General features: G+C 41.0%; 56 protein-coding genes (2 of these 56 running past the window's edge). 54 read left to right on the forward strand and 2 right to left on the reverse strand.

Features of this window, described 5'->3' with window-relative positions:
- From nusA to mutL, 44 genes are all read left to right on the forward strand, one after another.
- On the forward strand, positions 1-928 hold the 3' portion of the coding sequence (gene nusA, locus C1A12_RS10970) for a transcription termination factor NusA (RefSeq protein ID WP_101843919.1). The gene continues 173 nt to the left of window position 1, outside the view; the window shows 928 of its 1,101 coding nt (coding positions 174-1,101); its start codon lies beyond the left edge, outside the window; its stop codon occupies positions 926-928.
- A gap of 12 nt (positions 929-940) precedes the next feature.
- Positions 941-1,216: an RNase P modulator RnpM gene (gene rnpM / locus C1A12_RS10975; protein WP_101843920.1), complete on the forward strand. Its 276-nt coding sequence runs from the start codon at positions 941-943 to the stop codon at positions 1,214-1,216.
- Positions 1,213-1,524 carry a YlxQ family RNA-binding protein gene (locus C1A12_RS10980; protein WP_101843921.1) on the forward strand — a complete coding sequence of 104 codons (312 nt, stop codon included), beginning with the start codon at positions 1,213-1,215 and terminating at the stop codon, positions 1,522-1,524. The genes rnpM and C1A12_RS10980 overlap by 4 nt, the downstream gene beginning before the upstream one ends.
- Positions 1,525-1,528: 4 nt before the next feature.
- Entirely contained in the window at positions 1,529-3,604 is a 2,076-nt protein-coding gene (gene infB / locus C1A12_RS10985; protein WP_101843922.1) for a translation initiation factor IF-2, read from the forward strand.
- Entirely contained in the window at positions 3,601-3,879 is a 279-nt protein-coding gene (locus tag C1A12_RS10990) for a DUF503 domain-containing protein (protein WP_101843923.1), read from the forward strand. The genes infB and C1A12_RS10990 overlap by 4 nt, the downstream gene beginning before the upstream one ends.
- 26 nt (positions 3,880-3,905) lie before the next feature.
- Complete coding sequence (gene rbfA, locus C1A12_RS10995; RefSeq protein ID WP_101843924.1) at positions 3,906-4,256, forward strand: 30S ribosome-binding factor RbfA; 351 nt, start codon at positions 3,906-3,908, stop codon at positions 4,254-4,256.
- 185 nt (positions 4,257-4,441) lie between these two features.
- The gene (truB, locus tag C1A12_RS11000; RefSeq protein ID WP_101843925.1) at positions 4,442-5,338 is read left to right on the forward strand and encodes a tRNA pseudouridine(55) synthase TruB; all 897 of its coding nucleotides are present in this window, start codon (positions 4,442-4,444) and stop codon (positions 5,336-5,338) included.
- 19 nt (positions 5,339-5,357) lie between these two features.
- Positions 5,358-6,287: a bifunctional riboflavin kinase/FAD synthetase gene (locus C1A12_RS11005; protein WP_101843926.1), complete on the forward strand. Its 930-nt coding sequence runs from the start codon at positions 5,358-5,360 to the stop codon at positions 6,285-6,287.
- A gap of 165 nt (positions 6,288-6,452) precedes the next feature.
- Positions 6,453-6,722, forward strand: a complete 270-nt coding sequence (gene rpsO, locus C1A12_RS11010) for a 30S ribosomal protein S15 (RefSeq protein ID WP_082234152.1) — start codon at positions 6,453-6,455, stop codon at positions 6,720-6,722.
- 116 nt (positions 6,723-6,838) lie between these two features.
- Positions 6,839-8,956: a polyribonucleotide nucleotidyltransferase gene (gene pnp / locus C1A12_RS11015; RefSeq protein WP_101843927.1), complete on the forward strand. Its 2,118-nt coding sequence runs from the start codon at positions 6,839-6,841 to the stop codon at positions 8,954-8,956.
- A gap of 111 nt (positions 8,957-9,067) precedes the next feature.
- The gene (locus C1A12_RS11020) at positions 9,068-9,976 is read left to right on the forward strand and encodes a polysaccharide deacetylase family protein (protein WP_101843928.1); all 909 of its coding nucleotides are present in this window, start codon (positions 9,068-9,070) and stop codon (positions 9,974-9,976) included.
- Positions 9,977-9,991: 15 nt separating this feature from the next.
- Entirely contained in the window at positions 9,992-10,219 is a 228-nt protein-coding gene (locus tag C1A12_RS11025) for a YlmC/YmxH family sporulation protein (RefSeq protein WP_101843929.1), read from the forward strand.
- A 126-nt stretch (positions 10,220-10,345) separates the two neighbouring features.
- A complete protein-coding gene (dpaA, locus tag C1A12_RS11030) occupies positions 10,346-11,236 on the forward strand; it encodes a dipicolinic acid synthetase subunit A (RefSeq protein ID WP_101843930.1) in 891 nt (296 codons plus the stop codon).
- Between the two features lie 3 nt (positions 11,237-11,239).
- Positions 11,240-11,836 (forward strand): dipicolinate synthase subunit B, encoded by a 597-nt coding sequence (locus C1A12_RS11035; protein ID WP_101843931.1) that lies wholly within the window; start codon positions 11,240-11,242, stop codon positions 11,834-11,836.
- A 102-nt stretch (positions 11,837-11,938) separates the two neighbouring features.
- Positions 11,939-12,985, forward strand: a complete 1,047-nt coding sequence (gene asd, locus C1A12_RS11040) for an aspartate-semialdehyde dehydrogenase (RefSeq protein ID WP_101843932.1) — start codon at positions 11,939-11,941, stop codon at positions 12,983-12,985.
- 24 nt (positions 12,986-13,009) lie between these two features.
- A complete protein-coding gene (gene dapG, locus C1A12_RS11045) occupies positions 13,010-14,227 on the forward strand; it encodes an aspartate kinase (RefSeq protein ID WP_101843933.1) in 1,218 nt (405 codons plus the stop codon).
- Positions 14,228-14,245: 18 nt separating this feature from the next.
- A complete protein-coding gene (gene dapA, locus C1A12_RS11050; RefSeq protein WP_101843934.1) occupies positions 14,246-15,115 on the forward strand; it encodes a 4-hydroxy-tetrahydrodipicolinate synthase in 870 nt (289 codons plus the stop codon).
- An 88-nt stretch (positions 15,116-15,203) separates the two neighbouring features.
- A complete protein-coding gene (locus C1A12_RS11055) occupies positions 15,204-15,941 on the forward strand; it encodes a ClpP family protease (RefSeq protein ID WP_101843935.1) in 738 nt (245 codons plus the stop codon).
- Positions 15,938-16,147: a YlzJ-like family protein gene (locus C1A12_RS11060; RefSeq protein WP_101843936.1), complete on the forward strand. Its 210-nt coding sequence runs from the start codon at positions 15,938-15,940 to the stop codon at positions 16,145-16,147. Before C1A12_RS11055 ends, C1A12_RS11060 begins: the two co-directional genes overlap by 4 nt.
- A 106-nt stretch (positions 16,148-16,253) precedes the next feature.
- Positions 16,254-18,527: a DNA translocase FtsK gene (locus C1A12_RS11065; RefSeq protein WP_101843937.1), complete on the forward strand. Its 2,274-nt coding sequence runs from the start codon at positions 16,254-16,256 to the stop codon at positions 18,525-18,527.
- 207 nt (positions 18,528-18,734) lie between these two features.
- Complete coding sequence (locus C1A12_RS11070; protein ID WP_101843938.1) at positions 18,735-19,460, forward strand: GntR family transcriptional regulator; 726 nt, start codon at positions 18,735-18,737, stop codon at positions 19,458-19,460.
- Between the two features lie 104 nt (positions 19,461-19,564).
- Complete coding sequence (locus tag C1A12_RS11075) at positions 19,565-20,677, forward strand: BMP family protein (protein WP_101843939.1); 1,113 nt, start codon at positions 19,565-19,567, stop codon at positions 20,675-20,677.
- 145 nt (positions 20,678-20,822) lie between these two features.
- Entirely contained in the window at positions 20,823-22,349 is a 1,527-nt protein-coding gene (locus tag C1A12_RS11080) for an ABC transporter ATP-binding protein (protein WP_101843940.1), read from the forward strand.
- A complete protein-coding gene (locus tag C1A12_RS11085) occupies positions 22,349-23,395 on the forward strand; it encodes an ABC transporter permease (protein WP_101843941.1) in 1,047 nt (348 codons plus the stop codon). Before C1A12_RS11080 ends, C1A12_RS11085 begins: the two co-directional genes overlap by 1 nt.
- Positions 23,396-24,355, forward strand: coding sequence for an ABC transporter permease (locus C1A12_RS11090; protein WP_101843942.1), 960 nt, complete (start codon positions 23,396-23,398; stop codon positions 24,353-24,355).
- A gap of 141 nt (positions 24,356-24,496) precedes the next feature.
- Complete coding sequence (yfmF, locus tag C1A12_RS11095) at positions 24,497-25,783, forward strand: EF-P 5-aminopentanol modification-associated protein YfmF (protein WP_101843943.1); 1,287 nt, start codon at positions 24,497-24,499, stop codon at positions 25,781-25,783.
- Positions 25,783-27,072 carry an EF-P 5-aminopentanol modification-associated protein YfmH gene (yfmH, locus tag C1A12_RS11100; protein ID WP_101843944.1) on the forward strand — a complete coding sequence of 430 codons (1,290 nt, stop codon included), beginning with the start codon at positions 25,783-25,785 and terminating at the stop codon, positions 27,070-27,072. The genes yfmF and yfmH overlap by 1 nt, the downstream gene beginning before the upstream one ends.
- A complete protein-coding gene (gene ymfI / locus C1A12_RS11105) occupies positions 27,069-27,785 on the forward strand; it encodes an elongation factor P 5-aminopentanone reductase (RefSeq protein ID WP_101843945.1) in 717 nt (238 codons plus the stop codon). Before yfmH ends, ymfI begins: the two co-directional genes overlap by 4 nt.
- A gap of 76 nt (positions 27,786-27,861) precedes the next feature.
- Positions 27,862-28,122, forward strand: a complete 261-nt coding sequence (locus tag C1A12_RS11110; RefSeq protein ID WP_101843946.1) for a DUF3243 domain-containing protein — start codon at positions 27,862-27,864, stop codon at positions 28,120-28,122.
- Positions 28,123-28,276: 154 nt separating this feature from the next.
- Positions 28,277-29,065 (forward strand): DUF3388 domain-containing protein, encoded by a 789-nt coding sequence (locus C1A12_RS11115; protein WP_101843947.1) that lies wholly within the window; start codon positions 28,277-28,279, stop codon positions 29,063-29,065.
- A gap of 19 nt (positions 29,066-29,084) precedes the next feature.
- Positions 29,085-29,996: a RodZ family helix-turn-helix domain-containing protein gene (locus C1A12_RS11120; protein ID WP_159462184.1), complete on the forward strand. Its 912-nt coding sequence runs from the start codon at positions 29,085-29,087 to the stop codon at positions 29,994-29,996.
- A 94-nt stretch (positions 29,997-30,090) separates the two neighbouring features.
- The gene (gene pgsA, locus C1A12_RS11125) at positions 30,091-30,669 is read left to right on the forward strand and encodes a CDP-diacylglycerol--glycerol-3-phosphate 3-phosphatidyltransferase (protein WP_101843949.1); all 579 of its coding nucleotides are present in this window, start codon (positions 30,091-30,093) and stop codon (positions 30,667-30,669) included.
- Positions 30,666-31,925 carry a competence/damage-inducible protein A gene (locus tag C1A12_RS11130; RefSeq protein WP_101843950.1) on the forward strand — a complete coding sequence of 420 codons (1,260 nt, stop codon included), beginning with the start codon at positions 30,666-30,668 and terminating at the stop codon, positions 31,923-31,925. Before pgsA ends, C1A12_RS11130 begins: the two co-directional genes overlap by 4 nt.
- 132 nt (positions 31,926-32,057) lie before the next feature.
- Positions 32,058-33,098 carry a recombinase RecA gene (gene recA / locus C1A12_RS11135; RefSeq protein WP_101843951.1) on the forward strand — a complete coding sequence of 347 codons (1,041 nt, stop codon included), beginning with the start codon at positions 32,058-32,060 and terminating at the stop codon, positions 33,096-33,098.
- A gap of 432 nt (positions 33,099-33,530) precedes the next feature.
- On the forward strand, positions 33,531-35,090 hold the full coding sequence (rny, locus tag C1A12_RS11140; RefSeq protein ID WP_101843952.1) for a ribonuclease Y: 1,560 nt from the start codon (positions 33,531-33,533) through the stop codon (positions 35,088-35,090).
- A 65-nt stretch (positions 35,091-35,155) separates the two neighbouring features.
- Positions 35,156-35,953 (forward strand): TIGR00282 family metallophosphoesterase, encoded by a 798-nt coding sequence (locus C1A12_RS11145; protein WP_101843953.1) that lies wholly within the window; start codon positions 35,156-35,158, stop codon positions 35,951-35,953.
- Positions 35,954-36,061: 108 nt separating this feature from the next.
- Positions 36,062-36,322 carry a stage V sporulation protein S gene (locus C1A12_RS11150; protein ID WP_101843954.1) on the forward strand — a complete coding sequence of 87 codons (261 nt, stop codon included), beginning with the start codon at positions 36,062-36,064 and terminating at the stop codon, positions 36,320-36,322.
- Positions 36,323-36,499: 177 nt separating this feature from the next.
- Positions 36,500-37,540, forward strand: coding sequence for an L-threonine 3-dehydrogenase (gene tdh / locus C1A12_RS11155; RefSeq protein ID WP_200816584.1), 1,041 nt, complete (start codon positions 36,500-36,502; stop codon positions 37,538-37,540).
- 15 nt (positions 37,541-37,555) lie between these two features.
- The gene (locus C1A12_RS11160) at positions 37,556-38,731 is read left to right on the forward strand and encodes a glycine C-acetyltransferase (RefSeq protein ID WP_101843955.1); all 1,176 of its coding nucleotides are present in this window, start codon (positions 37,556-37,558) and stop codon (positions 38,729-38,731) included.
- A 136-nt stretch (positions 38,732-38,867) separates the two neighbouring features.
- A complete protein-coding gene (gene miaB, locus C1A12_RS11165; RefSeq protein WP_101843956.1) occupies positions 38,868-40,439 on the forward strand; it encodes a tRNA (N6-isopentenyl adenosine(37)-C2)-methylthiotransferase MiaB in 1,572 nt (523 codons plus the stop codon).
- Positions 40,440-40,865, forward strand: a complete 426-nt coding sequence (locus C1A12_RS11170) for a RicAFT regulatory complex protein RicA family protein (protein ID WP_101843957.1) — start codon at positions 40,440-40,442, stop codon at positions 40,863-40,865.
- Between the two features lie 166 nt (positions 40,866-41,031).
- Positions 41,032-41,601, forward strand: coding sequence for an outer spore coat protein CotE (locus C1A12_RS11175; protein ID WP_101843958.1), 570 nt, complete (start codon positions 41,032-41,034; stop codon positions 41,599-41,601).
- Positions 41,602-41,765: 164 nt separating this feature from the next.
- Positions 41,766-44,318: a DNA mismatch repair protein MutS gene (gene mutS / locus C1A12_RS11180; RefSeq protein ID WP_101843959.1), complete on the forward strand. Its 2,553-nt coding sequence runs from the start codon at positions 41,766-41,768 to the stop codon at positions 44,316-44,318.
- A 33-nt stretch (positions 44,319-44,351) separates the two neighbouring features.
- Entirely contained in the window at positions 44,352-46,187 is a 1,836-nt protein-coding gene (gene mutL / locus C1A12_RS11185; RefSeq protein ID WP_101843960.1) for a DNA mismatch repair endonuclease MutL, read from the forward strand.
- A gap of 52 nt (positions 46,188-46,239) precedes the next feature.
- Here the strand turns inward: mutL and C1A12_RS11190 are convergent, their stop codons facing one another.
- Positions 46,240-46,599, reverse strand: a complete 360-nt coding sequence (locus C1A12_RS11190; RefSeq protein ID WP_101843961.1) for a helix-turn-helix domain-containing protein — start codon at positions 46,597-46,599, stop codon at positions 46,240-46,242.
- A gap of 190 nt (positions 46,600-46,789) precedes the next feature.
- Here C1A12_RS11190 and miaA point away from each other — a divergent pair, with 190 nt between their 5' ends.
- The 7 genes from miaA (at position 46,790) to glnA (ending at position 53,456) form a co-directional block, all read left to right on the forward strand.
- Entirely contained in the window at positions 46,790-47,725 is a 936-nt protein-coding gene (gene miaA / locus C1A12_RS11195) for a tRNA (adenosine(37)-N6)-dimethylallyltransferase MiaA (protein ID WP_101843962.1), read from the forward strand.
- Positions 47,726-47,763: 38 nt separating this feature from the next.
- Positions 47,764-47,991 (forward strand): RNA chaperone Hfq, encoded by a 228-nt coding sequence (gene hfq, locus C1A12_RS11200; RefSeq protein ID WP_101843963.1) that lies wholly within the window; start codon positions 47,764-47,766, stop codon positions 47,989-47,991.
- A 133-nt stretch (positions 47,992-48,124) separates the two neighbouring features.
- Positions 48,125-49,054, forward strand: coding sequence for an AAA family ATPase (locus C1A12_RS11205; RefSeq protein WP_101843964.1), 930 nt, complete (start codon positions 48,125-48,127; stop codon positions 49,052-49,054).
- A 39-nt stretch (positions 49,055-49,093) separates the two neighbouring features.
- The gene (gene hflX / locus C1A12_RS11210) at positions 49,094-50,329 is read left to right on the forward strand and encodes a GTPase HflX (protein ID WP_101843965.1); all 1,236 of its coding nucleotides are present in this window, start codon (positions 49,094-49,096) and stop codon (positions 50,327-50,329) included.
- A gap of 11 nt (positions 50,330-50,340) precedes the next feature.
- Positions 50,341-51,582, forward strand: a complete 1,242-nt coding sequence (locus C1A12_RS11215) for a methionine gamma-lyase family protein (protein ID WP_101843966.1) — start codon at positions 50,341-50,343, stop codon at positions 51,580-51,582.
- Between the two features lie 115 nt (positions 51,583-51,697).
- Positions 51,698-52,102, forward strand: coding sequence for a MerR family transcriptional regulator (locus tag C1A12_RS11220; RefSeq protein ID WP_101843967.1), 405 nt, complete (start codon positions 51,698-51,700; stop codon positions 52,100-52,102).
- 22 nt (positions 52,103-52,124) lie between these two features.
- Positions 52,125-53,456: a type I glutamate--ammonia ligase gene (gene glnA / locus C1A12_RS11225; protein ID WP_101843968.1), complete on the forward strand. Its 1,332-nt coding sequence runs from the start codon at positions 52,125-52,127 to the stop codon at positions 53,454-53,456.
- A 250-nt stretch (positions 53,457-53,706) separates the two neighbouring features.
- On the opposite strand, the gene lexA is transcribed toward glnA, so the two are convergent.
- Positions 53,707-54,330, reverse strand: coding sequence for a transcriptional repressor LexA (gene lexA / locus C1A12_RS11230; RefSeq protein WP_101843969.1), 624 nt, complete (start codon positions 54,328-54,330; stop codon positions 53,707-53,709).
- A gap of 304 nt (positions 54,331-54,634) precedes the next feature.
- Here lexA and C1A12_RS11235 point away from each other — a divergent pair, with 304 nt between their 5' ends.
- The 3 genes from C1A12_RS11235 to tkt form a co-directional block, all read left to right on the forward strand.
- Positions 54,635-55,294, forward strand: a complete 660-nt coding sequence (locus C1A12_RS11235; protein ID WP_101843970.1) for a recombinase family protein — start codon at positions 54,635-54,637, stop codon at positions 55,292-55,294.
- Positions 55,295-55,361: 67 nt separating this feature from the next.
- Positions 55,362-55,595 (forward strand): DUF896 domain-containing protein, encoded by a 234-nt coding sequence (locus tag C1A12_RS11240; protein WP_101843971.1) that lies wholly within the window; start codon positions 55,362-55,364, stop codon positions 55,593-55,595.
- A 173-nt stretch (positions 55,596-55,768) separates the two neighbouring features.
- On the forward strand, positions 55,769-57,671 hold the 5' portion of the coding sequence (tkt, locus tag C1A12_RS11245) for a transketolase (protein WP_101843972.1). The gene runs 104 nt beyond the window's last position; only the first 1,903 of its 2,007 coding nucleotides appear in the window; the start codon lies at positions 55,769-55,771; its stop codon lies beyond the right edge, outside the window.

Raw genomic sequence — 57,671 nt, forward strand, 5'->3', positions numbered from 1 at the left:
GTTTGCCCGAAAAGTGATCGTAGAGGAAGTTATGGATCCACAGCAGGAAATTTCCCTTGAAGAGGCAAAAGAGAAGAATCCTAATTATGAAGTGGAAGATGTTATTGAAGTCGAAGTAACTCCAATGGACTTTGGAAGAATTGCTGCGCAGGCAGCAAAACAGGTCGTTACCCAACGTGTACGGGAAGCTGAGCGTGGAATCATATATGGAGAATATGTAGATCGTGAAGAGGATGTTATGACAGGGATCATTCAGCGTAAAGATCCACGTTTTGTCTACGTAAACCTCGGGAAAATTGAAGCCAGACTTCCAGAAGGGGAACAAATGCCTACTGAAGTATATGAGGTTCATGATCGCCTTAAAGTGTTCGTCACTAAAGTTGAAAACAGTAACAAAGGCCCGCATATTTATGTTTCCCGCACTCATCCCGGCCTTCTTAAACGATTATTTGAAATGGAAGTACCAGAAATTTATGATGGAACTGTAGAAGTCCGTTCAGTTGCACGTGAGGCTGGGGACCGCTCAAAGATTTCAGTTTTCGCAGAGGATCCGGAAGTAGATCCGGTCGGTTCTTGTGTAGGACAGCGCGGGCAGCGGGTTCAGGCAATTGTTAATGAATTAAAAGGGGAAAAAATCGATATTGTGCAATGGTCGGAAGATCCGATCGAATATGTGTCCAATGCATTAAGCCCTTCTAAAGTCGTAGAAGTTCTGGTAGATGAAGAAGATAAAGCAACAACTGTAGTTGTACCGGATTACCAGCTTTCCCTGGCAATAGGCAAAAGGGGGCAGAATGCAAGACTTGCTGCTAAACTGACAGGTTGGAAAATTGATATCAAGAGTGAAAGTGAAGCATTAGAAGAAGGTATTATTACTGAGAATTCCTCAAAACAGGATTCTGAGTTAGAAGATTTAACGGAAGAGTAAGGAGGGGGGGCGATGGCCCGTTCCAGAAAACAGCCATTACGTAAATGTGTGGTTACTCAAGAGATGAAGCCTAAAAAAGAGCTCATCCGCGTTGTTCGAAACAAAGACGGAGAAGTTTTTGTGGATCAAACCGGAAAACAGAACGGCCGGGGGGCTTATGTATCAAAAAGCCTTGATGTAATAAAGCAAGCAGAGCAAAAACAATCTTTGAACCGTCATTTAAATACGAAAGTAGATATGTCCGTTTATGAAGATTTAAGAAAAGCAGTAGAGGATTCATCTTCATGAGCCAGTATCTTAACCTTCTAGGCATTGCTCTTCGTGCTGGTAAATTAACATTAGGTGAAGAACAGATTGTTAAAGAGATTCAAAACAAGCGGGCAAAGCTTGTGTTACTTGCTAATGATACAGGTAAACAAACAAAAAAGAAGCTGACTGATAAGTGCAGCTTTTATCATATACCCTGCTATGTAGTGGATGATCGTGAAACTCTTTCACAATCCATAGGTAAGTCAGGGAGAGTCGCGATCGCAGTTCTGGATCAAGGATTTGCGAAAAAGTTGCAATCGCTGCTCGATGAATCTATTCGGGGGTGAACGTATGAGTAAAATGCGCGTATATGAATATGCCAAAAAGAATGAACTTTCTAGTAAACAGGTAATTGATAAATTAAAAGAAATGAATGTGGAAGTTTCCAATCATATGTCGACAGTGGAAAACGATGTAAAAGGAAAATTAGATCAGGCTTTCGGCAAAAGTCAATCACAAGCTAAGCCAGCAAACAACAAGCCAGCCGGAAACCAGCAGAAACAGCAGCCTAAAGGTAAAAATAACAATAAAAGCGGCAAGTCAAACAGGAAGAACCAGCGACCGCCGCAAAAACAGCATGGCTCTAAAAATGACAAGCCTAAGCAAAAACAAACGCCAGAAAAAATTACGTACTCCGGTTCTCTTACAGTAAGTGAACTGGCCAAAAAGCTGAATAAAGACTCTACAGAGATTATTAAAAATTTGATGATGCTTGGGGTTATGGCTACTAAAAATCAGGATCTTGATGCTGATTCAATCGAATTAATCTGCGCTGAATATAATGTAGAAGTGGAAGAGGAAGTATTGGTGGATGAAACTGATATTGAAAATCTGACTGTAGAAGATGCTCCCGAAGATCTTCTGGAACGTCCGGCAGTCGTAACAATCATGGGGCACGTTGACCACGGGAAAACTACACTGCTTGATTCTATACGCCATACGAAAGTAACCGAAGGTGAAGCCGGAGGTATAACTCAGCATATCGGAGCTTATCAAGTGGAGGAAAATGATAAAAAAATTACTTTCCTGGATACGCCTGGTCACGCTGCTTTTACAAGTATGCGTTCACGCGGCGCTCAAGTTACTGATATCGCCATTCTGGTCGTAGCTGCAGACGACGGGGTTATGCCGCAGACGAGAGAAGCTATAAATCACGCCAAGGCTGCAGAAGTTCCAATTATCGTTGCTGTTAATAAAATGGATAAAGAAGGAGCAAATCCAGACCGTATTATGCAGGAGTTAATGGAATATGAATTAATTTCTGAAGATTTCGGTGGAGATACAATTTTTGTAAAAATGTCTGCAATCCAGGGTGAAGGTATTGATGAACTGCTTGAGATGATTGTGTTAGTGTCAGAAATGGAAGAGTTTAAAGCCAATCCGAACCGCCCGGCATTTGGTACAGTTATTGAAGCTGAACTAGATAAGGGACGCGGACCTGTGGCCACGCTTCTTGTGCAAAACGGGACACTAAATGTAGGAGATGCGATTGTCGTCGGGAACACATACGGACGTGTCCGTGCTATGGTTAACGATTTAGGCCGCCGAGTAAAAACAGCTGCACCTTCTACCCCTGTAGAAATTACCGGCTTAAACAACGTCCCGCAAGCTGGAGATCGATTCCTTGTTTTTGAGGATGAGAAAAAAGCACGCTCTATTGGGGAGGCCCGTGCTCAGAAACAGCTTGAAGCGGATAGAAGCTCTACGGCCAAAGTCAGCCTTGATGATTTGTTTAGTCAAATCAAAGAAGGAGAAATTAAGGATATTAACTTGATTCTAAAAGGTGATGTACAAGGATCTGTGGAAGCTCTCGCAGGCTCTCTGGAAAAAATCGAAGTCGAAGGCGTAAAAGTTAAAATCATTCACACCGGAGTGGGAGCAATTACAGAATCTGATATTTCGTTAGCTGCTGCTTCCAATGCGATTGTAATTGGTTTTAATGTTCGTCCTGACGGGAATGCTAGAAAGGCGGCAGAATCAGAAGATGTAGAAATCCGTCTCCATAACATTATTTATAAAGTAATGGAGGAGATCGAGGCGGCCATGAAAGGGATGCTTGACCCCGAATATGAAGAGAAAATTATCGGTCAGGTTGAAGTACGGGAAATCTTTAAAGTATCTAAGATTGGCACGATCGCTGGTTCATACGTTACAGATGGTAAAATCACCCGTAATTCAGGAATACGAGTCATTCGTGATGGCGTAGTTATTTACGAAGGTGAAATAGATGCACTCAAACGTTATAAAGACGATGCCAAAGAAGTCATGCAAGGTTATGAGTGTGGAATCACAGTTAAGAACTTTAATGATTTGAAAGTAGGCGACATTATCGAGCCGTATGTTATGGAAGAGATTGAACGCACATGATTTTAAGTGCTGAGGTGGAATGCATTCTCTATGACGCCCAGTCTTTAAAACAAAAGCGTTCCGTTCTAAAGAGGATTCAAACGAGGCTGACAAACGAATATAATATTGCTGTCAGTGAATTGGAATTTCAAGATCTCTGGCAGCGCACCTGCATAGGGATTGTAACGATTGCAAGCAGCAAAGTGATTGCGGAACAAACCATGCAACAAGCGTTGGCCTTAATTGATTCATTTCCTGAGATTGAACGAACAAACACTTTAACTGAATGGTTGTAATGTTGTGGTTGAAGAGGTGAGTGAATATGAACGATTTACGTGCTAACCGTGTAGGGGAGCAAATGAAAAAAGAACTAACTGATATTATCAGTAAGAAAATCAAGGACCCAAGAGTAGGTTTTGTAACGGTTACAGAGGTTAAAGTGACGGGCGACCTGCAGCAGGCGAAAGTTTTTATCTCTGTACTCGGCGATGACAAACAAAAGCACGATACCCTCGTGGGTCTTGCTAAAGCAAAAGGTTTTATTCGTTCAGAGATTGGGCAAAGAATTCGTCTTAGAAAAACACCTGAGATCACGTTTGAATTCGACGAAGCCATTGAACGGGGTAACAGAATTGAAACAATTCTTAAGGATTTGAATGATACGGACGATTAATCCATTCTCTAATGATCCCCTTTTACTGGTCATTGACTATTTAAATCCGTGCTGCTTTAGCACGGATTTCTTAGTGTTCTTAAATACCATGAGATATTAAATTCAATTAACACCATAAAGACAATGCTGAACAAGTCGACCGCACTTTAGTTCTGCATGATCTTTTATTGAAGGGATGCAGTAGTATGAACGGTATTTTACCATTATGGAAAGAGAAAGGGTTTACTTCTCATGACTGCGTAAGCAAAGCAAGAGGAATGCTGAAAACGAAGAAAATCGGCCATACTGGAACTCTTGATCCTGAAGTGGAGGGGGTGCTTCCTCTGTGTATCGGTAAAGCCACCAGGATCGTGCCTTTTTTAACAGATACAGATAAAGTATATGAAGCTGTCGTGACACTAGGAAGTGCAACAGAGACTGAAGATGCCCATGGGGAAGTAATTGAAACTCGTCCGGTTCAACATCCTCCTGCTATAGAAGAGATTGAACAAACCATTCACCAATTTAAAGGGGAAATAACCCAGATTCCGCCTATGTATTCTGCTGTTAAAGTAAATGGGAAACGGTTATATCAGTATGCCCGGGAAGGAATTAAAGTAGAGCGCCCTGAAAGAAACGTCGCTATTAAAGAGATCATACTTGATAAAGAGTCAGTTGTCTTTGATGGAGACAGTTTAAATTTTAAAGTAATGGTAACTTGTTCAAAAGGTACATATATACGGACGCTGTGTGTGGATATTGGTAAGGCATTAGGGTATCCAGCCCATATGTCTTCACTCATTCGTTTCAGTACGGGAGGCATTAGCAAGGAGCAGTGTTATACCTTTTCTCAACTTCAACAATTAGTAGATACAAGAGCGATAGAAGAAGCTTTATTACCAATTAGTGAAGGGCTAACTCATCTTAACAAAATGCATATTAATGAAGATGAGCGATTTGCCTTTGAGCACGGTCAGGTACTTCCCCGACCAAAGAATGCCCAAAATGATCCATTTGTTGTAATATGTAATAAAGAAGTGGTTGCCATTTATCAGCAGCATCCTTCAAAACCTGATAAAATTAAACCAATGCGAGTATTTTGATCTTAAGCAGGTGAGTAAAATGAAAACCATTTATTTAAGTGAAAAAGACACGGCACCTGAGCTTCCACCCTGTGCTTTAGCCGTCGGATTTTTTGATGGAGTGCATAAAGGGCATCAGCGTGTCATTTTAACCGCAAAAAGTAAAGCCGAAGAGCTGGGAATTCAAAGTGCAGTAATGACTTTTGATCCCCATCCATCAGTGGTTTTAAACCAGAAAGTAAAGCATGCGAAATATATCACTCCTCTGGCGGAAAAAGAATTGATTTTGAATTCTTTGGGGATTGATGTTTTATTTGTCGTTCATTTTGACCGGAAGCTTGCATCGTTGTCTCCGCAAAACTTTGTTGAAAAATTTTTCATTTCCCTTAATGTCCGCCATGTCGTGGCGGGCTTTGACTTCAGTTTTGGTTTTAAAGGACAAGGGTCCATGAAGCTGCTTCCTGAATACGCTAATAACCGTTTTACTACTACTACGGTAGAGAAAGTAACGGAAAATGATGAGAAAATTAGTTCAACAAGAATCCGACGGCTTCTCGATAAAGGTGATACATCGAAAGTTGGACAATTATTAGACCGCCCATATTCTATTACTGGTGAAGTTATTTCCGGGGACCAGCGTGGACGCACAATTGGTTATCCTACAGCCAATGTAAGCATAAATGCTGATTATTATATGCCAAAAAACGGTGTATACGCTGTGAAAGTTATGTTGAATGGGAAAGAATACAATGGAATGGCAAATCTAGGATTTAAACCAACGTTTAGTAACGAAGAGGTCAAATTCCTTGAGGTTCATATGTTTGATTTTAACGAGGACATATATGGCTGTCGAATAAGCGTTCTCTTTTATGAATATATCCGTGAGGAAGTTAAGTTTGACGGCATTGAAGCGCTTGTTGTTCAGCTTCATGCTGATGAACTGAAAGCAAGGGGATTACTGGAATACTAAGTCTAAGCGGAAAAGCGTAAGGCTCACAGTAAAATTCTCCTTTTTCCTTGCAATTTACCGCTAAAAATTGTACCCTTTAATATGGAACCTTCGCTTGGCGGAACGTAACTCCGGCGTCCGCTCGGGGAATGGGAATTCTAAATTTTTATAGGAGGTGTAGCTATAATGGCTATCACACAAGAACGTAAGCAGGAATTAATCAATGAGTACAAAACTCACGAAAATGACACAGGATCTGCAGAAGTACAGATTGCTGTTCTTACTGAACAAATCACGAACTTGAATGAGCACTTGCGTACGCATAAGCAAGATCACCATTCTCGTCGTGGACTGCTTAAAATGGTAGGTAGACGCCGTAACTTACTCAACTACCTGCGTAATAAAGACATTACACGTTACCGTGAGTTAATTAAGAGCCTTGGTCTACGTCGCTAATGCAGAAGAGAAAAGCGGGAGTAAATCCCGCTTTTTCTGTATGTTTACATAAAATAAGTGTAAACTGTTTGATATATTCTATTATTTATTGGTGATTGAGAGGAGTAAAATACTTTATGGCAGAAGAAAATCAAGTGTTTTCTATTGATGTAGCCGGTCGGACGTTTTCTGTAGAAGTAGGAGAACTGGCTAAGCAGGCCAGTGGTGCAGCCATGATTAAATATGGCGACACATCAGTTCTTTCTGCAGCAACCGGTTCTAGAGAACCTAAGGACTTACCGTTTTTTCCTTTGACGGTTAATTATGAAGAAAGATTATATGCGGTAGGTAAAATACCTGGAGGTTTTATAAAAAGAGAGGGTCGTCCGAGTGACAAAGCTGTATTGGCTTCACGGTTAATTGACCGTCCTATTCGTCCTTTGTTCCCAGTTGGATTTAGAAACGACGTTCAGGTTATCAGTACAGTGATGAGTGTGGATCAGGACTGTTCTACCGAAATGGCAGCGATGCTGGGCTCATCTATTGCCCTGGGGATTTCAGATATTCCATTTGAAGGACCTATTGCCGGAGTCGTTGTAGGTCGAGTTAATGGAGAGTTTATTATTAATCCTACAGTAAAACAGCAGGAAGAAAGTGATATCGATCTGACCGTCGCAGGTACTAAAGACGCGATTAACATGGTGGAAGCAGGAGCACTCGAAGTTTCTGAAGAAGATATGCTTGAAGCCATCATGCTTGGTCATGAAGAAATTAAACGTCTTGTAGCCTTCCAGGAAGAAATTATTGAAGCTGTCGGAAAAGAAAAGATGGAAGTCCAGCTGTTTGATCTTGATCAGGAACTCAAAGACAAAGTTGAGGATGAGGCGAGAGAGCCTTTAGTTACCGCAATTAAGACTGAAGAGAAGAAAGCTCGTGAAGAAGCAATTGACGATGCAAAGAAAGCTATTGTAGAAGCTTATGAAGAGTTAGAAGCTGATGAAGAAACGATTAAACAAGTGAAATCCATCCTTGATAATATTGTTAAAGAAGAAGTGCGGCGTCTGATTACGAAAGAGAAAATCCGCCCTGATGGACGGGGAGTCGATGAGATCCGTAAACTTTCATCTCGAGTAGGTATTCTGCCCCGCACGCACGGTTCAGGATTGTTTACCCGTGGACAGACCCAGGCTTTAAGTATTTGCACCTTAGGGGCGCTTGGGGATGTGCAGATTCTGGACGGACTGGACCTCGAAGAATCCAAGCGTTTTATGCACCATTACAATTTCCCGCATTATTCAGTAGGAGAGACGGGGCCAATCCGTGGACCTGGACGACGTGAAATAGGCCATGGAGCTTTAGGAGAACGTGCTTTGGAAGTGGTAATTCCTTCTGAGAAAGAATTTCCTTATACAATCCGCCTTGTTTCAGAAGTATTAGAGTCAAATGGTTCCACTTCCCAGGCTAGTATTTGTGCGAGTACGCTGGCTATGATGGATGCCGGTGTTCCATTAAAGGCACCAGTGGCAGGGATTGCTATGGGTCTTGTTAAGTCAGGAGAAGATTATACGATCTTAACTGATATTCAAGGTATGGAAGACTTTCTTGGGGACATGGACTTTAAAGTTGCAGGGACGGAAAAAGGGATTACTGCACTTCAAATGGACATTAAAATTGAAGGTCTTTCCCGTCAGATCTTAGAGGAAGCTCTTGAACAGGCTAAAAAAGGACGCATGGAGATTCTAAGCTCAATGATGGCTACTCTTCCAGAATCAAGAAGCGAACTTTCTCAGTACGCGCCTAAGATTATGACTATGAAGATTAATCCTGATAAGATCCGCGATGTCATTGGGCCAAGCGGAAAACAGATTAATCAAATCATTGACGATACCGGCGTTAAAATTGATATCGAGCAAGATGGCACGGTGTTCGTATCTTCTACCGATGCTGAGATGAATAAAGTAGCCATGAAGATTATTGAAGATATAGTTCGTGAAGTAGAGGCTGGGGAAGTTTATGAAGGAACGGTAAAACGTGTAGAGAAGTTTGGCGCATTTGTTGAACTGTTCAAAGGAAAAGAAGGTCTTGTGCATATTTCCGAACTGGCTGAGGAACGCATAGGTAAAGTTGAAGATGTCGTATCTGTCGGTGACTCAATTAAGGTGAAAGTAAAAGAAATTGATAAACAGGGCAGAATTAATTTGTCAAGAAAAGCAATTCTCATAGATGAGAAAAAAGCGAAAGAAACAACCGAGTAATAAAACAAGGAGACTGGTCAGCCAGTTTCTTTTTTTATGTCTTTTTACATAAGCCACTTAGTATAAGGCTGTCCATTTACGCATAGACATGGAGTAAAGGGGGAGTGCCTGATGAGTGGATTAATACGGCTTTTTGCAGCGATCATATTAACTGCCACTTTGTTTGTCGTTACAATTAATTCCGCCAGTGAACCTGTAGCGAATACATCCTCCTTAGAAGAAACGATTAAACAAAAAGCGAAAGAATATTATATGCCGCCAAAAGATGCATATATTGATAAAGTATGGAAAAAAACTCCTGGTCTCAATGGCAAGAAAGTAAACATAAAACAATCCTATCAAAACATGAAAAAAGACGGAGTATTTGATGAAAAGAAAATTGTTTACGATGAGGTTCCTCCATCCACTTCTCTAGGAGACCTTCCCTCTGCACCAATTTATCGAGGCAGCAGCGGGAAAGAGATGGTCAGTTTTCTCATTAATGTATCCTGGGGAGAAGAGTATATTCCTGAAATTCTCCAGGTATTAAATAAACACAAAATAAAAGCAAACTTTTTCATTGACGGGGCTTTTGCCAGGCAGAATAAAAAGTTAGTGACGATGATAGTAGAAGACGGCCATATAATAGGAAGTCACGGATATAATCACCCTGATTTCTCTAAATTAGACTCGGCTGTGACAAGAGAGAACCTAACAAAAACAAATGAAATACTTGAAGCTTTTACAGATACGAAGGTTGAATTCTTTGCACCTCCGTCCGGCAGCTTTACTGACATTACAGTTAATGAAGCTGACGCCCTGGAAATGGAAACTATACTATGGTCTGTTGATACCATTGATTGGAAAAAACCGACGAAGGATGTTCTCATACATCGTGTAATCTCTAAACTTCACAATGGAGCTACTATCCTTATGCATCCAACAAAGGTAACTTCTGAAAGTCTAGATGAATTGATAACGCAGATTAAAAGTGATTACAGAATAGTGGATTTTCCTCAGTTAATTAGTGAGAAGCACTAAAAGGAGGCGCAGTAAATGAGGTTAAAGCAGCTTTCCATGAAAGAAGTTATTGACATCAAAGAAGGAAAGAAGCTTGGAGTACTTGGCCAGGCTGACTTAAAAATTGACCCAGAAAGCGGGGAAATCTTATCACTTATCATTTTAAATAAAGGACTCCTTCACCCGAGAGCCGAAACTGTGATCGACTGGAATCATGTGGAAATTATAGGGGAAGATACAATTTTAATTAACAATGAGCTGTGACATGATGTCACAGCTTTTTTTGTGCTTTCATAGACTGCTTAAAGTGAGGATTTAGAACACACTTACGAACCTAAATCTGCATACGATACAAGGAGATGAAACCTAATAAAAAGGAGACTTTCCGGAATGCTGACAGGATTCCATGTTGCGGTTATAGGCGGGGATGCCCGCCAGATTGAAATTATACGAAGACTACATGAATGGGATGCACAAGTGTACTTAGCCGGGTTTGATCAACTAAATGGCAGTTTTACTGAGTGTATTGACCTGGACTTTGAAGGTTCTCATGTAGAGAAACTCGATGCTGTCATTCTTCCTATCTCTGGAACAGATGAAAATGGGTGTGTTGACGGTATTTTTACTAACCAAACCCTGTGTTTACAGGCTGATTGGCTGAAGAAAACACCAGCTCACTGCCAGATTTATTCAGGCATCGCAAACAACACACTTATTAAAATTGCTGAAGATTCAAATCGAGAACTGATTCCATTAATGAACCGAGATGATGTAGCCATTTACAATTCTATACCTACAGTAGAAGGAACCCTTATGATGGCGATCCAGCACACGGATTTTACCATTCATGGATCAAAGGTAGTTATTTTTGGTTTAGGGCGAGTAGGGATGAGTTTAGCTCGTGTATTTGATCAACTTGGTGCAAAAGTAACAGTGGGGGTACGTTCTAACTCTGGCGCAGCACGGGTTCATGAAATGGGCCTTGATTTTATTGATATGAGAAACGTCAGTTCTTATGAAATGAACTATGATTACTTGATCAATACTGTTCCTGCTCCTGTAGTAGACGCTTCTATTATAAAGAAGCTCCCATCTCATGCTCTGATTTTAGACCTTGCCTCTAAACCAGGAGGCACAGATTTTCGTTATGCGGAAAAAAGAGGCATTAAAGCTATATTATTACCTGGTTTACCTGGACTTGTAGCACCCAAAACAGCAGGACGAATCGTGGCTGGTGTCATTTGTAAAGAATTACAAGAGCTTGATCGAAAGGTGGAGTAATGAATGGCTAGTTTAAAAGGAAAAACTATAGGATTTGGATTAACGGGCTCCCATTGCACGTATCACGAAGTGTTTCCGATCTTAAAACAGTTGAAAGATCTAGGGGCCGAGATCGTTCCCGTCTTATCCTATACCGTTCAAAAAACAGATACAAGGTTCGGTGAAGCAGCCGAGCATGTAAAAACGATTGAAAAGATAACAGGTGAACCCATAATTATGACGATTCCGGATGCGGAACCACTTGGGCCGAAAAGGCCTTTGGATTGTATGGTAATTGCCCCTATGACTGGAAATTCCACGAGTAAATTCGCTAACGCTTTAACCGACTCACCCGTTTTAATGGCAGCTAAGGCTACCCTTCGAAACGAGCAGCCAGTGGTACTTGCGATATCTACAAACGATGCGTTAGGATTAAACGGAGTAAACGTTATGAAATTAATGGCAGCGAAGAATATTTATTTTGTTCCTTTTGGTCAAGACCATCCGTTTAAGAAACCAAATTCTTTGGTGGCTGATATGACGCTTATACCTGAAACTATTGAAGCAGCACTAGATGGAAAACAAAAGCAGCCTGTTTTGATTGAACGTTACCAGGCGTAAATCTATTTTTTCATAACAGTTTCTTGAGCAAGTATGATAGAATAACAAATAGTGACTCTTAACGACAGTTGAACCATTATATACGTGAAAGGGGATATCTTTATGACACAATCTAACCAATATAACATAGCAGTAGTAGGTGCTACAGGAGCGGTCGGACAAAAGATGCTTGAAACACTGGAAGACCGTGACTTTCCAATTAAGGAATTAAAATTATTATCATCCAGCCGTTCAGCAGGAACTAAAGTAACCTTTAAGAATGCTGAATATACAGTTGAAGAAGCGACACCGGAAAGCTTTGAAAATATTGATATAGCTCTTTTTTCTGCAGGCGGGTCTGTCTCGAAAAAACTTGCTCCTGAAGCTGTGAAAAGAGGCGCATTAGTAATCGATAACACGAGTGCTTATCGAATGGACGAAAGTGTCCCGCTAGTTGTGCCTGAAGTTAATGAACATGATATTAAAGAGCATAACGGCATTATTGCTAATCCGAACTGTTCAACTATTCAAATGGTTGCGGCACTAGAGCCGATCAAACAAAAATTAGGTTTAAACCGGGTTATTGTTTCTACCTACCAGGCTGTTTCCGGTGCGGGAAATGAAGCGGCGGATGAGTTGAGAGATCAGTCTCAGGCATTCCTGAACGGAGAAGATTTAGAAGCCAATATTTTGCCGGTAGGCGGGGATAAAAAACACTATCCGATTGCATTTAACGCTCTGCCGCAAATTGACGTATTCCAGGATAATGGATATACCTTTGAAGAGATGAAAATGATTAATGAAACGAAGAAAATTATGCATGCTCCTTCTCTACAGGTAGCAGCAACATGCGTTCGCTTACCTTTCTTTACTTCTCACGCAGAAAGTGTGTATGTGGAAGTGGATCAGGAAGGAGTAACGGTAGATCAAGTTAAAACCCTAATAGGTGAAGCAGAAGGAATTGTGCTTGAAGATGATCCTTCAACCCAATCCTATCCGACACCATTAAGCGCTGCAGGAAAACGCGATGTCTTTGTGGGCCGAATTCGTAAGGACCTTGATCAGGAGAATGGGTTCCACCTTTGGGTAGTCTCTGATAACTTGCTTAAAGGGGCTGCTTGGAATTCTGTACAAATCGCTGAACGTGTAATTGCTAATCAGTGGTTGTAATTTGAATAACATTGAGGTGTGAACATGAAATTATTAGTTCAAAAATTTGGAGGTACGTCTGTTCGAGATGAGGAAGGGCGCTCCAGAGCGATTTCTCATATTAAGAAAGCCATCAATGAAGGCTATAAAGTAGTTGTAACCGTTTCTGCAATGGGGAGAAAAGGGGACCCTTATGCGACAGACTCCCTGCTTGAGCTTATTCAATTTCCTGCTTCTAAGATTTCAGCACGAGAACAGGATATGCTCATGTCCTGTGGGGAAACTATTTCTTCAGTAGTTTTCACTAATGAACTGCTGGAATCCGGAGTATCTGCTTCTGGATTAACTGGAGCAGGAGCAGGGTTTTTAACAAACGATGATTTTACTAAAGCAAAAATTCTGCGCATGGATACGACCCGTATTTTAAATGAACTGGAAACGAAAGATGTGGTTGTTGTAGCCGGCTTTCAAGGTAAAACCGAAGCCGGAGACACGACCACAATAGGGCGTGGAGGCAGTGACACTAGTGCTGCTGCTCTAGGCGCTGCCCTAAAAGCAGATTACATCGACATTTTTACAGATGTAGAAGGAATCATGACAGCAGACCCTCGTATTGTTGAAAATGCCAGGGCATTAAATGCTGTAACATATAATGAAATCTGCAACCTTGCTTATCAGGGAGCAAAAGTAATTCATCCAAGAGCAGTTGAAATTGCTATGCATGCCAAAGTGCCGATGCGTGTAAGATCGACTTATTCAGATCAGCCGGGTACACTTGTTGCTGCTTCAAGAGAAGGAGAAGCAGGTAATGACCTTCCGGACCGATTGGTAACCGGGATTGCCCATATGGCTGGAATTGCACAAATTAAAGTTCAATCGAAAGAAGATCCTTCTAAACTACAGTCGGAAGTATTTAAATCTATGGCAGAAGCGAACATTTCTGTAGATTTTATTAATATTTCACCAAGTGGTGTAACCTATACAATAGACAGTAAGTACACGAATCAAGCTGCTTCCATTTTAGAGGAAATTGGTTATGAGCCTGAGATTCGTGAAGGCTGTGCGAAAGTATCCACAGTAGGTGCCGGGATTACTGGAGTTCCAGGTGTAACTGCAAAGATTGTGCAGACATTAATAGAACGCGGAGTACAAATACTTCAGTCAGCGGACTCACACACAACGATTTGGGTGCTGGTTAAAGATGAAGATCTCATACAAGCAGTTAATGCCCTACATGAAATATTTGAACTGAACGCAGATTGATGAAAGGGGAAATAGGGCGTGGATTTTGGTAAAGTGTTAACTGCTATGGTTACCCCTTTTGATAATCATGGCAACTTAGATTTAAATAAAACCTCTACCCTGGTAGAGTATTTATTGGAGCATGGAACAGATGGGCTGGTCATTGCAGGTACAACAGGAGAATCACCAACATTAACAACGGAAGAAAAGGTCGCTCTTTGGGAACATGTCGTAAAGACTGTAAACGGACGTGTTCCTGTAATAGCGGGCACGGGCAGCAATGACACTCATGGCTCGATTGCTCTTACAAAGAAGGCGGTAGCCACGGGAGTGGATGCTGTAATGCTTGTCACTCCTTATTACAACAAACCAAGTCAGCGTGGATTATACGAGCACTTCAGGTCAATAGCTGAGTCGACTTCAGTGCCTGTTATGCTGTATAACATCCCCGGTCGATCTGCAGTAAGGATAGATGTAGAAACGATCTTAGAATTATCCAAAATCCCTAACATCGTTTCTGTTAAAGAAGCTACAGGGGACTTAGACAGTATGGCTGAAATTATCGAAAATACCCCGGAGGATTTTTCTTTATACAGCGGGGATGACAATCTTACCTTACCAATTTACTCAATTGGAGGCAGTGGGATTATTTCCGTATCTTCTCATGTAGTGGGCAGGGAGATGCAGGAAATGCTTCGTTTATATGACGAAGGAAAGGGCAGGCAGGCTGCAGCTCTGCATCGTAAATTGCTGCCTGTACTAAAAGGTATGTTTATGAGTCCTTCTCCCTCTCCAATCAAAACAGCATTGCAGTTAAAAGGATTAGATACAGGAGGCGTTCGTCTCCCGCTCGTACCATTATCAGCTGAAGAACGGATAAAAATACAAAAGCTACTCGAACAACTATGAACAGCAAAGTTACTGCTTTGCTGTTTTTTTGTATGAATAGGTTTTTCTGCTTCATACTAAGACAAAGTATGAAAGGGGTTTGAATAAGATGAGTGAACATCAAGGCAATTCGCAGAACGAACCAAATAAGGATGATTCGAAAGAGCAGTCCTCGATAGTAGACAAAATCCAACAGCTGGGGCAGTCGAACGTACCAAGTGCGGGGGATTCAAACATTCATGTTCTTCCAATTATCGGCCAGGTAGAGGGCCATGTCCAGCTCCCGTCCCAAAATAAAACAACAAAGTATGAACATTTGCTTCCTCAGCTCATCGCAATTGAACAAAACCCAAAGATTGAAGGGGTAGTAGTATTATTAAATACGGTAGGCGGAGATGTTGAGGCAGGGCTGGCGATTTCGGAAATGATTGCATCTATTTCTAAACCTTCTGTTTCCATTGTATTAGGCGGAGGGCATTCGATTGGTGTTCCAATTGCAGTAGCAGCAGACTATTCATTTATAGCAGAAACAGCAACTATGACCATTCACCCGATCCGGTTGAATGGTTTGGTTATCGGCGTTCCTCAGACCTTTGAATACATGGATAAGATGCAGGACCGTGTCATTAATTTTGTTACCAGACATTCAAACGTGGAAGAGGAAAAATTTAAAGAACTAATGTTCGAGAAAGGAAACTTATCTCGTGATATTGGAACAAATGTAGTTGGTCAAAAAGCTGTAGACGTGGGGTTAATTGATGCAGTTGGGGGCGTTCAGGAGGCTATGGCCAAACTGAATGAATATATTGAAGACCAAAAAGGAAAAGCACAGAAGGTGGTCCAATGACAATTTTGTATACCCCGCTGAGTGAATACGATGTCTTCCCGCAAAATGAAGCAGAAAATTCTATTGTTTATGAAACGATTAATAATACCCAGGTAAAATGTTACGACCATGGAAATGGTAAAAAGCAGATTATTCAATTAATGTCTACAGATCCTAAGGATTATATGGACCCATCTTTACAACCAGGACAGTGGCTGCACTACTAACTACGCCAGGCATGTGGTATAATTATCTAAGAGAAAAAAGGATGCCGTTGCTGGAATTTTAGCCAATGGCATCCTATTCTTTTCAACATGAATGGAGGTGTCACCAGTGGCAAGAAAGAAAAAAACAAAATCAAGAAAGAAAAAAGCGTCTTTGAAACAGCATGTGAAATTTGAATTAACAGGTGTGCTGTTTATTTTTATAGCTGTGTTTGGAAGCGGTGCCTCCATGATTAGTGAGGGAGCCATACCAGGCGGGCTTGAACGTATATGGCAAGTGTTTTTTGGTGTATGGTATTTTACCGCATCTCTATTTTTTTTAATCTTAGGTCTCTATTTAATGATTAAAAGAAAATGGCCTGATTTTCTACATAAACGTCTGATTGGAATATATATAATGCTTGCGGCATTATTGCTTTTTACGCACGTTCAAACCCTTGCAGCAGATCTAAACCAGGCCCGCGGGGGAGTGTTTGAACTGACGTGGGATCGATTAATAAGCATGATGAGGGGTGAAACCTCTACCACGAGCATTGGCGGAGGTATGACGGGTGCATTCTTATTACTTATTACCTATTATTTATTTTCCGCTACAGGGTCCGTAATATTTTCTTTATTTCTTTTTCTTATAGGAGCCATGTTTATTACAGAGCGTTCGATTGGAGAAGTACTTGCTTACTTTACTGATAAGGGAAAAGAAGCTTATGCATCATTTAAAGAAAATCAACAATCTAAGAAAGCTGCCAAGGAAAGTCGTGCAGAAGAGAAGGATAACTCAGCTTCTGATGAAGTGCATATCGTCGAACAACAACAATCTTCTGCTGTGGAAGAAGACTATGAACCTATCATTCAGGATTTTACTGAGCAGGCTTATCAAAAACCAGACGAATCAAATGAAGCGGCGGATCAGTCACAAGGAGAAGCCGACCTGGATAAATCAATGAATACTGCAGAACTTGAGAATCCTGATTACAGGCTTCCGGGGTATGAACTTTTGGACGAGCCTACTTCCAGCCCCCAAAGCCAGGGACGCTCTCACATCCAGGCAACAGTGAAAAAGTTAGAGCAAACGTTTCATAGTTTTGGGGTAAAGGCTAAAGTTACCAAGGTGCACGTCGGCCCTTCGGTAACTAAATATGAGGTTTATCCTGACGTCGGAGTAAAAGTCAGCAAAATTGTAAATTTAAATGATGATCTTGCGCTGGCTCTAGCCGCTAAAGATATACGTATAGAAGCTCCGATACCAGGAAAATCAGCAGTAGGAATTGAAGTGCCCAATCAGGAAGTTTCTATGGTTTCGTTAAGAGAAGTGCTTGAGCAAGGTAAAGCGCACCCGGATGCTAAGTTAAGCTTTGCCCTCGGTCGTGATATATCAGGTGAGGCAGTTATGGCAGAACTGAACAAAATGCCTCATCTGCTTGTAGCTGGTGCGACAGGAAGTGGAAAGAGTGTATGTATTAACGGGATTATTACCAGTGTGCTCATGCGTGCTAAACCTCATGAAGTAAAAATGATGATGATTGATCCTAAAAAAGTAGAGCTTAATGTTTACAATGGAATTCCGCATCTTCTTGCCCCGGTTGTAACCGATCCTAAAAAAGCTTCCCGGGCTCTAATGAAGGTTGTATCTGAAATGGAGAGGCGCTATGATTTGTTTTCTGATTCAGGTACGAGAAATATAGAAGGTTATAATGAGTATATTAAAAAGCATAACCGGGAAAATGAAGATGACCAGCCGTTCCTTCCTTATATTATTGTGCTTGTAGACGAGCTGGCAGACTTAATGATGGTTGCTTCTAACGATGTGGAAGATGCAATAACACGCTTAGCCCAAATGGCACGGGCAGCGGGCATTCACTTAATCATTGCTACTCAGCGCCCGTCGGTGGATGTGATCACAGGTGTTATAAAAGCAAACATCCCATCACGAATCGCTTTTAGCGTTTCCTCCCAAACGGATTCAAGAACTATTTTAGATACTGGAGGAGCGGAAAAGCTTCTAGGAAGAGGGGACATGCTCTTCACTCCGGTAGGTTCTAACAAACCAACACGTGTACAGGGGGCGTTTTTGTCAGATGAGGAAGTTGAGCGGATAGTCAACTTTTGTGTAGAGCAGCAAAAGGCTCAATATCAGGAAGAGATGATCCCTGATGAGGAATCAGAATCTGCCACAGAAGTAGATGATGAATTATACCCCGACGCTGTTCAAATGGTGATTGAAATGCAAAGCGCTAGTGTTTCTATGATACAAAGAAGGTTTCGAGTAGGCTATACCAGAGCCGCAAGATTAATAGATGCGATGGAGGACAATGGAATTGTAGGACCGTATGAAGGCAGCAAACCTAGAACCGTTCTTGTTTCAAATACAGTAGAAGAAAGCTGAACTGACGTCATGACTGGCGTCAGTTTTTTTAATGATGATAAGAAACTTGAATATTCTGATTTAACAAACATGTGTATTAATCGATAAAATTGTCCTAATTCTATTTATTTATTTATAGAAAAGTGTTATATTAATCTCGAATATGATGTGTCAAACGTCAGATGTCAGATCTCTTACCTATAGGCAAATAGATTTGGAGTGAAGGTTATGTCGATCAGGCAAGATACCCGCCACTTGTACCTGCAAGTGATTGAACAGATTAAACAAGATATTGAAAACGGGGTTTACATAGAAAAAGAAAAACTCCCTTCAGAATTCCAACTGTCTAAATCTTTAGGCGTCTCAAGAGCAACTTTGCGTGAAGCTCTCCGTATTCTTGAAGAAGAAAATATCGTGACGAGAAGACATGGAGTAGGGACATTTGTAAATCCTAAACCTGTCTTTACTTCTGGGATTGAAGAACTAGACAGTGTAACAGGAATGATTACTAAGTCAGGAATGGTTCCTGGTTCCCAGTATTTATCTGCGGAATTAATTGAACCTACTGAAGATGAACGACAGCGTTTTTCCCCAATAGGTATTAATAAATTAGCCAAAGTTGAACGTGTAAGGACCGCCGATCAACAACCCGTGGTGTATTGTAAGGATAGAATCCCAGAAGGACTGATCCCCATTGATCATGTACGGGAGGCAGATTCCTTGTTTGGAGTCCTGGAACGATTTACAGGAAAGACGATAAGCTATGCTGTGACAGATATAGAACCCATCGGCTACCATGAGAAGATTTCCCCTATTTTAAATTGTGAACCTGACCAAGCTCTACTGCTGCTAAAACAAATGCATTATACAAAAGATGATGAACCTATCCTATTATCCTCTAATTATTTTAGAGCTGATAAGTTTAGTTTCCATGTTTTAAGAAGAAGAGTTTAGTAGTGCCTTAAATTGTAAGGAGGTGAGGCTGGCCCTAGGGACGTTTAAAATTTTTTATTTGTTTGAATTTTCTTAATCTTAACAATTTTAGGGGGGTTATCGTTTTGAAAAGTCGTCGTTTTCTATTGATTTTAGCATTATTATTATCTTTCGGGTTGGTGTTAGCTGCTTGTGGCTCGTCAGATGAGGCTGATGACTCAGGTGGTGATGATGGAGAATCTGAGGAAGGTGGAGAGCAATCCGGTGAAGATTTCTCTGTAGCTATGGTGACTGACGTCGGCGGGGTAGATGATAAGTCTTTTAACCAGTCTTCCTGGGAAGGTTTGCAAGCTTTCGGTGATGAGAATGGTCTGGAAGAGGGAGAAGGCTATGATTACGCACAGTCTGACAGTGAAGGCGACTACACTACCAACTTAAGCCGATTGGTGCGTCAAGATTTTAATTTAATTTACGGTATTGGATACTTATTGCAGCCTGCACTAGAGGAAGTTGCAGAGCAAAACCCTGAAACCAACTTTGGTCTAGTTGATTCTGTAGCTGAAGGGGACAATATTGTCAGCATTACGTTTAAAGAACACGAAGGATCGTTCCTTGCGGGTGTTGCCGCAGCACTTAAAACAGAAACAGATAAAATTGGATTTATCGGCGGAGAAGACGGCGATTTGATTAGAAAATTTGAATCAGGTTATGTGGCAGGTGCGAAATCTGTAAATCCTGATATTGAAATTGATATTAAATATGCTGAAAGCTTTGCTGCAGCAGATAAAGGTAAATTAATTGCTTCTAATATGTATAATAATGATATTGATGTTATTTATCACGCTTCTGGAGCTACAGGGAACGGAGTTTTTGCAGAAGCCAAAGACAGAAAGCAGAACAATTCTGATGAGAACATCTGGGTAATTGGTGTTGACCGTGACCAGCATGAAGAAGGTCAAATTGATGGTAATAACATTACGTTAACTTCTATGGTTAAACGGGTGGATGTTGCAGTTAACGAAGTAGCTACTCTTACTATGGAAGGCGAGTTTCCGGGTGGAGAGGTTATGGAGTACGGTCTGGATGATGATGCCATCAGTATTGCAAAAACAAACGAAGATGCTATGACAGAAGACATTGTGTCAAAAGTCGATGAATGGAAAGAGAAAATTGCCAATGGAGAGGTTGAAGTCCCTAGCACGGATGAAGAATTAGAAGAATTCGAAAGCTCGCTATAAACTAGACATATAGGGCTGAGTTTTCAGCCCTGTATTTCTACTAAAATCATCAAATGAAGAGAACTTTTCCGGACCTCTTCCTTTGATGATTTTTTAGGGCATTATGAGGTGACGAAAGTCGCATATAAAGGGGTGTGTGGGAAATATGGATTATGTAATAGAAATGTTGAATATCCGTAAAGAATTCCCCGGTATTGTTGCTAATAACAACGTTAATTTACAAGTAAAAGAAGGAGAAATCCATGCTTTACTAGGGGAAAACGGAGCGGGTAAATCGACTTTGATGAATGTTCTTTTTGGTCTCTACCAGCCGGAAAAAGGGGAGATTAAAGTACGTGGAGAGAAAGTGAGCGTTTCTGATCCAAATGTCGCCAACCAATTAGGGATTGGGATGGTGCATCAGCATTTTATGCTGGTGGATACGTTTACGGTTACAGAAAACATTGTACTTGGCAGTGAGCCAAGAAAAGGCGTCACCGTTGATATAAAAAAAGCTGAAAAAGAAGTTTCGGAGCTTTCGAAAAGATATGGGCTTAACGTAGATCCTAAGGCAAAAGTCCGTGACATTTCTGTAGGAATGCAGCAGCGCGTGGAAATCTTAAAAACTTTATATAGAGGGGCAGATATTTTAATTTTTGATGAGCCTACTGCTGTGCTCACGCCTCAGGAAATTAAAGAACTAATTAACATTATGAAAAGCCTGGTCAGCGAAGGGAAATCTATTATTCTTATTACCCATAAGTTAAAGGAAATTATGCAAGTATGTGATCGATGTACAGTAATTCGAAAAGGAGAAGGCATTGGGACAGTTGATGTGAGCGGAACCAATCCTGACGAATTAGCTTCTTTAATGGTAGGGAGAGAAGTAAATTTTAAAACTGAAAAAAACCCTGCTGAACCAAAGGAAACTTATTTATCCATTCATGATTTATATGTTAAAGACTCTAGAAACGTAGAAATGGTAAAAGGGTTGAACCTTAATGTACGGGCAGGTGAGATTGTCGGCATCGCAGGAATAGATGGTAATGGTCAGTCAGAGCTTATTGAAGCAATCGCAGGTTTAAGAAAGTCACAAGCAGGTACCATTACGCTGCATGACAATGTAATTACCAATCTTTCAACAAGAAAGGTAACTCGGGCAGGTGTCTCTCACATTCCGCAGGACCGACATAAATACGGCTTAGTTCTTGATTTTCCCATCGGTGATAATATGGTCCTTCAAACATATTACCAGCAGCCTTTTTCTAAAAAAGGAGTTATGAACTTTAAAAATATTTACGAAAAAGCAAAAGCTCTAATTAAAGAGTTTGATGTGCGTACCCCAAATGAGTTAACGAAAGCGCGGGCGCTTTCAGGAGGAAACCAGCAAAAAGCAATAATAGGACGTGAAATTGATCGGTCTCCGGATTTAATTATAGCGGCTCAACCAACAAGGGGGCTTGATGTAGGGGCAATCGAATTTATACATCGTAAGCTTATCGGTGAGAGAGACAAAGGCAGAGCAGTACTTCTTTTATCGTTTGAGCTTGATGAAATCATGAACTTGAGTGATCGTATTGCTGTAATGTTTGATGGACAGATTATTGCTGAAGTTAAACCTGAGGAAACTAATGAGCAGGAGTTAGGTTTATTAATGGCAGGTAACAAAGTGAAGAAAGAGGGTGCTGAGTAATGTTTAATAACCGGACGATTAACGTTTTAATTCCTCTAATCTCAGTTATTCTCGGCCTTCTGGCTGGTGCGGTAATTATGCTGTTATTTGGTTACAATCCGATTCTGGGATATGGAGCTTTATGGAACGGAGCTTTTGGAGATAGTTATTTCTTCGGGGAAACAATTCGGATGGTGACGCCATATATCTTATCAGGTTTAGCGGTAGCTTTTGCCCTCCGTACAGGATTATTAAATATTGGTGTAGAAGGACAAGTGTTTGTAGGCTGGATGGCGTCCGTATGGATAGGAGTGGCTTTTGAGCTTCCTATGATCGTTCACTTACCGCTGGCTGTCTCAGCAGCAGCAGCAGCGGGGGCTTTCTGGGGCTTTATTCCGGGAATATTAAAGGCGAAGCTCGGTGTACATGAAGTTATCGTAACGATTATGATGAACTATATTGCCTTATATTCAACCAATGCTATTGTGCGTCATGTGATTACTGATGGGGAAGACCAGACTGAGAGAGTGGCGCCTTCCGCTTCACTTGCTTCAGATTGGATTGCTGAATTGACCTTTTACTCCAGAATGCATTATGGAATTTTAATCGCAGTATTTATGGCTTTGATTATGTGGTTTATTCTTAATAAAACGACTAGAGGGTTTGAACTGCGGTCTGTCGGATACAATCCTCATGCTTCTAATTATGCCGGAATGAGTGTTGGCAAAAACATCGTGCTTGCCATGATGATATCCGGAGCATTTGCTGGACTTGCTGGAGCAATGGAAGGATTAGGTACATATGGATACCTGGCGGCTAAATCCGGTTTTACAAATATCGGATTTGAAGGAATTGCCGTTGCTTTACTGGGGGCTAATACTGCAATTGGTGTGGTGCTCGCCGCTTTCTTATTTGGAACGTTGAAGATTGGGGCTTTAAACATGCCTACAGTAGCAGATGTTCCGACTGAGCTTGTCGAAATCGTTATTGCGCTTATTATTTTCTTTGTAGCTTCAAGTTATATGATACGCTGGTTTATTCTTCGTTTTAAGAAGGAGGGGAAATAAATGATCGTTTTTGATGTTTTACAGTCCATCATCCCGCAGGCTTTATTTTTTGCGGCCCCTCTCATTTTCACTGCTCTAGGCGGCATATTTAGTGAGCGTTCAGGTATTATTAATATTGGGCTTGAAGGGCTTATGGTAATGGGAGCATTTGTAGGAATTGTAGTGAACCTTACTTTTGCAGATGTATTTGGGTCAGCTACTCCCTGGGTATCTATTTTTGCTGCGATGGTGATTTCAGCTGTTTTTGCATTAACCCATGCGGTCGCTTCTATTACTTTTAGAGCGGACCAGGTAGTCAGTGGGGTGGCTGTTAACTTTTTAGCTTTAGGAATTGGTGTCTTTCTTACGAAGCAGTGGTACGATAAAGGGCAGACAGATATGGTCAGCAGGCCTTTTTATACAAAGGATATTTGGTTATTGAGTGATATACCTATTTTAGGTGAATTATTATTCTCAAGCATGTATATAACTTCTTATATTGCTATCATATTAGCTGTCGGGGTGTGGTTCGTATTGTTTAAAACACCTTTTGGTCTGCGGCTGCGTTCTGTTGGGGAACACCCGATGGCGGCTGATACAAATGGAATTAACGTATATGGAATGCGGTATGCTGCTGTTATGCTTTCGGGTGCTTTAGGGGGCCTTGGCGGCGCTGTTTTTGCACTTACAATAGCCATGAACTTTTCTCAGTCAACTATTGTAGGGCAGGGTTTTATGGCCCTGGCTGCTGTTATTTTTGGAAAGTGGCACCCTTTGGGTGCTTTAGGGGCAGCCATCTTCTTCGGCTTTGCCCAAAGCTTAAGTGTAGTGGGATCGGGAATCCCGTTATTAGCAGAGGTCCCTCAAGTGTTTTTATTAATTGCTCCGTACGTGCTGACGATTTTAGCTTTAGCTGGATTTATCGGACGTGCTGAAGCACCAAAGGCGCTGGGAGAAGCCTACGTAAAAGGAAACCGATAGGTAAAACCAGTCCGGTACAAAAGTGCCGGGCTTTATTTTTTTACTTTTGTATTCATATACCTTAGCATATTAATTAGTTTAACAGGGATGAATAAGCGGAGAACTGCTTATAATAATAGTCAATAATGGAGGAGGATTATGATGAAAATATCAAAAGAATCAGTTTATGAAAAACAAGGGTACAGACTACATATACTGCCTAGCAAAAAATATAAAACCGTCTCAATCGTTGCAAAGTTAAAAGCCCCTTTAAAAAGAGAAGGAATTACAGAGAGAGCCCTGCTTCCTAACGTGCTTCAAAAAGCGACAAACAATCATCCCAATGTCAGAGCTCTCCAGTCCGCTCTTGAGAATCTTTACGGTACCGGCTTTTCCAGTGACGGCACTAAAAAAGGTGAAAATCATGTTTTATCCTTTCGTATGGAAGTTGTGAACGAAGCATACTTAACCAACCAGGAGCCTATTTTGGAAAAAGCGATGCAGATATTCAGTGATGTTTTATTTAATCCTAAAGTCGAACAAGGAGGATTTGATGAAGCGATTGTGAACCGGGAAAAACAGACCCTCGAACAAAAAATAAAATCGATTAAAGACGACAAAATGAGCTATGCGAATATGCGTTTGATCGATCATATGTGTGAAGATGAACCTTATGCTCTGCATGTTCATGGATATTTGGAAGATTTCCCGGCAATTAATGCGGAAAGTTTATATGAATATTATCAAGGTATGATAGACCGGGATTTACTAGACGTTTATATCATAGGTGACATTGAGGAAAAGGAAATGGAAAAATTGGCTGACCAATTTTTCTCTCGATCGAGAAGTGAGAACAAAGATAACCATCAAGACTCGGTAGCAAGTGGGAAACGCAAAGTTAATGAAGTTATTGAAAAAGAAGATGTGAATCAAGGTAAACTTCATATTGGATATAGAACGAATATTAAGTTTGGAGACGACGATTATTTCGCCCTCCAGGTTTTTAATGGCATCTTCGGAGGCTTTCCAAGTTCTAAATTGTTTATGAATGTACGGGAAAAGCATAGTCTGGCTTATTATGCCGCTTCAAGATTTGAGAGTCACAAAGGACTGCTTCTGGTATTCAGCGGAGTGGATCCTAAAGATTTTGACCAGGCGAAAAGTATTATATTAGAGCAGATGGAAGCTATGAAATCCGGGGATTTTTCTGATGCACAAGTTAGTGAATCAATGGAACAGGTCATTAACCAGCTTCAGGAAACAATGGATCATGCGAATGGCCTGATTGAAGTTTTATATCACCAAATGCTGTCAGGAGTATCGATACCTGCTAAAGAAATCATTGAAAATGTGAGAAAAGTAAAGAAAGAAGACGTTATCAAAGTAGCTGAAAAAATTGAGTTAGACACAGTCTACTTTTTAACCAGCCAAAAGGGAGGGGAAGAGTAATGGAGGAACTCGTTTACAAGCAATTAAATGAATCAGTATTTCAGGAAACTATGGATAATGGATTAAAAGTATTCCTGCTTTCGAAGCCCGAAATGGCAAAGACTTATGGAATCTTTACTACGAATTATGGCTCGATTGACCAAACCTTTACACCGATTGGTAAAGAGGAAAAAGTTTCTGTGCCAGAAGGGATTGCTCATTTTCTTGAACATAAACTTTTTGAAAAGGAAGATCGTGATGTATTCCAGGATTTCACTAAATTAGGTGCTTCAGCAAATGCTTTCACCTCTTTTACGAAAACGGCCTATTTATTTTCTGCGACCAGTCAAATTGAGAAAAACGTAGATACACTGTTAGATTTTGTCCAGGAGCCTTATTTCTCTAAAGAATCTGTAGATAAAGAAAAAGGGATTATTGCTCAAGAGATCAGAATGTATGATGATCAGCCGGACTGGAGAGCTTTTTTTGGTACGATTCAAAGCATGTATGATAAGCACCCTGTGAAGGTGGACATTGCCGGAACGGTAGATTCAATTCAAGAAATTACCAAAGATGATCTTTATACCTGTTATGAAACGTTTTACCATCCTTCAAACATGGTACTGTTTGTGGCGGGTAACATTAACCCTGAAGAAATGATGGACCAGATTCGAACAAATCAATCAAATAAAGAATTTAAGGAAATTCCTGAGATTGATCGTTTTTACCCGGAAGAATCTTCTTCTGTAGCAAAAGCTGAAGATTCGATCAAAATGCCGGTAACGACAGCTAAAGCTATGATTGGAGTTAAAGAAGATGTTTCTTCTCTCAATGGGGAAGAACTGCTGCGTGCCGAATTACTGTCAGGAATGATCCTTGACTTTTACTTCTCCCGCAGTGGTGAATTTTATGAAGAATTATATAAAGACGATTTAATTGATGACAGTTTTCAGTTCGAGACAGAGCTTGACCGCCAGTTCGGCTTTACTATTTTAGGAGGCGACACGAGAAAGCCGGATGAATTAGCTGACCGGGTGAAGAAAATGCTTCATCTATTACGGGAAAGAAAAATTTCTGAAGAAGACTTTACGCGCATGAAACGAAAAAAGATCGGTCAGTTTATGCGTGCGTTAAATTCTTTGGAGTTTATCGCCAATCAATTCACCCATTATCATACCTTAGGCGTTGATTTATTCGATGTATTGCCGGTCATCGAGTCTTTAACTACTGCAGATGCTGACAAATATGTTGAACACTGGATTAAAGAAGAACGAATATCCGTCTTTAAGGTGCTTCCTCAAGATTCATGAGAAATGCTTTAATAATTGGAGGAAGTGGTGAAATCGGTGCTGAAATTGCAAGAGTAATGGCTGCTGAAGGTTTCTCCATCGGTATACATTATAATAAGAACACATCAACCATGAACAACCTTAAATTTGAGATTCCTCCTTCCCAATGGAAGGGTGCTTATTACGGTGACCTTTCGAGCGGCGAGGGGATTGAACGGTTCTTAGAGTCGCTGCCGCAAGATTGGGATGCTCTCGTGTTTGCGCCGGGAAACCATTCTGCGCAACTTATTCAGAATGTAAGCGTTGAGGAAATGGATCACTTCTACTACATTCATGTTAAAGCTTTATGGATGATCACTCAAAGGTTAATACCTTCTATGGTAAGGAAGAAACAAGGCAATATAGTGGTCATATCATCCGTCTGGGGGGAAGAAGGGGCGAGTAACGAGGTGATTTACAGTTCTGTTAAGGGGGCTCAAATCAGCTACGCAAAAGCACTGGCGAAGGAGCTAGCCCCCAGCAATATCCGTGTAAACGCAGTTACTCCCGGCTTTATTAAAACTAAGATGAATGACCAGCTTTCAGAGGAAGAGCAGTTTATGCTTTCAAGCGATATTCCTATAGGGAGAGCGGGGACCACGGCAGAGGTGGCTGATGGAGTTTTGTTTTTAGTAAGTGAGTCTTCTAGTTACATTACGGGTCATACGCTGCGGATAAATGGCGGCTGGTATTAAATAATTAATTGTGCATAAATTCCTTACTGCTGTTTCATACTAAAGATGAAATATCATCTTTGAGGAGGTACATGAAATGGCTGTACTTGACAACTTTGAATCTTGGAAGGATTTCTTAGGGGACCGTCTGCATCAAGCAGAAGGACAAGGAATGGACGATCGAACTGTTTCCGAATTAGCTTATGAAATTGGCGGCTACCTAGCCACTGAGGTTGAAGCGAAAAACGATCAAGAAACGGTTCTTAGGGAATTATGGAATGTGGCCGATGAAAAAGAACAGCACGCAATTGCGAATATGATGGTGAAACTTGTACAAAGTGAAGGTTCACAGTCATAAAAAAGTACTTAAACCGTACAGGGTTTTCCTGTACGGTTTTTTTACTAAATCTGTTTCCAGTCTTTCTTATTAGGGTAAAATCATTTATGATATAAAAAGGACTGTTGAAATCTATTTTTTTACAAACTTCGACATTTTCCAGAGGAGATGGATTATGGAAAAAAAAGAGTGGTATTTAGAATATGAAATCCAGTATAATCGACCGGGACTCCTTGGAGATATTTCATCATTATTAGGAATGATGGCTATTAACATTGTAACGATTAACGGTGTCGAAAACTCCCACAGAGGGATGCTCCTGCTTTGTAAGAGTGAAGAGCAAATTATTCGCTTGCGTTCGATTTTAAATACAATGGATACGATTAAAATTACTAAATTACGCAGACCAAAATTAAGAGACCGCTTAGCTGTCAGGCATGGACGTTACATACATAGTGATATTGACGATAAAAAAACTTTTCGTTTTAATCGGGAAGACCTTGGCGTTCTCGTTGATTTTATGGCGGAATTATTTATGAAGGAAGGTCACAAATTAATCGGAATCCGCGGTATGCCGAGGGTTGGTAAAACCGAATCTATAGTTGCAGCCAGCGTTTGTGCAAATAAGAGGTGGCTTTTTGTGTCCAGTACTCTGTTAAAACAAACCGTTCGCAGCCAGCTGATTGAGGAAGAGTATAATGAAGATTATTTATATATTATAGATGGAATTGTTTCAGCAAGACGAGCCAGTGAAAAACATTGGCAGCTGGTACGTGAAATCATGAGGCTTCCTGCTACTAAAGTGATTGAACATCCTGATATCTTTGTGCAAGAAACGGAATATAAAATGAGCGATTTTGATTATATTATCGAACTTAGAAACGATGAAGATGAAGTTATCACTTATGAAACCGTTGAGAGAGAAACGAAGACAAATGATGGATTTTCAATGTTCGATTTTTAAATAATGGATGGTGTTAGTTATGGAAATAGGCTCACGCTTAAGAGAAGCGAGAGAGGAAAAAGGATTAACCCTTGAGGAAGTTCAAAATACAACAAAAATCCAAAAAAGATACCTCCAGGCTATTGAGAAAAATGAGTTTGGAGTTCTGCCTGGAAAGTTTTATACCCGGGCCTTTATAAGAGAATATGCTTCAGCAATCGGCCTTGATCCAGAACAGGTAATGGAAGAACATAAGAGTGAACTTCCTGCTAATGAAGAAGAACAAGTGATCACATACAGCCGTGTCCAAAAGTCAAAAAGTGATAACAGAGGCAGTAAAGGACCAGGTAGCTTTTCTAAAGCATTCCCTACTGTTTTAACAATAGTATTGATTATCGGGTTACTTTTTGTGGCATGGTATTTTATTTTACAAGTGTCAAATCCTAATGACAGTTCTAACGAAGAAGAAAGCAGCGAAGATCAGGTCGATGTCAGTAACACTGACGATCAAGAAAGTGGAGAAGAATCAAACGAAGGATCTAATGATGAGTCAAGTGAAGAAAATGAAGAAGATTCCGATGAAGAAAGCAATGCAGAAGACGAATCAGAGGAAGAAGAGCAGGAAGAAATGGATATATCACTTGAAGACACAGGTTCAGGAGGATTTCCGGAACACACTTATGAAATTACAAATGCTGATGACCGTGAATTAACCATTGAGTTCGACGGGGAATCTTATTTAGCTGTGAATGCACCTAAAGGTGGAGAGAGTCTCGCTGATGAGCGAATTTATACTGCCGATGATGATAATCTTGAAATAGATATCAGTGACCAGGAAGAAGTGTACATCAGCACAGGTTCAGTGTCTGGAATTACAGTGAAGGTGAATGATGAAGAAATTGAATTCCCAGCAGAAAACCATACGCAGAAATTGTTAATAAGGTTTGAGTAAATCTGGGTTAACAACGAAGCTGTCCTTTGATTGAAAGAAGAGTGATTACTTCTTTTTAAGGGCAGCTTTATGTACTTTAAGGAGTGAAGAAGAAATGAATTTACCAAACAAGATTACCTTATCAAGAATTTTATTAATCCCTGTTTTTATCATATTAATGAGTGGGCCATTTAACTGGGGTGAAATAGAAATGAGCGACCGTGCTCTCCCTGTTGCGCACCTGGCAGGGGCCATATTATTTATCATTGCTTCGACCACAGATTGGATTGACGGATACATTGCCAGAAAACATAACCTTGTTACCAATTTAGGCAAATTCCTGGATCCGCTGGCAGACAAATTATTAGTAAGTGCGGCGCTTATTCTTCTCGTGGAAATCGGCCTTGCACCAGCCTGGATTGTTATTTTAATCATCAGCAGAGAGTTTGCTGTTACTGGTTTACGTTTAGTGGCAGCTGGTGAAGGAAGCGTACTTGCAGCCAGTCAAATGGGCAAGCTCAAGACCTGGATTCAAATTGTTTCCATCTCGCTGCTTCTGCTCCACAATTGGCCGTTTGCATACATTGATTTTCCGCTAGGATTGATCAGCCTGTATGCTGCTCTAGTAATCACTGTGTATTCGGGATATGATTACTTCGTGAAAAATTGGCACGTAATGAGAGATTCGAAATGAGAACAGAAATCATAGCAGTTGGAACTGAACTCCTATTAGGACAAATATCGAATACGAATGCACAGTGGATCTCAAAAGAATTGGCACATTATGGCACTAATATATATCACCATACCGTTGTCGGCGATAATCTCCATCGGGTAGTAGATGCGTTTGAACTGGCTCAAAAACGCTCAGATGTAGTTATTGTCACCGGAGGTCTCGGACCAACAGAAGATGACTTAACGAGAGATGCAGCACGGATTGTCTTTGCCGATGAATTAGTGGAGCATGAAGCAACGATAAATAAAGTAGTCAATTATTTTAAAAAGAATGGTCGTACCATGACTAAAAATAATCGAAAGCAAGCGTTAGTATTACAAAAGGCGTCCGTTTTGGATAATGAGGAAGGAATGGCTCCCGGGCAGATCGTTGAGGATAAAGATTCTACTTTTATTTTACTCCCTGGAGTACCCTCAGAAATGAAAAGACTGATGAACGATGCTGTTTTTCCTTATCTCGTGAAAAAGTATAAGCTTGAAACCAAAATAAAGTCTGAAATGCTTCGTTTTATTGGAATAGGGGAATCAGCTTTAGAAGAACAGCTTAAGGATTTAATTTCGTCCCAGACAAACCCAACAATCGCTCCGTTAGCTGGTGAAGGAGACGTAGCCATTCGTCTCACCTCCTCAGGGGCAGCTCCAGAAAAGAAAATAGCTGACTTAAAAAATAAAATATTGGAGCGTGTCGGTCAATATTATTTTGGCAGTGACAGCATTACCATTGAAGAAGTTGTCCAGGATTTATTAGTGCAAAATTCAGAAACCATTGGTTCAGCCGAAAGTCTCACAGGCGGGAGTTTTATTGAAAAAATCATCCAGTTAACCGGAGCTTCTTCAATTTGCCAGGGAGGGCTGGTCGCTTATACCCCTGCAGCAAAACAGCGTATGATCCAAGTCCCTAAAGAGGTGATCTCAGACTATGGTACGGTAAGTCCCCAATGCGCTGAAGAAATGGCTGTTCAGGCTCAGAAACTTTTAAATGTTGACCACGCCATCAGCTTTACAGGGGTGGCGGGTCCTTCTTCAAGTGAAGGTCATGAACCCGGGATAGTATACATCGGCTTAAAAATGAGGGATAATCCCGTTCAAGTGTTTCAATACCACTTTGACGGGAGCAGGGATAAAATACGCCGGCGCACGGTAAATAAAGGATTTGAACTTCTTTTTCATAAACTAAAATTAACAAACCTTGAACATGAAGATATTGAAAAGTAAAAAGTCAAGCAGTGAAACTTTTAAATTGGAGATGTGTTACTCTCGAAAAAAGGGAACATTTATTCGCTTTTTAGTTGGCAAAATGAATAAAACGAGTTATGATAGGGATAGAAATCTTGAAAGGGGAATATTATGAGTGATCGCAAGCAAGCTTTAGATATGGCTCTAAGACAAATTGAAAAACAGTTCGGCAAAGGTTCAATTATGAAGCTGGGGGAACAGGCAGAACAGAAGATTAACACTGTCTCCAGTGGATCACTCGCTCTTGATGTCGCTCTCGGTGTGGGTGGATATCCTCGAGGAAGAATTGTAGAAATATATGGTCCGGAATCTTCAGGTAAAACGACAGTGGCTCTGCATGCTATTGCAGAAGCACAAAGACAAGGCGGCCAAGCCGCATTTATTGATGCAGAACATGCGCTTGACCCCGTATATGCCCGTGCTTTAGGAGTAAACATTGAAGAATTACTGTTATCACAGCCGGATACTGGTGAACAAGCTTTAGAGATCGCAGAAGCGTTAGTTCGAAGCGGAGCAGTAGACATGGTCGTTATTGACTCTGTAGCTGCATTGGTACCTAAAGCTGAAATTGAAGGGGAGATGGGTGACTCTCACGTCGGTTTACAGGCGCGTTTAATGTCTCAGGCATTAAGAAAGCTTTCAGGTGCTATTAATAAATCGAAGACAACTGCTATTTTTATTAACCAGATTCGTGAAAAAGTCGGAGTTATGTTTGGTAACCCTGAAACCACTCCTGGCGGCCGTGCGCTGAAATTCTATTCTTCCGTAAGACTGGAAGTACGCCGTGCTGAAACTTTGAAACAAGGAAATGATATGGTTGGTAATAAAACGAGATTAAAAGTTGTGAAAAACAAAGTTGCTCCTCCATTTAAACAGGCTGAAGTGGATATTATGTATGGACAAGGGATTTCTCGCGAGGGAGAATTGCTTGATATAGCGACTGATCTCGACCTGGTTCAGAAGAGCGGTTCCTGGTACTCTTACAACAATGATCGTATGGGACAGGGCCGGGAGAATGCAAAACAGTTCTTAAAAGAAAACGAAGAAGTTTATCAAGAGATTAAGAGCTCTGTTCGTGAACACTATGGAATGGACGATGCGCCGGCATCAAACGAATCAAAAACGGAAAGTCAAGAATCACTTGATGTGTAAATAACTTGCATTAAACAGCGGCTCTTAATCAGGGGCCGCTGTTTTTTATGCAGAAAGGAATATTTAAGCTAAAAACTGACGAGGGTGGATAGGAGAATATGCGTAGATTCTACTCGTTCCTCAAATACCACGTCTTATGAATAATTCCTTATATATGAACCTCACCAGGACAGCTCCGATTTTTGGATATCAGCAGTAGAAAAGTCTAGAGGCAGAGGATGAATTTATTAATTGATAGATTTTTTTGAAATTTCGTTTCAAATCCTCCACTGTGGAACGAGGTTTCCTTGACATTACCATTCTGCAAGCATAAAATGAATGTGTATCATTTTCATATTTATACCTTTTTTACCTAAATGAAATGAAACTGAAAATGAATCGTTTGTACACGCCGACAAACGGACCAAGTTTATAGCAAGAGGAGGTGAAACTATGGATATGTTATCCATCATCTTCATTTTGCTTGCCCTTATCGTCGGTTCTGTTGTTGGTTACCTAATTCGGAAATCTATTGCGGAAGCGAAAATATCCAGCGCTGAAGAGTTAGCAAAGCAAATTGTAGAGGAAGGACGTCGAAACGCTGAATCTGCAAAAAAAGAAGCGCTGCTTGAAGCGAAAGAAGAAAATCAGAAATTCCGCCAGGAAGCTGAAAGTGATATTCGTGAACGCCGCATAGAGCTACAAAAAACCGAAAACCGCCTAACACAGAAAGAAGAGAATCTTGATCGTAAGAGTGGAACACTGGACCAACGTGATTTATCACTCGAAAAGAAAGAGGGGACTCTTGCCGAGAGACAACAACAAATTGAAGAAATGGAAAGCAAAGTGGAAGCAATGCTTCAAGAGCAGCAAACTGAACTTGAACGTATTTCCGGCTTAACTGCTGACCAGGCTAAACAAGTGATTCTTGAACGAGTCGAACAGGAAGTATCACATGAATCAGCTTTAAGGATTAAAGAAGCTGAGAATCGTGCCAAAGAAGAAGCGGATAAGAAAGCGAAGAACATTCTTTCACTTGCCCTTCAACGTTGTGCTGCCGATCATGTGGCAGAGACTACAGTTTCTGTTGTTAATCTGCCAAACGATGAAATGAAAGGCCGTATTATCGGACGGGAAGGACGTAATATCCGTACGTTAGAGACGTTAACAGGTATCGATCTAATTATTGATGATACTCCAGAAGCCGTCATTTTATCTGGTTTTGATCCAATTCGACGGGAAACTGCTCGAATGGCTCTTGAGAAGCTTGTTCAAGATGGCCGTATTCACCCTGCCAGGATTGAGGAAATGGTCGATAAATCTAGACGCGAAGTCGATGATTACATTCGGGAAGTTGGAGAAGAAACCACTTTTGAAATCGGAGTGCATAATCTCCATCCGGATCTAGTGAAGATTCTTGGACGATTAAAATATCGTACAAGCTACGGTCAAAATGTCCTGAAGCACTCTACAGAGGTTGCGTACTTATCCGGTCTTCTGGCTGCTGAACTAGGAGAAGACGAAACACTCGCCCGTAGAGCCGGTCTTCTTCATGATATCGGGAAAGCGATTGACCACGAAGTTGAAGGAAGCCACGTGGAGATTGGGAAAGAGCTGGCGACGAAGTATAAAGAGAATGAAGTCGTCATAAACGCCATCGCTTCTCACCATGGAGATGAAGAGCCTACTTCAGTCATTGCTGTACTTGTGGCAGCTGCTGATGCGTTGTCTGCAGCTCGTCCAGGAGCGCGAAGTGAGACGTTAGAGAATTATATTAAACGTCTTGAAAAACTTGAAGAGATTTCCGAATCCTATGACGGGGTTGAGAAGTCCTTCGCAATCCAAGCAGGTCGTGAAGTTCGCATAATGGTTCGTCCTGATGAGATTGATGACCTTACCGCTACAAGCTTAGCGCGGGATATTCGAAATCGAATTGAGGATGAACTTGATTATCCAGGTCACATTAAAGTTACTGTTATTCGTGAAACACGTTCAGTGGAATATGCGAAATAGAGATGAAGCGGTCAAATCGGCCGCTTCATTTTGTTTTGAAAGCTAATCAATAAAGGAGACTTAAAATGAAAATATTATTTATCGGAGATGTGGTAGGCTCACCAGGGCGGGATATGATTAACGAATATTTACCAAAGCTTAAACAGAAGTACCAGCCGACGGTAACGATCATCAATGGAGAAAATGCGGCTTCCGGGAAAGGGATTACGGAAAAAATTTACCGGAATTTTTTAGAGCGTGGGGCTCAAGCTGTAACTTTAGGCAATCACGCATGGGATAAAAAAGAAATTTTTGATTTTATCGATAGTGCAGAATATATGGTTCGTCCTGCTAACTTCCCAGAGGGCACACCAGGCAAAGGTCTTACCTTTATAAAAACTCCAAAAGCTGAAGTGGCAGTGATAAATATGCAAGGGCGAACCTTTTTAACTCCAAATGATGATCCATTTCGAAAAATAGATGAACTTATCGCAGTGGCTAAGAAAAGAACAAACATCATTTTTCTAGATTTCCATGCGGAAGCCACAAGCGAGAAGCAGGCTATGGGATGGTACGTAGATGGTCGGATCAGTGTGAATGTCGGCACCCATACCCATATACAGACAGCAGATGACCGCATTCTTCCTGAAGGCACTGCTTACATTACAGACGTCGGAATGACCGGCCCTTATGATGGTATTTTAGGTATGGAACGTGAGGCTGTGATGAAGCGGTTTTTAACAAATCTGCCTGTACGTTTTGAAGTTCCAAAAACGGGAAGAACACAATTAAGCGGGGTTATCGTTGACGTTGAGGAATCTACAGGAAAAGCGAAATCAATTAAACGGATTCTAATTAATGACGATCATCCGTTCTTCAGCTGATTATTTGAATTTTTAGAAAAATTCCTTCATAATGAAAAGGGAATATTCTACAACTCCAAGAATATAGTGGTTATGGAACAACTATAGTGAATGAAGGAGGAGCTAGTAATGGAAGTATTAAAAGTATCAGCTAAATCCGTACCTAATTCAGTAGCAGGAGCCTTGGCAAACGTAGTAAGAGAACGAGGGACAGCCGAAATACAAGCCATTGGAGCAGGTGCTTTAAATCAGGCAATTAAAGCCGTTGCCATTGCCAGAGGATTTGTGGCACCTAGTGGAATAGACCTGATCTGTATCCCGGCCTTTACAGACATTATGATTGATGAGGAGGAACGTACAGCCATTAAGCTGATCATCGAGCCTCGTTAATGATATTTTTATTTTTTTTAAAACCGCCGCATTCTTTTGTATGACAAGGATGCGGTTTTATTTGTGTTCATATGTTTTTATGGAGTGGACATATTGGGTTGATTATTTTTATTAACATGATAATATGATAGTTGAATTCTGTGTTTATCATGTTTTATTAATAAAGAGGTGTTCACTGTGAGCGGAAAAATGAATGCAGTAGTGAAACATCACCGCGGTCCAGGTGCAGAACTTCGCAAGGTTCAGATTCCGGAAATAGGTGATGAGGAAGTATTAATTAAAGTAAAAGCTACATCTATTTGTGGTACAGATGTACATATTTATAATTGGGATGACTGGTCAGCTGGTCGTGTGCATCCTCCTTATGTGTTCGGTCATGAATTTTCCGGTGAGATTGTGAAGACAGGAGAAAAAGTTATTAACTTTAGTATCGGAGATTATGTTAGTGCTGAAACCCATCTTATTTGCGGGCACTGCCCTCAATGTTTAACAGGACAATATCATATCTGTGAAAATACAAAGATCATAGGAGTTGACACTCAAGGCTGCTTTGCGGAGTACGTCGCTATCCCTGCAGCTAACCTTTGGCGGAATCCTGAAGAAATGCCGACCGATATTGCATCGGTTCAGGAACCGATGGGAAATGCTGTACACACGGTGTTAAATGGAAGTGTAGCGGGTAAAACCGTGGCAGTAATCGGCTGCGGTCCTATTGGAGTTATGGCAGTAGGTGTTGCAAAAGCAGCAGGAGCTTCTCAAGTCCTCGCTTTTGATTTAAATGAATACCGTTTAAACCTGGCTGGAAAAATGGGAGCGACGACAGTGATTAATTCAGCAGAAACAGACCCGGTAAAGAGGGCTAAAGAATTAACAAACGGTCACGGAGTAGATGTCGTCTGCGAAATGAGCGGTCATCCAGTGGCCATGGATCAAGGGTTTAAGATGATTACAAATGGGGGGCGTGTTTCTATTCTGAGCCTGCCTGCAGGCCCGGTATCCCTGGATGTTACAAATGATATTGTATTTAAAGGGGTTCAAGTACAAGGGATAACGGGAAGAAAAATGTATGAAACCTGGCAGCAGGTGTCTCGTTTACTTCATTCCGGGCAGGTAGATTTAACTCCTATGATTACCCATCACTTCCCTCTTGAGGATTTCGAAAAGGGGTTTCAATTAATGAATGAAGGTAATTGCGGTAAGGTAGTATTACATCCATAATAAAGGAGGATCTATATGAAAGGCTTTGAATACTTAGAGAATCAATTAAATGAAATGAAGCAGGAAGGGACATTTCGGGAATTAATCCCTTTAGAATCGGCTCAAGGGTCTCGAGTGACAATTAAAGGAAAAGAAGTTATCCAGCTTTCATCCAATAATTATTTAGGGCTGACCTCTCACCCGAAATTAAAAGCAGCTGCAGATCAGGCAAACAAGGAGTTTGGAGTAGGAACAGGATCTGTCCGTACGATTGCAGGAACCCTTGATATGCATGAGAAATTTGAAGAGAAACTGGCTGAATTCAAGCACACGGAAGCTTCTCTCGTTTTTCAATCAGGCTTTACGACGAACCAGGGAATTCTATCTTCTATTCTGACTGAGAAAGATGTCGTCATCTCTGATGAATTAAATCACGCCTCAATTATTGATGGAATTCGATTGACGAAAGCAGCACGTAAAATATACAAACACGTCGATATGGAGTCACTGGAACAATCCCTTAAGGAAAGCTCCGAATATCGCACACGGCTGGTAGTGACGGACGGAGTGTTTTCAATGGATGGAAACATTGCTCCATTGCCGGAAATCGTTGAGTTAGCTGAGAAATACGACGCCCTGGTAATGGTGGATGACGCTCATGCCAGTGGCGTGTTGGGAGATAACGGCAGGGGCACGGTTAATCATTTTAAATTAGACGGCCGTGTACACATTCAGGTAGGTACATTAAGCAAAGCTATAGGAGTATTAGGAGGATATGCGGCAAGTACTAAAACGCTGAGAGAATATTTAATTCATAAAGGACGCCCTTTCTTATTCAGTACTTCTCATCCGCCGGCTGTGACAGCAGCTAATGACGCAGCTATTGATGTATTGCTGAATGAGCCTGAATTAATCGACAAGCTTTGGGCAAATACGAAGTTTTTTAAGGAAGGGTTAAATACCCTGGGATTTGATACAGGTATTAGTGAAACTCCGATTACACCTGTAATGGTAGGTGATGATGCCTTGACTCATAAATTTTCGGACGAATTGTTTGAAGAAGGAGTATTTGCTCAAGGAATTGTCTTCCCTACGGTACCCCGCGGGAAAGGCAGAATTCGTACAATCGTTACGGCTGAGCATTCAAAAGAAGAACTGCAGGAGGCTCTACAGGCCTTTGAGAAGGTCGGAAAAAAATTAAATGTTTTATAAATAGAGTTAGAAAGCCACAATGAACGTAACTGTTATTGTGGCTTTTTTTGAGACAATTTTTGCAAGCCTCTTAAAAAGCCATGCAAAAATTGATATAATAAGACAGTTACAAAGCTCTGATTGAAAGGAGATCGCTATGAACGAACAGCAGCGAAAAGAAATGTCGCAAATTCGTCAGGGAGAGCCAGCGGACGTAAAATCCGAACAGGACAACCTGAAGCGGCTAAAAGATAAAAGCAGTGAAGACTTTATGAAGTATTTTGAAACAACCTACCAGCCCCCATCCTTAAGAAAGGCTCAGAGGCGGCGCAAGGAAGATGTACAGATTCATTACGATTTTAAAATCCCGGAGGACATGCAGGAAGCAGGCGAAGGTCGGAAATACATGATTCGCACGTACGGTTGTCAAATGAACGAGCATGACACTGAAGTTATGGCGGGGATTTTTGAAGAAATGGGGTATGAATCTACAAGTGATACAAAAGAAGCTGACATCATCTTGTTAAACACTTGCGCAATTAGAGAGAATGCAGAAAACAAAGTGTTTGGTGAAATAGGCCACTTAAAGCCTCTGAAACTTGAGAACCCAGACTTGATTATCGGGGTGTGCGGGTGTATGTCACAGGAAGAATCCGTGGTGAACCGGATTCTTAAGAAACATCCTTTTATTGACTTAATCTTCGGTACCCATAATATTCACCGCCTGCCTCAGCTTGTCAAGGAAGCTATGTTTAATAAAGAAATGGTTGTTGACGTGTGGTCTAAAGAAGGCGACATTATTGAAAACCTTCCTAGGTCACGTAAAGGAAAAATCAAGGGCTGGGTCAACATTATGTACGGGTGTGATAAGTTCTGTACGTATTGTATCGTCCCTTATACACGAGGCAAAGAACGCAGCCGTTTACCCGAGGACATCATTCAGGAAGTTCGTCATCTTGCCGCACAAGGCTACAAAGAGATTACTTTGCTTGGGCAAAATGTCAATGCCTACGGGAAAGATTTAGAAATAGAGTACGGGCTAGGTGATTTAATGGATGAGCTGCGCTCAATTGATATCCCGCGTGTTCGTTTCACCACTTCTCACCCGAGAGATTTTGACGACAGATTAATTGAAGTGTTAGCTAAAGGCGGTAACATGCTGGATCACATCCACCTGCCAGTACAGTCAGGAAACTCTGATGTCTTAAAAATTATGGGACGGAAATATTCCCGCGAAGAATATTTAGAGCTGGTTAGGAAGATCCGATCTGCTATGCCGGATGCTACGTTAACGACGGATATTATTGTCGGGTTTCCAAATGAAACGGAAGAACAGTTTGAAGACACCTTATCATTAGTAGAAGAAGTAGGCTTTGAAGCGGCTTATACATTTATCTATTCTCCGCGTGAAGGTACCCCGGCAGCCAGGATGCAGGACAATGTTTCCATGGATGTTAAGAAAAACCGCCTTCATCGTTTAAATGAAATCGTCAATCGTCAGGCGGCGGAGTCGATGAAAAAATATGAAGGGGAAATCGTAGAAGTTCTCGTTGAAGGAGAAAGCAAGAAAAATAAAGACGTATTAGCCGGCTACACAAAACGTAACAAGATGGTAAACTTCAGAGGTCCACGCTCCTCGATTGGACAGCTGGTAAAAGTGAAAATTACAGAAGCAAAAACGTGGTCTCTAAATGGAGAAATGGTTGAAGAAACGGCAGAGGTGAAATAAATGGCTCAATATACTAGGAAACAAGTTGTTGATGAAGCGCATAAGCTGGCTAAAATGATTGCAGATATTGAAGAAATTGACCGGTTTAAACAAATTGAAGCAAAACTGAATGAAAATCAAAAAGTTCAGTCCCACATTAAGAAAATTAAAGCCTTGCAAAAGCAAGCAGTTAATTTCCAAGCTTATGGCAAAACTGAGGCTCTCGAACGAATCGAAAAAGAAATAGACCGTCTGCAGGATGAACTTGATGCCATTCCGATAGTGGCTGAATTTAAAGATACACAAATGGTGATCAATGATATTTTGCAAATGATTTCAAGTACCATCTCCCGTGAAGTAACCAATGAAGTTATCCGTTCTACCGGCGGAGATGTGCTTAGTGGAGAGACTGGAACAAAAAAAGAAAATAGCTCTTGCAGCCATTAATTCTATAAATCCGTTAGATAAAATAATATCTAACGGATTTTTTTGTACAATTTTATAGGCTGATGCATAGAATGAAATACAAACGTCCTGAAGTCATCGAGAATATTGTTCACCATTTGCCCAATTCCGCATAGGATGAGTGGTAGAATAAGGAGGAGTGTTTCCTATGTCATTTTTCGAACGCGAATACAGGGAGATTATTACGAAGGCTGTTTGTGGAAAAGGGAAAAAATTCGTTGAAGCTACCCACACCATCAGTCCTTCGCATCGGCCGACCAGCATACTTGGTTGTTGGGTGATTAATCATATTTACAATGCGAAGAAAAAGGGGGAGCATGTGGAAGTTTCCGGAAGTTATGACATTAACGTCTGGTATTCGTATAATGATAATACGAAGACGGAAGTTGTAACAGAACGAGTAAACTACTGCGATAGTGTTCCTCTTGTCGTTAAAGACGACAACTGTATCAATGACAACTTTGAAGTAATTGCTAAGGCAGTACAGCAGCCAAATTGTCTGGAGTGCAGAATAGCAGCCCAGGGCCAGCAAATTGTTGTTGAAGTAGAACGAGAATTCATCGTTGATATCATAGGGGAAACAAAGCTATGTGTCCGGGTGGATCCGGATGGCTGTGATGATGATTGTGATTTTGAATTTGAGCTATCATCCGATGATTTTTCAGGAATAGAAACAGATTTCTTACCAAGCAGCAGTAGCAGCCATCATAAAGATTAACTTTCTTGTCCTTGCTGATTCAGCGGGGCATTTTTTTTGCGCGTTATGAGATGGTCTGGATGATTCAGAGGGGTTGAATCTGTGTGATATAATGTTTCTAGCTAATGATAAATGACAGGAAGATGTCAAAGGCATCAATTTACGTTTGTTTTGGAGGATGAGTGATGGCTCAGTACACACCTATGATTCAGCAATATTTAAAGATAAAAGCACAACATAAGGATGCTTTTTTGTTTTTTAGATTAGGAGATTTTTACGAAATGTTCTTCCAGGATGCGCTTTCAGCATCGCAGGAACTGGAAATAACTTTGACAAGCCGGGATGGGGGAGGAGAAGAGAGAATTCCCATGTGCGGTGTTCCTTACCATTCGGCTGAAAATTACATAAAGCAACTAATTGAAAAAGGTCATAAAGTAGCTATTTGCGAGCAGGTGGAAGACCCAAAGGCTGCTAAAGGTGTAGTAAGAAGAGAAGTGGTACAGTTAATTACACCAGGCACTGTTATGGAAGGAAGCATGTTAGATGAAGAAGAAAATAATTACCTGGCTTCAGTAAGTGACTTCGAAGACGGGACTTTTACCGTGAGCTATAACGACCTGACAACCGGGGAGAACAGCATAGCGATGTTGTCGGAAGGTTTTAACGCAGTATTGAGTGAGTTGTTTAACCGTCCGGTAAAAGAAGTCGTGGTCGATCATAGTTTTGATAAGGATAAGCAGCAACTGTTTAAAGACCGTTTGGGGTTAACGGTTTCTTTCTGTGATGAAACGGTAATAACGGAGGATTTTTCCTACTTAGTTAAAGATATACACAATGATAAATGTACGAAAGGTTTCGGCCGTTTATTAAACTACATCCAGCACACCCAGAAGCGGTCTTTGGATCATCTCCGTCCTGTGAAATTGATTGAACTTAAGAAATACATGACACTCGACATGTACTCAAAAAAGAATTTAGAACTAATTGAAACGATGAGGAAACAAGGAAAAAAAGGAAGTCTGCTTTCAGTAATGGATCGTACGATGACAGCGATGGGGGCGCGCCTGTTAAAGAAATGGCTGGAACGTCCATTGTTGGCATTCGACGAGATAACAACGAGGCATGAACAGGTAGAGGGCCTTCTTGAACAGTTCTTTGAACGGGAAACACTGCGAGAACAATTGAAGTCGGTTTATGACCTTGAGCGGTTAGCTGGACGTGTCGCATATGGAAATGTGAATGCCAGAGATCTCATACAACTTAAACTGTCTTTAACCGCAGTTCCTGAGCTTTTGGACATACTGGGACAATTTGAGAATCGTTCTATCCACGCTCTCTATAAAGCTATTGACCCATTAACTGAGCTAAAGGAGTTGTTAGAGACCAGTCTGCTGCATGATCCGCCCATTCAAATCAGCGAAGGCGGAATGATCCAGGATGGATATCATCCAAAGCTTGATGAGTACCGTGATGCTTCTAAAAACGGTAAACAGTGGATTGCAGAATTAGAAGCAAAGGAACGCAATGAAACTGGAATCAGGTCGTTAAAAATCGGCTATAACCGTGTATTTGGTTATTATATAGAAGTAACAAAACCTAATATTCCTCATTTACCAGAAGGAAGATATGAGAGGAAACAGACATTAACGAACGCTGAACGCTACATTACACCTGAATTGAAAGAGAAAGAAACTTTAATTTTAGAAGCTCAGGAAAAAAGCGTCGAGCTAGAGTATGAATTATTTATAAAAATAAGAGAAAAAGTAAAACAGTTTGTAGGAGAGTTGCAGATTTTAGCTGAACAAATCAGCCGAATCGATGTCCTGCAGGGTTTTGCCCAGCTTGCTGATGAGAACGACTATACGCGGCCTGAATTAAACAATCAGCGCAGTGTCGATGTGAAACAGGGCAGGCATCCTGTGGTTGAGCAGGTTATGGACAGGGGATCTTTCGTTCCTAACGACATTTTCATGGACGAATCAAACGACATATTACTGATCACCGGTCCAAATATGTCTGGGAAAAGCACGTATATGCGCCAATTAGCTCTTACGTCTATTATGGCTCAGATGGGAAGTTTTGTACCGTGCGAGCAAGCTTCTCTTCCGGTGTTTGATCAAATTTTTACGCGTATAGGAGCCGCTGATGATTTAGTATCCGGTCAGAGTACGTTTATGGTTGAAATGCTTGAGGCGAATCATGCGCTCACCCATGCTACGGAAAACAGTCTCATATTATTGGATGAAATCGGAAGAGGGACAAGCACTTATGATGGAATGGCCTTAGCACAGGCGATTGTAGAGCATATCCATGAGAACATCAGGGCAAAAACCTTGTTTTCCACCCATTATCATGAGCTGACAACTTTGGATGAAGAATTAATTCGGTTGAAAAATATTCATGTAAAAGCTGAAGAGTACGAGGGAAGTGTAATTTTCCTCCATCAGATACAAGAAGGAGCGGCAGATGAGAGTTATGGCATACATGTTGCCAAGCTGGCTGATTTACCTGAACCTTTAATTGATCGAGCCAGCTCATTACTCAAGGAACTGGAGAATACACGCGTGGAGGAAGCAAGCTCGGAGCAGCTTAGTTTATTTGTGGAAGAAGAAAAACCGAAAGCTAAGACTTCAAAGCTTGAATCGAGACTCAAAGATTTAGACTTGATGCAGATGACCCCAATGGACGCCATGAATGAACTATATCAAATGCAGAAACAAGTTAAACAAAAATCATAATAATCCTCTTATACCAGGAAAGGAGGGTGAGGGATGGCAGACATACACTTAATGCCGGATCATCTCGCTAACAAAATCGCAGCCGGGGAGGTAGTTGAACGCCCGTCCTCGGTAGTGAAAGAATTAGTTGAAAACAGTATTGATGCGGACAGCACCTGGGTGGAAATCGAACTGAAAGAAGCGGGACTTGAAAGAATTAGAGTGACCGATAACGGGAATGGTATGGACGGGGAAGATGCGAAGCAAGCGTTCTTTAGACATGCTACGAGTAAAATTCAAAATGAACAAGACTTGTTCCATGTAAGAACACTCGGCTTCAGGGGTGAAGCCCTCGCAAGTATCGCTGCAGTGAGTAGATTAACAATTAAAACTTCCCAGGGAAATGAGGCAGGAACAAAGCTGGAACTTGCCGGAGGGGAGGTGCTCTCCGAAGGGAAGAGTGATGCTCGTAAAGGAACAGAGATTATTGCAGATGAACTTTTTTATAATACTCCTGCCAGGTTGAAGTATATGAAGACGATTCATACCGAACTAGGTCATATTACAGACGTACTAAACCGTATGGCCTTGGCGAACCCAACGGTGAAATTCACATGTAAACATAATGACAAAGAACTATTTCGTACAAATGGGCGCGGGGATTTGCTGCAGGTCGCAGCTCAGATTTATGGCATGAAAGTAGCTCGTAAAATGGTACCTGTTCAGGCGGAAACCAAAGACTTTAAGATTCACGGATATGTAGCCAAGCCTGAAATTTACCGTGCTTCAAGAAGTTTTATTTCAACTATAATAAATGGGCGCTATATTAGGAATATAATGCTGAATAAAGCAGTGCTTCAAGGCTATCATACTTTACTCCCGATTGGAAAAAGTCCGATTGTTGTTCTAAATATCGAAATGGATCCCATTCTAGTGGATGTTAATGTTCATCCTGCCAAGCTTGAAGTTCGCTTTAGTAAAGAGAAAGAGTTGTTTGAACTACTAGAAGAAACGATTCGTGAATCCTTTAGAACCCAGACCCTTATACCAGAGGTTGAATATCAACCGGCAAAGAAAGAGGTCCCTTATCAAAAACAGGAAAGCCTTAAACTTTATGATTATGAGAATCAGGTGCAGGAACCATCCATCCCCCGGGTTTCACGCCAGGAAGAGGGGAGAGGAGAAGTGGATGAGCGCACGGAGATTCTTATAAATGAAAACAAGCAGTCGGTTGAGCATCCGATTGAAACAACTGATGTTTCCGATCTGGTTGCGGATCAGGAGCCAACCAAACCTCCTTCGCCAAAACGAGTGCCTTCGATGCATCCTATTGGGCAGTTACACGGCACCTATATCCTTGCCCAAAATGAAGAAGGTATGTATATCGTAGATCAACATGCCGCACAAGAGCGAATAAAATATGAATATTTCAAAGATAAAATAGGTGAAGTAAAACATGAGGTACAAGAACTTCTTGTGCCGATGACATTTGATTTTCAAAGAAAAGAAGCTTTAAAAATTGAAGAATTTAAAGAGCAGCTGGAAAAAGTAGGTCTTTTCTTTGAAAATTTTGGAGAAAATAGTTATATTATTCGCTCTCATCCCCAGTGGTTTCCTGAAGGCTTTGAAGAAGAAGTCATTCAAGATATGATAGAACAGCTGATGAAAGAGGAAAAAATTGATATTGCTAAGTTGAGGGAAGAAGCAGCCATTTTAATGTCTTGTAAACGTTCGATTAAAGCGAATCACTATTTAAATCACCATGACATGTTTCAGCTGCTCGAAGAACTCAGGAATTCTACAGATCCATTTACATGTCCGCACGGAAGGCCGATTATTGTTTTCTTCTCGGAATATGAATTGGAAAAGATGTTTAAGCGTGTAATGTAAAAAAAGCATGGCTCCGTTTTGGAGTCATGCTTTTTTTGTTTACATAACAGAATTATGAAGGGTGATTTTGCTGTAATAGAAAACGAAAGTAATTTTCAATTTGGTGAATCTCTTCCGGCTGAACTTTCAACCATGAATTTTTGTCAAAAATCACTGAACGATCAAAACCTCTATCTTCAAGGAATTGCTTAATTTCTCTGATCTCATCTTCTTTCTCATCACTCAAACCAAGTAAATAGTCCGCTGTCGTATGAAGGGCATGGGCAATTTTGGACAAATCCTCAAGGTCAGGGGAGGTATATTGACGCTCCCAATTCGAAACTACCTGGGCTGAAACACCGACTTTTTCGGCCAACATCGTTTGCGTGAGACGCCGTTTCTTACGTAATGTTCGAATTCGCTGATTAACCACTTCATACTCCTCCTTTTCTTTATATTATCACAAAACTAACGAAAGTCGATACACAAACTAACGAATTCTTTGATTTTTACTAACGATATCCGTTAGTTGTGGTAACGGATATCGTTAGTTTATGCTGTGAGTTAGCATTGTAGAGCGATTCATGTATAATGGAGTAGGAATAAAAAAGGAGTGAATTAGAGTGAAACCGCACGTGGTTAGCATTGTTGGTCCTACTGCAGTTGGAAAAACAGAGTTAGCTGTGAAATTAGCTCAGCAATTTAACGGTGAAGTGATCAGCGGAGATTCCATGCAAGTCTATAAGTCGATGGATATCGGTACAGCTAAAGTTACAAGTGCAGAGATGGAAGGTATCCCTCACCACATGATTGATATTAAGCAACCAGACGAAACTTTTTCAGTTGCTGAGTTTCAAGAAAGAACAGCTTCTTTAATCGATGAAATAACAAAGCGCAATCGACTTCCTGTAATTGCGGGTGGTACGGGATTATATATACAAGCCGCGCTGTTTGATTTCAATTTTTCAAATGAAAAAAGGGACCCTGAAGTCATTGAAAAGCTGGAGAAAGAGTGTGAAGATCAAGGAATAGAGGAATTACATACAAGGCTGAAAGCAATTGATCCGGTTCAAGCTGGTAAAATTCACCCCAATAATGTCAGAAGGGTGATCAGGGCTCTTGAGGTTTACGAAACAACCGGACGGACTTTAAGCGAGAACCATGAGGCACAAACGCAGGAGGCACCTTATCATCCCCACATTATTGGTTTAGAAATGGAACGCGGCGTTTTATATGAAAGAATTAATAAACGTGTCGAGCTTATGGTTAAAGCCGGATTGGAAGAAGAGGTTCGGCTTTTATACGAAAAAGGGTATGAAGATTGCCAATCGATGAAAGCGATAGGCTATAAAGAGTTTATCCCCTATTTTAAAGGGGAACAAAGTTTTGATCGCACAGTTGAACTTTTAAAAAGAAACTCCAGGCGCTATGCGAAGCGGCAGCTTACTTATTTCAAAAATAAGCTGGATGTTCAATGGTACAATGTAGGTTCTTCGAAAAAACAAGATACTATTGAAAAAATTTTGCGGGATTTAGCAGGAATGCTCGAAGAAACCTAGAATGGTAATAATATAGATAGAAAAGAGGAGGAAGATGTATGGCACAATCAGTAAATATTCAGGATAATTATCTAAATCAATTAAGGAAAGACCGCGTTCAGGTGACGGTATTTTTACTTAATGGGTTTCAACTGAGAGGGAATGTTAAGGCGTTTGATAATTTTACAGTCCTTCTTGAAACCGATGGAAAACAGCAGTTAATCTTTAAACATGCAATTTCTACATTTGCTCCTGTTAAGAATATTGCCCTTGATAAAGAGCAATAATAATGACGTGAAAAGGTTCTACTGAATATACTTAAGAAGCGAGCGCAGTTACGCGCTCGTTTTTCTATGGCTGGGCGTTTGTCACGAATCCTCATTTGCAGCGTATGATACATGGAAGCTAGGAGGGATCGGTATGAATCAGCAAGCCAGAGTTAAAAGCCAGAGTAAGATTAACATTGTACTGAAAAAAGATTACACGGAACATGAAGATACTGCTTCTCAATCTAACCCTAAGGTTCATGCACCTTATTTTCGTTTTATTGACCAATATTTTTCGTCTATCGTGGGATTAGACGGTTTAAAACATCAAATAAAAGAAATCTATGCTCAAGTATTAATTGAACAAAAAAGGAAAGAAATGGGTTTAAAAACGAATCATCAGGTCCGTCACATGATTTTTAAAGGCAACCCAGGGACCGGAAAAACCACAGTAGCCAGACTGGTAGCTCAATTGTTTCAAGAAATGAAAGTATTGGAAAGCGGTCACCTTATTGAAGCGGACCGAGGGGAACTGGTGGGAGAATACATCGGTCATACTGCACAAAAAACAAAAGATTTGATAACGAAGGCTCTCGGGGGAATATTATTTATAGATGAAGCCTATTCATTAGCGCGTGGTGGGGAGAAAGATTTTGGGAAAGAAGCTATAGACACTCTCGTTAAGTGCATGGAAGACTATCATGAACAGCTTATTATTATATTGGCAGGCTATCCTGTAGAAATGGAAGAGTTTTTAAGTATGAACCCCGGGCTCGCTTCTCGTTTCCCTTTACAGCTTAATTTTAATAATTACAAAGCTGAGGAGCTTTCGGCTATAGCCCGGGTTATGCTTAAAGAAAAAGATTACACTCTTACCCCTCAGGCTGAAAGGAAGCTTTATGAACATTTAGCGGAAGCCAGCTATTATCCTCCTCGAAATTTTGCTAATGCCAGGTATGTTCGAAACTTGATTGAAGATGCCGTTCGAAAACATGCTTATCGTTTAGCTAATCGGGAAAACTGGAACAAAAAGGACTTAATGACGTTAGAACCATCTGACTTTCACTTTAATTCAATCACATAGCTGATACAGATATTTTCACAGGTAAAGGTGGTAAAAAATTTGGAGAAAGAAAAAGTAATCTTAGTAGCAAGAAAAGATCCAGGGCAGGAGCAGGAAAGGTTTAACTCTTCTTTGGAAGAATTACAGTCTTTAACAATTACTGCCGGCGGAGAAGTGGCGGAAGTAGTTATACAAAACCGGGAGCACATCCATCCGGCTACTTATTTAGGTCGAGGCAAGCTCGATGAAATAAAATTAACTGCAGAGGAATGGGAAGCCTCCCTCGTAATCTTTAATGACGAGCTTTCTCCAGGTCAGTTGAAAAATATTAGTGATAAGCTGGAGCGGAGAGTTATTGATCGAAGTCAGCTTATTTTGGATATATTCGCCAACAGAGCCAGAACAAAAGAAGGAAAACTGCAAGTAGAATTGGCCCAACTTCAATACTTGCTTCCGCGCTTAGCCGGCCAGGGTACCGAGCTTTCGAGATTAGGAGGCGGGATTGGCACGCGGGGTCCCGGAGAAACAAAGCTTGAAACGGACCGACGTCACATCCAGCGTCGTATAGATGATATAAAACGAAGGCTCAAAACGGTAGTAAAGCAGAGGGATCAGTATCGTAAGCGGAGGGATGAGAACTATGCCTTCCAAATTGCTATTGTTGGATACACTAACGCAGGAAAGTCCACCTTATTTAACCGATTAACTTCGAGTGATTCTTTTGAAGAAGATTTACTGTTCGCTACTTTAGACCCTTTGACACGGCAGATAAGTCTCCCTTCTGGCTTTCAAGCCTTGCTTTCGGACACCGTAGGGTTTATTCAAGATCTGCCAACTACTCTTATAGCTGCATTCCGCTCGACGCTCGAAGAAGTAACGGAAGCTGACTTTATTCTGCACTTAGTCGATGCCTCTCATCCGGATCACATGGAACAGGAAAGAACGGTTAATAAACTGCTTGAAGACTTAGAGGCCTCTCACTTACCTTCACTTACGGTTTACAATAAAATGGATTTATTAAATGAGGTATTTATTCCTCATGCTCATCCGTCAATCACTGCGAGTGTAAGAGATCCGATTGACATTAAACGTATTACAGCTAAAATTGAAACCGTACTTAAAGAGGAATGGGAGTATTATCATGTGTTTATAGCTGCCTCCTCAGGCAAGCAGCTGCAACAAATAAAAACTCAATCTATCGTCACCTCCTACCGTTTTTTAGAAGATAATGAGGGGTACGAGGTTGAAGGTTATATTCAGCCGAATCATCCTCTAAAGGTAAGTTTACTAAGATAGGAAGATTAATAATGAAAGAACTTGTAAAACAGGTGGAGGATATTATCCAGCCACAGCATAAATATATTCAAACTATTGTGGATGCCAATCAGGAAAAAGTGCTGGACTCTTTTCAGAAATTAAAAGTTTCTGATGCCCATTTCAATCCTACAACAGGATATGGATACGATGACTTTGGTCGAGACAAGCTTGAAGCATTATATGCAGAAGTCTTCAAGGCTGAGGATGCGATCGTACGCCCACAATTAATTTCGGGCACCCACGCCATTACCACCGCCCTCTTTGGAGTTCTCAGACCGGGAGATGAATTATTGTATATAACTGGAGATCCTTACGATACTCTGGAGGAAGTTATAGGTCGCTCTCCAAAACAGGACAAAGGAGCTTTAAGTGATTTTGATATTACATATCAATCGGTCCCGCTTAAAAGTAATGGTGAATTTAATAAGGAGCAAACTCGAAAAGCAATTAATAAGAGAACAAAAGTTGTCGCTATTCAACGTTCCAAAGGATATGCAGACCGGCCCTCTTTTTCTATAACCCATATAAAAGAGATGGTTAAAGAGGTGCGGAAAGTAAGAAAAGATATTATCGTCTTTGTAGATAATTGTTATGGAGAGTTCGTCGAAACCGAAGAACCTATTGAAGCGGGTGCTGATTTGATCGCAGGTTCGCTAATTAAAAATCCCGGTGGAGGAATTGCGCGAGTCGGGGGGTATATTGCTGGACGAGCTGATTTAATCGAGTTATGCAGCTATCGGTTGACAGCGCCCGGTCTTGGAAAGGAGACTGGTCCCAGTTTAAATATGCTGCAGGAAATGTATCAAGGTATCTTCCTGGCTCCGCATGTGGTGGGAGAAGCATTAAAAGGTGCTGTGTTTACAGCGAAGCTTCTTCAGTCAAAAGGCTTTACTACTTCTCCTGCCTTTGATGAGCACCGGACAGATTTAATACAATCGGTTAATTTTGATTCAGCAGAACAAATGACTGCGTTCTGTCAAGCTGTTCAAGCAGCTTCTCCAATTAATTCACATGTGACCCCTCACCCCAGCCCGATGCCCGGGTATGAGAACGAGGTAATTATGGCAGCTGGCACGTTTATTCAAGGGGCCAGCTTAGAATTAACGGCTGATGGACCAATCAGGCCGCCATATATGGCTTTCGTACAGGGAGGATTAACTTATTCTCACGTCAAGATCGCTGTTGTCAGAGCTTTAGAGACAAGTATGAGAACAGAAAAAGTTCATCATTGAAAATTTTTTCGAAATTTTTCAGAAATTATCATGTGAACTTTTGTCACATATGTTGACATATGAATGGCTTGAAGTATAATTAAGGTAGAATTTCTGTTTGGGAGGTGGCACATCGATGAGTGACGAAATTCGTCGTTCAATGCCCTTATTCCCGATGGGGATTGTACAATCACTAACTGATCTTTCGGCCCGGCAAATCAGGTATTACGAACAACATCAACTTGTAAATCCAGCAAGATCAGACGGCAACCGCCGGCTATTCTCATTTAATGATGTTGATCGTTTGCTTGAGATTAAGTCATTAATAGAAAAAGGCGTAAACATGGCTGGAATTAAGCAAGTGTTGTCAATTACTCATCAGCCGGAGAATGAACCTTACGATGAAAAAGAAGTCGAAGAAGTTCACAATGAACTCACCGACCGCGAACTTCGTCGTATGTTACAACAAGAACTTTTCACCGCGGGAAGACAAGGTAAAATGAGCTTAAGACAGGGAGAAATGTCAAGATTCTTCCATTAATTGCTGCATTAGGAGGAGTAGAATGGGATTAACTAGAGAAGAAATTTTCAAAAAAATTGATGAGGAAAATGTAAAATTTATTCGTCTTCAATTTACAGACATGCTTGGGACTATTAAAAATGTGGAGATTCCATTTAGTCAGCTGGAAAAAGCGTTGGATGGCATGATGATGTTTGATGGATCTTCCATTGAAGGATTCGTTCGTATTGAGGAATCCGATATGTACTTAGTACCAGATCTTGATACATTCGTCGTTTTTCCATGGACATCTGAAAAAGGGAAAGTGGCACGTTTTATTTGTGACATTTATAATCCTGATAAAACACCTTTTGAAGGTTGTCCGCGTTACAATCTTAAACGTAATCTCAAGAAGATGGAAGAACTTGGATTCTCTGCCTTTAACATTGGCACAGAGCCTGAATTCTTTTTATTCAAATTAGATGAAAATCATGAGCCGACGTTAGAACTTAATGATAAAGGCGGTTACTTTGATTTGGCGCCTACAGATCTTGGTGAGAACTGCCGCCGTGATATCGTTCTGGAATTAGAAGAGATGGGCTTCGAAATTGAAGCGTCTCACCATGAAGTAGCACCAGGTCAGCATGAAATTGATTTTAAGTATTCCGATGCAGTGAAGCATTGTGACGATATTCAGACGTTCAAGTTGGCGGTTAAGACGATTGCTCGCCAGCACGGTCTTCATGCTACATTCATGCCAAAACCATTGTTTGGTGTAAACGGGTCTGGTATGCACGCGAACATGTCTCTATTTAATGAGGACGGCAATGCTTTCTTCGATGAAAATGGTAAAGAACAATTGTCTGATGTCGCTTATCAGTTTACTGCGGGTATTATTAAACACGCCACAAACTTCACGGCTGTTACAAACCCGACAGTGAATTCTTATAAACGTCTTGTACCGGGTTATGAAGCACCATGTTATGTGGCCTGGTCTGGTCAAAACCGCAGTCCATTAGTGCGTGTGCCTACTTCTAGAGGTTTAAGCACACGTATCGAAGTACGTAGTGTAGATCCTGCGGCAAACCCTTACATGGCTATGTCTGTATTGCTTGCTGCTGGTCTTGACGGTGTGGAAAATAAACTAGAAGCTCCGTCTCCTGTGGATCGTAATATTTACGTTATGAACAAAAAGGAAAGGGAAGCTCATGGTGTTCAAGATCTTCCTGCTACTCTATATAATGCATTAGAAGAGCTTCAAAAAGATGAAGTTATGGTGAAAGCTCTAGGAGAACACTTATTTGAACATTTTGTAGAAGCAAAAGAAATTGAATGGGATATGTTCAGAACGCAAGTACACCCGTGGGAAAGAGAGCAATATCTGCAAACTTATTAATATCCCCGCCCCCTTTAGTCACTTGACAAAGGGGGATTTTTCTATTTTAAAAAAACCTCCAGGTGAAAGTAAAATTCACCTGGAGGTTTTTGCTATTGGGCAAAACGAGAACGTTATTATCGTCATTGGAAGGGGCCAAATAATAGTTAAACTGCCATACTCCAGTGGAAAACAGAGTTATGGAAGTTTATAAGTTTTATCGGGTCTGTTCACCACTCTATAACGAGAAAGAGGGATTTTTTAAAATTAATTAATGTACCGTACGATATAATCCTACGACCCTCCCTAAAATAGAGACATCGTTTAAAATAATCGGTTCCATGGTTGCATTTTCAGGCTGCAGCCGGATGTGATTACTTTCTTTAAAGAAACGTTTTACGGTAGCTTCTTCGTCTTCAGTCATGGCTACCACAATGTCTCCGTTATTTGCTGTTGTCTGCTGTCTTACGATGACCATGTCTCCGTCTAATATTCCAGCCTCAATCATACTCTCTCCCTGAACGACGAGCACAAACGTATTGTCATCCCCTCCAGCTAAAGAATCAGGAAGCGGCACGTACTCTTCGATATTTTCAATAGCCGTAATTGGAGAACCTGCTGTTACTTTACCTATTACAGGAGCATAGGCAGCTTCTGTGCGAGGAATGCTTGTATCCTCCTCTAATTCAATGACTTCGATAGCTCTCGGTTTCGTAGGATCTCTGCGGATAAAACCCTTTTTTTCTAAACGCGATAAATGTCCATGAACGGTTGAGCTTGAGGCTAAACCAACTGATTGACCGATTTCTCTTACGGAAGGGGGATAACCTTTTAACAACACCTGTTCTTTAATATAATCTAGTATTTCCTGCTGCCTCTTTGAAAGTTTACTCATATTTAAACACCTCGAACATAGGATTATAGTAGTTTCATTCTATCATGGGTTTTCAAAAAACACAAACAAGCGTTCGAAAAACTATTGACAAGAACAGTCGTTCGTATATAATTAAATCATAAATAGCGAACAAATGTTCAGGGAACGCTTGTTCTTTCAAAGGGAGAGGATTTTATTATGTTTAACAAACTTTCAAAACTGGACGTCACGTATATTTTATTATTTGCAGCAAGCCTGGCTTTCTTATACTATTCAATGGTAACGAGCGTATAATTGCGCTAACAGATGAAGAAAGGGTTTGGAAATGAGAGCTATTTTATATTGCCGGGTAAGTACAGATAAAGAAGCACAGGTCAGTTCATTAGCCAGGCAGAAAGCAGAGTTAACGGCTCTTGCCGAAAATAAATCAGCCGAAATTGTTGATTGCATAGAAGAACAGGCTAGTGGTTACGAAATTGAGCGGGAAGGTGTGTTTCGGATGCTTGACCATTTTTCAAATGACCAGGCAGACGTTTTATTCATTCAGGATGAAACAAGGCTGGGACGGGGAAATACGAAAATTGCTTTGTTTCATCAACTCCAGAAATTGAATGTTAAAATTTTTTCGCTTACTAATGATGGAGAATTTACAATCTCTGAATCTGATTCAATGGTTCTGCAAATTGTAGGCATAGTAGAAGAATATCAAAGGAAAATCCATAATATGAAAATTCGCAGAGGAATGAGAAAAGCAGTAGCCAATGGTTACACTCCTCAAAAGAATCTCTCCAATCAGCATTTGGCTAAAGGGAGAGAGAGGGTAGGGTTTCCTGTTGAAGAGGTAGTGAGGCTTAGAAATAACAAGCTGACTTTTAAAGAGATCGCTGCAACTCTTAGAGGTTTAGGTTATAACGTTTCGAAAGCTACCGTACATAGAAGGTATCAGGAATTTGTCTCACTTGAAAAACACGATCAGGAGCGTTAATATATATTAAGACAAGAGGCATAACGCTCTTGTCTTTTTGTATCCCCATACTAAAAGGAGAGTTTTCATGATTACGAATGAAAAATTAAATCGTATAAATGAGCTGTCACATAAATCTAAGGAACAAGGGTTGACTGAAAAGGAAAAAGAAGAACAGAAGCAGCTTCGTCAGGAATATTTGAAAAATGTCCGCAAATCGTTCAAAAATCAGCTGAAAGGAATGACAGTCGTTGACCCGGAAGGAAACGACGTGACTCCTAAAAAGGTAAAGCAGATGCAGGAGAACGAAAAAAAACATTAAAGATCTCGAGAAACCGCACGAATCATGTGCGGTTTTTGTTTATATTATTTGGCACAAGGGAAGGTTAAATGAGGAACTTCAAAAAGAAAATCCGTTGTGAAACTTGTCACGTAGTTCATTTCATTATACGATAATACATGTTACATACGCGTTAGAAGAAAGGGGAATTTATTTTGGCAAACAGTATTGAACAAAAATCCATTAATACAATACGGACTTTAACAATTGATGCAGTAGAAAAAGCAAGCTCCGGTCACCCGGGTATGCCTATGGGTGCTGCCCCAATGGCGTACACTTTATGGTCTCAGTTTATGAATCATAACCCGGAAAATCCGGATTGGTTCAACAGAGATCGATTTGTACTATCAGCTGGCCATGGATCTATGCTTTTATACAGCCTGCTTCATCTTTCCGGCTATAAAGTCTCTATTGATGATTTAAAAGAATTCCGTCAGTGGGACTCTAAAACACCAGGTCATCCTGAATTCGGTCATACAGACGGGGTAGAAGCTACAACAGGTCCTCTTGGCCAAGGGTTGGCTATGGCTACAGGAATGGCTATGGCTGAGGCACATTTAGCTGCTAAATACAACAAAGATCAATACAATATTGTTGATCACTATACTTTTGCTATTTGTGGAGATGGTGACCTTATGGAAGGTGTCTCTCAAGAGTCAGCCTCTCTTGCAGGTCATCTAGGACTTGGAAAGCTGGTCGTTCTTTATGATTCTAACGATATCTCCCTTGATGGAGATTTGAACCGTTCCTTCAGTGAAAGCGTGGAAAAGCGTTATGAAGCTTACGGATGGCAGGTAATCCGTGTAGAAGACGGGACGAACACAGATGAAATTACAAAAGCAATAGAAAAAGCTAAGCAAAATACAGATCAGCCGACAATGATTGAGGTTAAAACTGTAATTGGTTACGGAGCCCCTACAAAGTCCGGGAAATCAGACTCCCATGGAGCTCCACTGGGTGAGGAAGAAGTCACCGCAACTAAAGAATATTACAAGTGGGAGCACGAACCGTTCCACGTACCTGAAGAAGTATATGAAGACTTCAACACTAAAGTTAAAGGAAACGGTGCTAAGAAAGAAGAAGAATGGAATAAGTTATTCGATGAATACAAACAGGCCCATTCAGAATTAGCGGAAGAACTTGAGCTTGCTATCGAAGGAAAGCTTCCTGAAGGATGGGAACAAAATTTACCAAGCTTTGAACCAGGTAAAGATGAGTTGGCTACCCGTGCAGCTTCCGGAGAAGTTATTAACTCTTTATCTAAAGCGATTCCTTATTTCTTTGGTGGAAGTGCTGACCTGGCCGGCTCAAACAAAACAACTGTTAAAGAAGAAGAGGATTTTTCTCGTAATAATTACGCCGGCCGAAACATTTGGTTTGGTGTACGTGAATTTGCTATGGCTGCCGCATTAAATGGTATGGCTCTTCATGGAGGTTTAAAAGTTTATGGAGGGACATTCTTTGTCTTTAGTGATTATCTGCGTCCAGCGCTTCGATTATCCGCTCTGATGAATCTTCCCGTTAACTATGTCTTAACGCATGATTCTGTAGCGGTAGGAGAGGATGGTCCGACACACGAACCAATTGAGCAGTTGTCTTCTCTCCGCGCTGTCCCTAACCTGACAGTTGTTCGTCCAGCAGACGGCAATGAAACCAGCGCAGCATGGAGACTGGCACTGGAATCAAATACGACTCCGAATGCTATGGTGCTTACACGTCAAGGTCTCCCGACTCTTGAAGGAACAAAAGAGAAAGCATATGAAGGGGTAAAACGCGGTGCGTATGTACTCTCAGATTCAGAGAAGGAAACACCTGACAGTATTCTTCTGGCCTCTGGTTCAGAGGTTCAACTGGCTGTGAAGGCTCAGAAGGAATTAAAGACGAAAGGATACGATGTCCGAGTCGTCAGCATTCCATCCTTCGATCGCTTCGAAGCGCAGGACGATGACTATAAAGAAGCAGTTCTTCCAAACAATGTAAGACAGCGTTTGGCTATTGAAATGGGAGCTTCATTTGGCTGGGAAAGATACGTTGGACTCGACGGGGCCGTGATCGGCA

This window comes from Halobacillus sp. Marseille-P3879, assembly GCF_900240285.1.
GTDB lineage: Bacteria > Bacillota > Bacilli > Bacillales > Halobacillaceae > Halobacillus_A.

Coding starts and splice junctions, on each gene's coding strand:
- C1A12_RS11005 (WP_101843926.1), top strand. CDS start 5,358: ATGAAAACCATTTATTTAAGTGAAAAAGACACGGCACCTGAGCTTCCA.
- C1A12_RS11090 (WP_101843942.1), top strand. CDS start 23,396: ATGATCGTTTTTGATGTTTTACAGTCCATCATCCCGCAGGCTTTATTT.
- ymfI (WP_101843945.1), top strand. CDS start 27,069: ATGAGAAATGCTTTAATAATTGGAGGAAGTGGTGAAATCGGTGCTGAA.
- C1A12_RS11060 (WP_101843936.1), top strand. CDS start 15,938: ATGACAATTTTGTATACCCCGCTGAGTGAATACGATGTCTTCCCGCAA.
- pgsA (WP_101843949.1), top strand. CDS start 30,091: ATGAATTTACCAAACAAGATTACCTTATCAAGAATTTTATTAATCCCT.
- dpaA (WP_101843930.1), top strand. CDS start 10,346: ATGCTGACAGGATTCCATGTTGCGGTTATAGGCGGGGATGCCCGCCAG.
- C1A12_RS11080 (WP_101843940.1), top strand. CDS start 20,823: ATGGATTATGTAATAGAAATGTTGAATATCCGTAAAGAATTCCCCGGT.
- asd (WP_101843932.1), top strand. CDS start 11,939: ATGACACAATCTAACCAATATAACATAGCAGTAGTAGGTGCTACAGGA.
- C1A12_RS11175 (WP_101843958.1), top strand. CDS start 41,032: ATGTCATTTTTCGAACGCGAATACAGGGAGATTATTACGAAGGCTGTT.
- C1A12_RS11020 (WP_101843928.1), top strand. CDS start 9,068: ATGAGTGGATTAATACGGCTTTTTGCAGCGATCATATTAACTGCCACT.
- C1A12_RS11170 (WP_101843957.1), top strand. CDS start 40,440: ATGGCTCAATATACTAGGAAACAAGTTGTTGATGAAGCGCATAAGCTG.
- truB (WP_101843925.1), top strand. CDS start 4,442: ATGAACGGTATTTTACCATTATGGAAAGAGAAAGGGTTTACTTCTCAT.
- C1A12_RS11150 (WP_101843954.1), top strand. CDS start 36,062: ATGGAAGTATTAAAAGTATCAGCTAAATCCGTACCTAATTCAGTAGCA.
- C1A12_RS11240 (WP_101843971.1), top strand. CDS start 55,362: ATGATTACGAATGAAAAATTAAATCGTATAAATGAGCTGTCACATAAA.
- C1A12_RS11215 (WP_101843966.1), top strand. CDS start 50,341: ATGAAAGAACTTGTAAAACAGGTGGAGGATATTATCCAGCCACAGCAT.
- C1A12_RS11235 (WP_101843970.1), top strand. CDS start 54,635: ATGAGAGCTATTTTATATTGCCGGGTAAGTACAGATAAAGAAGCACAG.
- C1A12_RS10990 (WP_101843923.1), top strand. CDS start 3,601: ATGATTTTAAGTGCTGAGGTGGAATGCATTCTCTATGACGCCCAGTCT.
- C1A12_RS11035 (WP_101843931.1), top strand. CDS start 11,240: ATGGCTAGTTTAAAAGGAAAAACTATAGGATTTGGATTAACGGGCTCC.
- mutS (WP_101843959.1), top strand. CDS start 41,766: ATGGCTCAGTACACACCTATGATTCAGCAATATTTAAAGATAAAAGCA.
- C1A12_RS11055 (WP_101843935.1), top strand. CDS start 15,204: ATGAGTGAACATCAAGGCAATTCGCAGAACGAACCAAATAAGGATGAT.
- lexA (WP_101843969.1), bottom strand. CDS start 54,330: ATGAGTAAACTTTCAAAGAGGCAGCAGGAAATACTAGATTATATTAAA.
- C1A12_RS11085 (WP_101843941.1), top strand. CDS start 22,349: ATGTTTAATAACCGGACGATTAACGTTTTAATTCCTCTAATCTCAGTT.
- rnpM (WP_101843920.1), top strand. CDS start 941: ATGGCCCGTTCCAGAAAACAGCCATTACGTAAATGTGTGGTTACTCAA.
- infB (WP_101843922.1), top strand. CDS start 1,529: ATGAGTAAAATGCGCGTATATGAATATGCCAAAAAGAATGAACTTTCT.
- C1A12_RS10980 (WP_101843921.1), top strand. CDS start 1,213: ATGAGCCAGTATCTTAACCTTCTAGGCATTGCTCTTCGTGCTGGTAAA.
- C1A12_RS11205 (WP_101843964.1), top strand. CDS start 48,125: ATGAATCAGCAAGCCAGAGTTAAAAGCCAGAGTAAGATTAACATTGTA.
- rpsO (WP_082234152.1), top strand. CDS start 6,453: ATGGCTATCACACAAGAACGTAAGCAGGAATTAATCAATGAGTACAAA.
- dapG (WP_101843933.1), top strand. CDS start 13,010: ATGAAATTATTAGTTCAAAAATTTGGAGGTACGTCTGTTCGAGATGAG.
- yfmF (WP_101843943.1), top strand. CDS start 24,497: ATGAAAATATCAAAAGAATCAGTTTATGAAAAACAAGGGTACAGACTA.
- C1A12_RS11145 (WP_101843953.1), top strand. CDS start 35,156: ATGAAAATATTATTTATCGGAGATGTGGTAGGCTCACCAGGGCGGGAT.
- mutL (WP_101843960.1), top strand. CDS start 44,352: ATGGCAGACATACACTTAATGCCGGATCATCTCGCTAACAAAATCGCA.
- C1A12_RS11110 (WP_101843946.1), top strand. CDS start 27,862: ATGGCTGTACTTGACAACTTTGAATCTTGGAAGGATTTCTTAGGGGAC.
- yfmH (WP_101843944.1), top strand. CDS start 25,783: ATGGAGGAACTCGTTTACAAGCAATTAAATGAATCAGTATTTCAGGAA.
- miaB (WP_101843956.1), top strand. CDS start 38,868: ATGAACGAACAGCAGCGAAAAGAAATGTCGCAAATTCGTCAGGGAGAG.
- C1A12_RS11115 (WP_101843947.1), top strand. CDS start 28,277: ATGGAAAAAAAAGAGTGGTATTTAGAATATGAAATCCAGTATAATCGA.
- C1A12_RS11120 (WP_159462184.1), top strand. CDS start 29,085: ATGGAAATAGGCTCACGCTTAAGAGAAGCGAGAGAGGAAAAAGGATTA.
- rbfA (WP_101843924.1), top strand. CDS start 3,906: ATGAACGATTTACGTGCTAACCGTGTAGGGGAGCAAATGAAAAAAGAA.
- recA (WP_101843951.1), top strand. CDS start 32,058: ATGAGTGATCGCAAGCAAGCTTTAGATATGGCTCTAAGACAAATTGAA.
- C1A12_RS11070 (WP_101843938.1), top strand. CDS start 18,735: ATGTCGATCAGGCAAGATACCCGCCACTTGTACCTGCAAGTGATTGAA.
- hfq (WP_101843963.1), top strand. CDS start 47,764: ATGGCACAATCAGTAAATATTCAGGATAATTATCTAAATCAATTAAGG.
- glnA (WP_101843968.1), top strand. CDS start 52,125: ATGGGATTAACTAGAGAAGAAATTTTCAAAAAAATTGATGAGGAAAAT.
- C1A12_RS11220 (WP_101843967.1), top strand. CDS start 51,698: ATGAGTGACGAAATTCGTCGTTCAATGCCCTTATTCCCGATGGGGATT.
- C1A12_RS11025 (WP_101843929.1), top strand. CDS start 9,992: ATGAGGTTAAAGCAGCTTTCCATGAAAGAAGTTATTGACATCAAAGAA.
- C1A12_RS11160 (WP_101843955.1), top strand. CDS start 37,556: ATGAAAGGCTTTGAATACTTAGAGAATCAATTAAATGAAATGAAGCAG.
- rny (WP_101843952.1), top strand. CDS start 33,531: ATGGATATGTTATCCATCATCTTCATTTTGCTTGCCCTTATCGTCGGT.
- pnp (WP_101843927.1), top strand. CDS start 6,839: ATGGCAGAAGAAAATCAAGTGTTTTCTATTGATGTAGCCGGTCGGACG.
- C1A12_RS11130 (WP_101843950.1), top strand. CDS start 30,666: ATGAGAACAGAAATCATAGCAGTTGGAACTGAACTCCTATTAGGACAA.